General features: G+C 62.9%; 52 protein-coding genes, 1 pseudogene and 1 riboswitch (1 of these 54 running past the window's edge). Of the genes and pseudogenes, 29 read left to right on the top strand and 24 right to left on the bottom strand.

The window, feature by feature from the left end; all coding sequences use genetic code 11:
* From B0G57_RS10885 to B0G57_RS10865, 5 genes are all read right to left on the bottom strand, one after another.
* Positions 1–303: the 5' portion of a DnaJ family domain-containing protein gene (locus B0G57_RS10885; protein ID WP_018443525.1), read on the bottom strand. The gene continues 132 nt to the left of window position 1, outside the view; the window shows 303 of its 435 coding nt (coding positions 1–303); its start codon is at positions 301–303; its stop codon lies off the left edge, out of view.
* A gap of 67 nt (positions 304–370) precedes the next feature.
* The gene (locus B0G57_RS10880) at positions 371–631 is read right to left on the bottom strand and encodes a hypothetical protein (protein ID WP_018443526.1); all 261 of its coding nucleotides are present in this window, start codon (positions 629–631) and stop codon (positions 371–373) included.
* Between the two features lie 121 nt (positions 632–752).
* Positions 753–2,300 carry a methyl-accepting chemotaxis protein gene (locus B0G57_RS10875; RefSeq protein WP_018443527.1) on the bottom strand — a complete coding sequence of 516 codons (1,548 nt, stop codon included), beginning with the start codon at positions 2,298–2,300 and terminating at the stop codon, positions 753–755.
* A gap of 174 nt (positions 2,301–2,474) precedes the next feature.
* Complete coding sequence (locus B0G57_RS10870) at positions 2,475–3,074, bottom strand: copper-binding protein (protein ID WP_223258710.1); 600 nt, start codon at positions 3,072–3,074, stop codon at positions 2,475–2,477.
* A gap of 170 nt (positions 3,075–3,244) precedes the next feature.
* Complete coding sequence (locus B0G57_RS10865; RefSeq protein ID WP_018443529.1) at positions 3,245–3,817, bottom strand: hypothetical protein; 573 nt, start codon at positions 3,815–3,817, stop codon at positions 3,245–3,247.
* A 249-nt stretch (positions 3,818–4,066) separates the two neighbouring features.
* Between B0G57_RS10865 and B0G57_RS10860 the strand changes: the two genes are divergently transcribed.
* Entirely contained in the window at positions 4,067–4,369 is a 303-nt protein-coding gene (locus B0G57_RS10860; RefSeq protein WP_018443530.1) for a hypothetical protein, read from the top strand.
* A 142-nt stretch (positions 4,370–4,511) separates the two neighbouring features.
* Here B0G57_RS10860 and B0G57_RS10855 read toward each other — a convergent pair whose 3' ends face one another.
* Positions 4,512–4,649, bottom strand: a complete 138-nt coding sequence (locus B0G57_RS10855) for an entericidin A/B family lipoprotein (protein WP_018443531.1) — start codon at positions 4,647–4,649, stop codon at positions 4,512–4,514.
* Positions 4,650–4,878: 229 nt separating this feature from the next.
* A riboswitch (FMN riboswitch) is annotated at positions 4,879–5,048 on the top strand.
* A gap of 75 nt (positions 5,049–5,123) precedes the next feature.
* Between B0G57_RS10855 and B0G57_RS10850 the strand changes: the two genes are divergently transcribed.
* Both B0G57_RS10850 and B0G57_RS10845 read left to right on the top strand, forming a co-directional pair.
* Entirely contained in the window at positions 5,124–5,624 is a 501-nt protein-coding gene (locus B0G57_RS10850; protein WP_018443532.1) for a 6,7-dimethyl-8-ribityllumazine synthase, read from the top strand.
* 180 nt (positions 5,625–5,804) lie between these two features.
* Entirely contained in the window at positions 5,805–8,717 is a 2,913-nt protein-coding gene (locus B0G57_RS10845; protein WP_018443533.1) for a bifunctional YncE family protein/alkaline phosphatase family protein, read from the top strand.
* 127 nt (positions 8,718–8,844) lie between these two features.
* Here the strand turns inward: B0G57_RS10845 and B0G57_RS10840 are convergent, their stop codons facing one another.
* From B0G57_RS10840 to B0G57_RS10820, 5 genes are all read right to left on the bottom strand, one after another.
* Positions 8,845–11,085, bottom strand: a complete 2,241-nt coding sequence (locus tag B0G57_RS10840; RefSeq protein ID WP_102607188.1) for a TonB-dependent receptor — start codon at positions 11,083–11,085, stop codon at positions 8,845–8,847.
* Positions 11,086–11,321: 236 nt separating this feature from the next.
* Positions 11,322–11,741: a type II toxin-antitoxin system VapC family toxin gene (locus B0G57_RS10835; protein ID WP_018443536.1), complete on the bottom strand. Its 420-nt coding sequence runs from the start codon at positions 11,739–11,741 to the stop codon at positions 11,322–11,324.
* Positions 11,738–11,989 (bottom strand): FitA-like ribbon-helix-helix domain-containing protein, encoded by a 252-nt coding sequence (locus B0G57_RS10830; RefSeq protein WP_026230197.1) that lies wholly within the window; start codon positions 11,987–11,989, stop codon positions 11,738–11,740. The genes B0G57_RS10835 and B0G57_RS10830 overlap by 4 nt, the downstream gene beginning before the upstream one ends.
* A 338-nt stretch (positions 11,990–12,327) precedes the next feature.
* The gene (locus B0G57_RS10825) at positions 12,328–13,626 is read right to left on the bottom strand and encodes an L-fuconate dehydratase (protein WP_026230198.1); all 1,299 of its coding nucleotides are present in this window, start codon (positions 13,624–13,626) and stop codon (positions 12,328–12,330) included.
* A 128-nt stretch (positions 13,627–13,754) separates the two neighbouring features.
* Positions 13,755–15,317 (bottom strand): methyl-accepting chemotaxis protein, encoded by a 1,563-nt coding sequence (locus tag B0G57_RS10820; protein WP_018443539.1) that lies wholly within the window; start codon positions 15,315–15,317, stop codon positions 13,755–13,757.
* Positions 15,318–15,748: 431 nt separating this feature from the next.
* On the opposite strand from B0G57_RS10820, the gene B0G57_RS10815 reads away from it, so the two are divergent.
* The 7 genes from B0G57_RS10815 to B0G57_RS10785 all read left to right on the top strand — a co-directional run bounded on the left by B0G57_RS10815 (position 15,749) and on the right by B0G57_RS10785 (position 22,672).
* A complete protein-coding gene (locus tag B0G57_RS10815; RefSeq protein WP_018443540.1) occupies positions 15,749–17,674 on the top strand; it encodes a potassium transporter Kup in 1,926 nt (641 codons plus the stop codon).
* A gap of 208 nt (positions 17,675–17,882) precedes the next feature.
* The gene (locus B0G57_RS10810; protein ID WP_018443541.1) at positions 17,883–18,617 is read left to right on the top strand and encodes a succinate dehydrogenase/fumarate reductase iron-sulfur subunit; all 735 of its coding nucleotides are present in this window, start codon (positions 17,883–17,885) and stop codon (positions 18,615–18,617) included.
* Positions 18,614–18,955 (top strand): succinate dehydrogenase, encoded by a 342-nt coding sequence (locus tag B0G57_RS10805; RefSeq protein WP_026230199.1) that lies wholly within the window; start codon positions 18,614–18,616, stop codon positions 18,953–18,955. The genes B0G57_RS10810 and B0G57_RS10805 overlap by 4 nt, the downstream gene beginning before the upstream one ends.
* On the top strand, positions 18,952–19,359 hold the full coding sequence (gene sdhC / locus B0G57_RS10800; protein ID WP_018443543.1) for a succinate dehydrogenase, cytochrome b556 subunit: 408 nt from the start codon (positions 18,952–18,954) through the stop codon (positions 19,357–19,359). Before B0G57_RS10805 ends, sdhC begins: the two co-directional genes overlap by 4 nt.
* Before the next feature lie 33 nt (positions 19,360–19,392).
* A complete protein-coding gene (locus B0G57_RS10795; RefSeq protein ID WP_026230201.1) occupies positions 19,393–20,262 on the top strand; it encodes a fumarate hydratase in 870 nt (289 codons plus the stop codon).
* A gap of 36 nt (positions 20,263–20,298) precedes the next feature.
* On the top strand, positions 20,299–20,910 hold the full coding sequence (locus tag B0G57_RS10790) for a FumA C-terminus/TtdB family hydratase beta subunit (RefSeq protein ID WP_018443545.1): 612 nt from the start codon (positions 20,299–20,301) through the stop codon (positions 20,908–20,910).
* Between the two features lie 7 nt (positions 20,911–20,917).
* Positions 20,918–22,672 carry an L-aspartate oxidase gene (locus B0G57_RS10785; RefSeq protein WP_018443546.1) on the top strand — a complete coding sequence of 585 codons (1,755 nt, stop codon included), beginning with the start codon at positions 20,918–20,920 and terminating at the stop codon, positions 22,670–22,672.
* Here the strand turns inward: B0G57_RS10785 and B0G57_RS10780 are convergent.
* The 6 genes from B0G57_RS10780 to B0G57_RS10755 all read right to left on the bottom strand — a co-directional run bounded on the left by B0G57_RS10780 (position 22,609) and on the right by B0G57_RS10755 (position 28,284).
* Entirely contained in the window at positions 22,609–23,520 is a 912-nt protein-coding gene (locus B0G57_RS10780) for a LysR substrate-binding domain-containing protein (protein ID WP_018443547.1), read from the bottom strand. The genes B0G57_RS10785 and B0G57_RS10780 overlap by 64 nt on opposite strands.
* A 9-nt stretch (positions 23,521–23,529) precedes the next feature.
* Entirely contained in the window at positions 23,530–24,279 is a 750-nt protein-coding gene (locus tag B0G57_RS10775; protein ID WP_223258709.1) for a sulfite exporter TauE/SafE family protein, read from the bottom strand.
* A 28-nt stretch (positions 24,280–24,307) separates the two neighbouring features.
* Complete coding sequence (locus tag B0G57_RS10770) at positions 24,308–25,219, bottom strand: ABC transporter permease (protein ID WP_018443549.1); 912 nt, start codon at positions 25,217–25,219, stop codon at positions 24,308–24,310.
* The gene (locus B0G57_RS10765; protein ID WP_018443550.1) at positions 25,212–26,027 is read right to left on the bottom strand and encodes an ABC transporter ATP-binding protein; all 816 of its coding nucleotides are present in this window, start codon (positions 26,025–26,027) and stop codon (positions 25,212–25,214) included. The genes B0G57_RS10770 and B0G57_RS10765 overlap by 8 nt, the downstream gene beginning before the upstream one ends.
* 2 nt (positions 26,028–26,029) lie before the next feature.
* Positions 26,030–27,049, bottom strand: coding sequence for an ABC transporter substrate-binding protein (locus tag B0G57_RS10760; protein ID WP_018443551.1), 1,020 nt, complete (start codon positions 27,047–27,049; stop codon positions 26,030–26,032).
* 476 nt (positions 27,050–27,525) lie between these two features.
* Positions 27,526–28,284, bottom strand: coding sequence for a GntR family transcriptional regulator (locus B0G57_RS10755; RefSeq protein WP_018443552.1), 759 nt, complete (start codon positions 28,282–28,284; stop codon positions 27,526–27,528).
* Positions 28,285–28,538: 254 nt separating this feature from the next.
* On the opposite strand from B0G57_RS10755, the gene B0G57_RS10750 reads away from it, so the two are divergent.
* From B0G57_RS10750 to B0G57_RS10730, 5 genes are all read left to right on the top strand, one after another.
* Positions 28,539–28,808 (top strand): UxaA family hydrolase, encoded by a 270-nt coding sequence (locus tag B0G57_RS10750; protein WP_020566528.1) that lies wholly within the window; start codon positions 28,539–28,541, stop codon positions 28,806–28,808.
* A gap of 75 nt (positions 28,809–28,883) precedes the next feature.
* Positions 28,884–30,059, top strand: a complete 1,176-nt coding sequence (locus B0G57_RS10745) for a UxaA family hydrolase (RefSeq protein WP_018443554.1) — start codon at positions 28,884–28,886, stop codon at positions 30,057–30,059.
* Positions 30,060–30,309: 250 nt separating this feature from the next.
* On the top strand, positions 30,310–31,647 hold the full coding sequence (gene dctA / locus B0G57_RS10740; RefSeq protein WP_018443555.1) for a C4-dicarboxylate transporter DctA: 1,338 nt from the start codon (positions 30,310–30,312) through the stop codon (positions 31,645–31,647).
* The gene (locus B0G57_RS10735) at positions 31,644–32,591 is read left to right on the top strand and encodes a hydroxyacid dehydrogenase (protein WP_018443556.1); all 948 of its coding nucleotides are present in this window, start codon (positions 31,644–31,646) and stop codon (positions 32,589–32,591) included. Before dctA ends, B0G57_RS10735 begins: the two co-directional genes overlap by 4 nt.
* A 32-nt stretch (positions 32,592–32,623) precedes the next feature.
* Positions 32,624–33,631, top strand: coding sequence for an Ldh family oxidoreductase (locus B0G57_RS10730; protein WP_018443557.1), 1,008 nt, complete (start codon positions 32,624–32,626; stop codon positions 33,629–33,631).
* 27 nt (positions 33,632–33,658) lie between these two features.
* Here B0G57_RS10730 and B0G57_RS10725 read toward each other — a convergent pair whose 3' ends face one another.
* The 4 genes from B0G57_RS10725 to B0G57_RS10710 are packed head-to-tail and all read right to left on the bottom strand — an operon-like array spanning position 33,659 to position 38,213.
* Complete coding sequence (locus B0G57_RS10725) at positions 33,659–34,546, bottom strand: amidohydrolase family protein (protein ID WP_199189633.1); 888 nt, start codon at positions 34,544–34,546, stop codon at positions 33,659–33,661.
* 53 nt (positions 34,547–34,599) lie between these two features.
* A complete protein-coding gene (locus tag B0G57_RS10720; protein WP_018443559.1) occupies positions 34,600–35,616 on the bottom strand; it encodes a substrate-binding domain-containing protein in 1,017 nt (338 codons plus the stop codon).
* 31 nt (positions 35,617–35,647) lie between these two features.
* Positions 35,648–36,646, bottom strand: coding sequence for an ABC transporter permease (locus B0G57_RS10715; RefSeq protein ID WP_020566530.1), 999 nt, complete (start codon positions 36,644–36,646; stop codon positions 35,648–35,650).
* A 46-nt stretch (positions 36,647–36,692) separates the two neighbouring features.
* Entirely contained in the window at positions 36,693–38,213 is a 1,521-nt protein-coding gene (locus B0G57_RS10710) for a sugar ABC transporter ATP-binding protein (protein WP_026230203.1), read from the bottom strand.
* Positions 38,214–38,607: 394 nt separating this feature from the next.
* Between B0G57_RS10710 and B0G57_RS10705 the strand changes: the two genes are divergently transcribed.
* The 5 genes from B0G57_RS10705 to B0G57_RS10685 all read left to right on the top strand — a co-directional run bounded on the left by B0G57_RS10705 (position 38,608) and on the right by B0G57_RS10685 (position 43,776).
* Complete coding sequence (locus B0G57_RS10705) at positions 38,608–39,495, top strand: LysR substrate-binding domain-containing protein (protein WP_026230204.1); 888 nt, start codon at positions 38,608–38,610, stop codon at positions 39,493–39,495.
* Between the two features lie 205 nt (positions 39,496–39,700).
* Positions 39,701–40,450, top strand: a complete 750-nt coding sequence (locus B0G57_RS10700; RefSeq protein WP_018443563.1) for an SDR family NAD(P)-dependent oxidoreductase — start codon at positions 39,701–39,703, stop codon at positions 40,448–40,450.
* A gap of 120 nt (positions 40,451–40,570) precedes the next feature.
* On the top strand, positions 40,571–41,899 hold the full coding sequence (locus B0G57_RS10695) for an MFS transporter (protein ID WP_026230205.1): 1,329 nt from the start codon (positions 40,571–40,573) through the stop codon (positions 41,897–41,899).
* A gap of 36 nt (positions 41,900–41,935) precedes the next feature.
* Positions 41,936–42,781: a transketolase gene (locus B0G57_RS10690; protein WP_018443565.1), complete on the top strand. Its 846-nt coding sequence runs from the start codon at positions 41,936–41,938 to the stop codon at positions 42,779–42,781.
* A complete protein-coding gene (locus B0G57_RS10685) occupies positions 42,778–43,776 on the top strand; it encodes a transketolase family protein (RefSeq protein WP_018443566.1) in 999 nt (332 codons plus the stop codon). The genes B0G57_RS10690 and B0G57_RS10685 overlap by 4 nt, the downstream gene beginning before the upstream one ends.
* 97 nt (positions 43,777–43,873) lie before the next feature.
* Here the strand turns inward: B0G57_RS10685 and B0G57_RS10680 are convergent, their stop codons facing one another.
* Entirely contained in the window at positions 43,874–44,383 is a 510-nt protein-coding gene (locus B0G57_RS10680; RefSeq protein ID WP_018443568.1) for a Rossmann-fold NAD(P)-binding domain-containing protein, read from the bottom strand.
* Between the two features lie 26 nt (positions 44,384–44,409).
* The gene (locus B0G57_RS10675) at positions 44,410–44,658 is read right to left on the bottom strand and encodes a DUF1330 domain-containing protein (protein WP_399278140.1); all 249 of its coding nucleotides are present in this window, start codon (positions 44,656–44,658) and stop codon (positions 44,410–44,412) included.
* 46 nt (positions 44,659–44,704) lie between these two features.
* On the opposite strand from B0G57_RS10675, the pseudogene B0G57_RS32345 reads away from it, so the two are divergent.
* From B0G57_RS32345 to B0G57_RS10660, 3 genes and pseudogenes are all read left to right on the top strand, one after another.
* Positions 44,705–45,411, top strand: a pseudogene (locus B0G57_RS32345) (helix-turn-helix domain-containing protein); the annotation flags it as partial.
* Positions 45,412–45,504: 93 nt separating this feature from the next.
* A complete protein-coding gene (locus B0G57_RS10665) occupies positions 45,505–47,472 on the top strand; it encodes an AI-2E family transporter (protein ID WP_018443571.1) in 1,968 nt (655 codons plus the stop codon).
* Entirely contained in the window at positions 47,469–48,401 is a 933-nt protein-coding gene (locus B0G57_RS10660) for a YihY/virulence factor BrkB family protein (protein WP_018443572.1), read from the top strand. The genes B0G57_RS10665 and B0G57_RS10660 overlap by 4 nt, the downstream gene beginning before the upstream one ends.
* Positions 48,402–48,539: 138 nt before the next feature.
* Here B0G57_RS10660 and B0G57_RS10655 read toward each other — a convergent pair whose 3' ends face one another.
* Positions 48,540–49,460: a LysR family transcriptional regulator gene (locus B0G57_RS10655; RefSeq protein ID WP_018443573.1), complete on the bottom strand. Its 921-nt coding sequence runs from the start codon at positions 49,458–49,460 to the stop codon at positions 48,540–48,542.
* 144 nt (positions 49,461–49,604) lie between these two features.
* On the opposite strand from B0G57_RS10655, the gene B0G57_RS10650 reads away from it, so the two are divergent.
* The 6 genes from B0G57_RS10650 to B0G57_RS10625 are packed head-to-tail and all read left to right on the top strand — an operon-like array spanning position 49,605 to position 57,063.
* Entirely contained in the window at positions 49,605–50,576 is a 972-nt protein-coding gene (locus B0G57_RS10650) for an ABC transporter permease (RefSeq protein WP_018443574.1), read from the top strand.
* Positions 50,573–51,484 carry an ABC transporter permease gene (locus B0G57_RS10645; RefSeq protein ID WP_018443575.1) on the top strand — a complete coding sequence of 304 codons (912 nt, stop codon included), beginning with the start codon at positions 50,573–50,575 and terminating at the stop codon, positions 51,482–51,484. The genes B0G57_RS10650 and B0G57_RS10645 overlap by 4 nt, the downstream gene beginning before the upstream one ends.
* Before the next feature lie 8 nt (positions 51,485–51,492).
* The gene (locus B0G57_RS10640) at positions 51,493–52,470 is read left to right on the top strand and encodes an ABC transporter ATP-binding protein (protein WP_026230207.1); all 978 of its coding nucleotides are present in this window, start codon (positions 51,493–51,495) and stop codon (positions 52,468–52,470) included.
* Positions 52,467–53,510, top strand: a complete 1,044-nt coding sequence (locus tag B0G57_RS10635; RefSeq protein WP_026230208.1) for an ABC transporter ATP-binding protein — start codon at positions 52,467–52,469, stop codon at positions 53,508–53,510. Before B0G57_RS10640 ends, B0G57_RS10635 begins: the two co-directional genes overlap by 4 nt.
* The gene (locus tag B0G57_RS10630; RefSeq protein ID WP_018443578.1) at positions 53,507–55,120 is read left to right on the top strand and encodes an ABC transporter substrate-binding protein; all 1,614 of its coding nucleotides are present in this window, start codon (positions 53,507–53,509) and stop codon (positions 55,118–55,120) included. Before B0G57_RS10635 ends, B0G57_RS10630 begins: the two co-directional genes overlap by 4 nt.
* On the top strand, positions 55,117–57,063 hold the full coding sequence (locus B0G57_RS10625; RefSeq protein WP_018443579.1) for a CocE/NonD family hydrolase: 1,947 nt from the start codon (positions 55,117–55,119) through the stop codon (positions 57,061–57,063). Before B0G57_RS10630 ends, B0G57_RS10625 begins: the two co-directional genes overlap by 4 nt.
* The last annotated feature ends 197 nt before the right edge of the window (positions 57,064–57,260 follow it).

The raw sequence follows: 57,260 nt of genomic DNA, 5'->3' as shown, positions 1-57,260 counted from the left end.
ACCGCGCAGCGACTCGAGCGCCATGTCGAGCGCCAGCATCTTTGCCTGCAAGCGGCAGCGCGCGGCCCGATCGCCCGCGGCCCGCAATTCGTCATGCAAATGCCGCAGCGAGCGCAATTGCTCGACCGCGGGGGGAACGAATCCCGCGTTTTTCAGAATACGGTTCGCGACGCGCACTTCTTCAGGGACGAGCAGATCGTCATCCAGATCCTGTGGCGCGCCGGCGCCGGGCAAATCGTCGAACTCGCCGCGCGCGGCGGCGGCGGCAATGCGTTGTTCGACCAGGGCATCGAGCAATTTCATCCTGAAATCCACTACATGGCGGCGCCGGCATTTTAGCAGGCCCGCCGGTCGCCCCCCGCGGCCGCCGTCATTTTCCGATTCGTACGCGCATCTCGCGGGCTTTTTCGAGCAGCCCTTCGTAGCCGGAACGGCTGTGCTCGGGCAAGTCGGGATCGCCGACGAGCGCGCCGAGTGTCTCGATCAGGCTATAGACGATCGCTTTGGCCGCACCCACGGCGATGCTGCCCGTGGTGAGCGAGGTGTGGACGTGACTGAGCGCGGCGTCGAGATGCTCCAGATTTCTCGACGACTCGTCTTCAGCGGGCTTTTTCGACGGATCGGACGTCATGGCATCGTTCCTCTTCGTTCGGGGCGCGCCTCGTGTGGGAGGCCAGCGCGCGGGTCCGTCCGGTTTTTATATACCCGCGGCGAGCCAGCGTCCACTGGCTCGCCCCCGCGGCCGTCGCCGGCTAGCCGATATGGAAGACGGCGATCGCCGTCTGCAGTTGCCGAGCCTCGTGCTCGAGCGCCTCGACCGCCGCAGCCGCACGCTGAACGAGCGTCGCATTTTGCCGCGTCATGTCGTCCATTTCCGAAACCGACGCGTTCACCGCCTCGATGCCGGTGGTCTGCTCGGCGGCGGCGCTCGCGATCTCCTCGACGATCCGCATCACTTGGGCGATGGCGCCGCGCGCTTCGTCGATGGTCGCGCCGGTTTGCTCGACGAGCCCCGCGCCCTCGCCGACGCGCGACACCGCACGCTGGATCAGGCCGCGGATCTCCTTCGCGGCCGCGGCGCTGCGCTGGGCGAGCGAGCGCACTTCGCCGGCCACGACGGCGAAGCCGCGCCCCTCCTCGCCCGCGCGCGCAGCCTCGACCGCCGCGTTGAGCGCCAGAATGTTGGTCTGGAAGGCAATGCCCTCGATGACCGAGATGATCTCGACCATCTTCTGCGACTCGCTCGAGATGTCGCGCATCGTCGTGACCGCCGCCGCGGCCGCCGCGCCGCCGCGATCGGTAATCGTCACGGCGCGCTTGGCAAGATCGTTCGCCGCGCGCGCGTGGTCGGATGCCTGACGCACTTGTTCCGTGATCTGCGTCATGCTCGCCGCCGTTTGCTGGAGCGAAGTGGCCTGCTCGGTCGTGCGCGCGGAGAGATCGGCATTGCCGCTCGCAATCTCGTCGGAGGTCTGCGCGACATTGTCGGACGCATGCTTGATCCGCGCGATCATCGCGGTCAGCGCTTCGCGCATGTGTCCGATCGCTCGTAGCAGGCTTTGAGCATGCGCATTCCGCGCGTCGATCGCGATCGCGAGATCGCCGCCCGCGATGCCATCGGCGATGCGCGCGGCGACGCGAGGGTCGCCCCCGATCGTCCGGACGATGCTGCGATTGACGGCGGCGACGAGCGCCGCTAGCGCGCATGCGAGCACGATCAGGAGGCCGCACGCCAAATAGAGCGAATGCACGAACGCGTTGTCGATGTCGTCGACGTAGGCACCGGTGGCGATGATCCAATCCCATGGCGCGTAGCGGACGACGTAGCCGAGTTTGGGCACGGCCTCCGTCGTATGCGGGCGCGGAAACACATAGTCGACGAAACCGCCTTCGGGCGACTGCGCCGCGCGGGCGAAGGCAACGTAGTGATGCCTGCCGTCGGCATCGGCCACGCTCGCGAGCTCCTTGCCTTCGCTCGCCGGCTTCATCGGATGCATGATCATGCGTGGCGTCGAATCGATGACGAGAAAGTAGCCGTCCTCGCCATAGCGCACGTCGCGCAGGCGCGCAAGCGCCTCTTTGCGCGCCTGCTCTTCCGAGAGGGCGCCGCTCTTCGCCAGTGCGGCATACTCCTGAACGATCGCCAGACCCACGTGGCCGACGTTGATGAGATCGTTCTTGCGCTCGTCGATGCGCGTGCCCCGCAGCAAAACGGCCGCCCATAAGGAGACGATCAGCAGCGCCATCATGCTGACGATCAATGGCAACCAGAGCTTTTGCTTGAAACTGAGTCTTTGCATTCGGACGCCTCCCAAGTCACCGCGTACGCCGATGGCCACAGCCGTTCGCTTCGCACAGAACCCACTCGTGCGTGTGCTTTAACGGCAATGAGAAGCGCCGCTTGCATAGAGCAAAACCCGATGTGGGGACGGCGAGTCTGGCCTCGCCCTGGCGGTGCTGCGGTGCAGCGGCGGCTACTGCACGGGAATGCCGTCGCGCATGACCTGCAACGCCGTCGCTTCGAGATAGTCCACGCGGATGTTGTCTCCGACTTTCAGTCCCTTGAGGAAACGATCGTCCGTGGCCTGCAGCGTCATGGTGCCCGTCGGGCCGCGCAAGGTCAGTTTGCGATTCGCCCGGTCGACGGCGAGCACGGTGGCGACAGCCTGGACGCGATGCGTGGAGGTCATGGACCCTCCCGGCGCCGGGGTGATCGTCTGGGTATCGAGGCGCTCGCGTATCGAACCGGAGCCGGTCTTTTCCGCGCTTAGCACGAGAGCGCGCTTGTAGGTGATGTCGACGCGATCGCCAATCCTCAGTTTTTTGACGTCGCCGACCGCCCTGTCGACCACTACATCGGTCACCGCGCCGTTATCGTCACGCAGCGTTACCGTGTTCGTTGCGGGGTCGGTCTTGACGACCGCCGCCGTCGTGTGCGTCGCCGTTTGTCCTGAAAAAAGGCCGCTCTCGCCCGTATCAGTGCCTTGGGCTCCGGCAACCCGAGGCGTGAGTGCGGTAGCGGCGGATAGAACGACAAGGCCGAGCACACAGAGGTATCGCGGTTTCAGTGACACTTCGATTCTCCCGTCGTTCGAATGCGCTCCACGACGCGCCGGGCCGGGACCGGCGCTACCAGTCTACTCCTAAGGCAGGCGCCGTCGAAAAGGGCCGCGCTTGCGGGCGCTCGCCAGGCGTACCTCGCGGGAATTGCGGCGCGCCTTGGCCGTGATGCTTCGAGTGATCGCTAGTGGCCGCGTATGACGTCCGAGCGAGAGGTCGTATAGACGTGGCCCGATTGGTCGAAATGCACGTTGAAGAACGCCTCACCCGTCGGCGGGCCCTCCTCCCACCTCCAGCTCCATACCGTCTCCGGCTTGAGCCGATAGACGGCGACATCGCCCGGCTTGCCGAGCAACTGACGTACTTCGTCCTGCGACATGCCGGGGCGAATCCTCGCGAAGTTCGCGGCGGTGAGAACCTGGGTGACGCTTCTGAGCGTACCGTTCGGGTCGATGTCGACCATGTAGGTCGTCACGCCCTGGGGACCGCGCGGATACTCGAAGCGCTTGGAACCATCCGCGAAAGTCCGCTCAGTTTCGGGCTTTCCCATCTGATCACGGATCTGCGCCTCCGTGGTGACACCCGGTTTCAACCCTCTCAGCAAAAGAGCATCGGGCTTGATGGCATTGAGGAAGGCTTTGAGTTTTTCCATGGCGCGCTTGCCCTCTTGATCGTCGCAGCCGGCAAGCGCGAGGGCTGCGACGAGCCAGACGACGGTAAGCGGTCTGAAGACGAAGTTCATCGTGCGTGGCGACATCCCTGTATCGCGTAGCGAATAATTGCGCCAGCATAACGCAAGTGGCTCTGGTATAAACCGTTGCACAGCGCCTGTCGCCGCTTGCACGCTTATAGGGTTCGCGGCAACTCATTGGCTACTGCACGGCGTCGAGACTTGCGCAGCGGAGGAAGGAAGCGTGGGCATCCCCGGTGTAAGAAGTGAATCAGGATCGACCTTGAACTCACTAGCCGCTCATGGGTCGAAAACCAAGTCCCGGAGAAAAATCAAATGAAGACCCTACTCGTCACCGCCGTGTTGGCCGCTACCGCGGTTGCATCCGCACCAGCCTGGTCCTACGTCAACGAGCAATCGGTTCAACAGAATCGGACTGGCACGGACGAATGCGCTGCGAATTCGCGCCATGCGGCCGCGCAAGCGGAGCCGACCTCCAAACCGCCGCGACTCACCGTTGGCACCAGCTATCCCGACACGAAGCTGAATTTGCCGTGGTTCCTCACCGACATCGTCAACGCAGTGAATACGCGACAATCGCCGCGCTGCTTACTGCATACGCTCGGCAGAGGATTCTGATCAACGCGATGCTAGTGGGCGTGCGCGTTACAAGAACATTGGCACTCCGCGGCAAGACATGCCCGCAGCCCGAGCCGCAGCGTGAGACGCGGCGGCTCGACCGTCGAAGGCGGGACTTCCCAAAGCGGCGCCGGAGAGCCGCCTATTCGTGCTTTTGCGCCGAGTTCGTGATGGCGTGGCCGCCCCTGGAAATGTCCTCGCCGGCTCCCGAGACTGTGTGACAGGCCGTTAGCGCGACTGTACCGATGAGCAGAAAGAGCGCGATGAGTCGTCGTGTCATGAGCCTTCTCCCTTGGCTGATGGATTGTTCGACGCGGACGTGCGACGCGATGCGCAACGCGGTTTCCCGTTGGATGGGCCAACCGCTTTCGTGGTCCGTTTGACAAAGAACTGTCCGCAATCACTGTGCCCGCTCGCGGGCTCGCACGAACGCACGGTAGCGACCGCTCAGATCTCACGAGCGAGCGAGGCCGCGCAATCCGTGGTAGCGTACGCACCGTTCGTCAAGAACATGTTCTCGGGGCGGGGTGCAACTCCCCACCGGCGGTAATCGTCCTTTTCGGGACGTAGCCCGCGAGCGCTCGGTCTTGCATGCGATGAAAGCATTGCAGCGACGGAGGTCAGCAGACTCGGTGCGATTCCGGGGCCGACGGTATAGTCCGGATGAAAGAGAACAGGACTTCCTTCAGCCTTCGTGAGCCGTGAAGGCTGCGGGTCGTCCTTCGCCCTGTTCACACAGACAGGCTGAAAATCCATGAATATCGCCACTTTCACCGAATCAAAAGCAATTTCCTCCGCCAATGAAAAGCGCGGGCGCATCGCATTCATCCAGTCATGCTGGCACCGCGATATCGTCGACCAATGCAAGGCATCGTTCCTCGCGTCAATGCCGAACTATGGTTACTCGGCCGAAGACATCGAGCAATACGAAGTCGCAGGGGCTTTCGAAATTCCATTGCATGCAAAGCGCCTCGCATCGAGCGGCCGATACGCGGCGATCGTCGCCGCCGGACTCGTCGTCGATGGCGGCATATACCGGCACGAGTTCGTCGCGCAGGCCGTCATCACCGGCCTGATGCAAGTACAGCTCGAGACCGGCACACCGGTTTTCTCCGCCGTGCTCACGCCCCACCACTTCCATCACGGCGAGGAGCACATCGGCTTCTTCCGCGACCACTTTGTCGTCAAGGGCAAAGAAGTCGCGCACGCGTGCGCCGACACTGTACGCAGGCTCGCGCAGCTCCCCTCGCGGTAACGCTGCAACTTCTGTCGCATACGGCCGCGGACGAGATTCGAATTTGCTCCGCGGCCCGCGCCGCAGGTTTTCGCCGCCGATTGATCGAGCCGAGCGCCGACCGCCCCCCTTCCTCGTCATCGCACTGACACCGTGCGATGACTTAATAATGCGGCCCCCCACCGTAGAGGAAGGAACACGATGAAGAACTACGACTTCAAGCATGTGCTCCGTGTCGGAACGATCATGTCCGCCGTACTCCTCGCATTTCATGCCCAAGCCGACACCGACGCTATCGACGTGGCCCAGTTGCCGAGCGGCCAGTACATCACCCCGACGTTCATGCGCGGCGCCGTCCAGCAATACTTGAACCCGCGCTTGCCCGGCTATCCCAACTTCGTCGCCGGAGAGGCCGTGCGCTCGCAACTGAGCCCGGACGGCAAAACCCTGGCGATCATCACGGCGGGCCAGAACTCGCTATATAAGCCCGACGGCACGGTCGACAAGGCGAACTCGACGCAATACCTCTTTCTCTACGACGTCTCGGGCAACAACAAAAAGCGCCCCGTGCTCACACAGGTCATTCAACAGACGAATGCCTACGTCGGTCTCGTCTTTTCTCCCGACGGGAACACGCTCTATGCGACGGGCGGCAGCGACGACGCCGTCTATGCGTACGTCAGGAACGGCGGCACCTGGACCGCCTCCGGGACCATCGCGCTCGGTCACAACGGCAAGGGCCTGGGTCTCGGCGTACAGCCTAATGCCGGTGGCCTCGGTATTTCGGCCGACGGCAAGACGCTCGTCGTCGCGAACAACTACAACGATTCGATCAGTGTGATCGACACGACGACGCGCACGGTGCGCTACGAGCATGACCTGCGCCCCTTCTTCCCCGGCAACGAGGGCACGCCCGGCGGCGTCGGCGGAACGTTCCCGTTCGCCGTCGTCATCAAGGGCAATAATGTTGCTTACGTGTCGTCGGACCGCGATCGCGAAGTAGTCGCGATCGATATCTCGTCGGCGTCGGACGGCCGTCTCGTCAAGCGTATCAAGCTGGACGGCAATGCCCTCGGTATGACCCTGGACGCATCGCAATCGACGCTTTACGTGGCGCAAGACAACGCCGACCAAGTGGCCGTCATCGACACGAACAGCAACACCGTCCGGGCAAAAATCGATGCACGGGCTCCCGGCGATGTCCTGCCGCACGCCCCGAACACCGGTGCCGCGACATTCGCCGTGACGCTTTCACGCGACGGCCGCACGCTCTACGCCGTCAACGCCGGCACCAATGCGATCGCCGTCATTCCGCTCGTCGGCCCCCGCGCCTATCGGGTCGCCGGGCTGATCCCGACAGCATTCGAGCCGCACGATGTCACCTTCAGCGCGGACGGCAGCTGGATCTACGTCGTCAACGGCAAGAGCGTGACCGGACCGAACCCCGACCATCTGTCGGGCAGCACGGCCAACATGACAAGCATCACCTATCCGGGCGGCAATGCCGCGGCCGCGGCCGCCGCACGGGCTTCGAACGAATACCAGTTCCAGCTCGAGCGTGCCTCCCTCGTCAGCGCCCCGGTACCGCCTGAGAGCGACCTGGCGCAATTGACGCAGCAGGTCGCCAACAACAACTTCTATCGCCCCGAAGCGAACGCGCGCGATCGCGAGGTGATGCACTTCGTACGCGACCATATCAAGCACGTGATTTACATCGTGAAGGAGAATCGCACCTACGACCAGATCCTCGGCGATCTCGGCAATGGTGCCCATGGCGATCCCGCGCTGGCGCAGTTCGGCGCGAGCATCACGCCGAACTTTCACCGCCTCGCGTCCCAGTTCGTCACGATCGACAACTTCATGAATCCGGGCGACGGCAGCATGGACGGCTGGTCGTGGGCGTTGCAGGGCCGCGTGACCAACACCGAGACGCTCTCGCAACAACTGAACTACGCTGCCGTCAACCGCGGGATGTCGTACGAGTCGGAAGGCGCGAATCGCAGCGTGCCCGTCAACTGGGCGACGGTTGCCGAGCGCGATGCGGCGGCGGGACCGGCGGGCACGACGAACTACAGCACCCAGTCGGCGAGCCTGCCCGGCGGCACGGACAACCTGCTGACGGGAACCGGCAATCATGCTTCCTCCGATTCCCCGGTCGGCGAGCAGCAGGGTTATATCTTCGACGCCGTGCTCGCCGCCGGCGGCTCGGTGCGCAACTATGGGTTCCTCGTCAATAACATCGGCAGCGTTGGAACGAAGAGCGCCCCCGTCGTCTCGCCGTACGCGTCGGGTATCGTCCAAGTCGCGCCGCTCGATCCGAAGCTGGCGCCGGTCACCGACGTCTATTTCCGCGGCTTCGATCAAAACTACCCGGACCTCTGGCGCTACCAGGAATGGAAACGCGAGTTCGACCAGTACGTCGCCAACGGAAATCTGCCGAGTCTCTCGCTGGTCCGCCTTAGCCACGATCACATGGGCTCCTTTGGAACGGCGCTCGCAGGCGTGAACACGCCCGAGACGCAGCAAGCGGACGACGATCTGTCGGTCGGGTCGCTCGTGGAGGCCGTAGCCAAGAGTCCCTACGCTGCGAACACCCTGATCATCGTCACCGAAGACGACGTGCAGGACGGCCCCGATCACGTGGACTCGCATCGCGGCCCGGTCTACGTCGTCGGCCCCTATGTGAAGCAGGGCCAGGTCGTCGGCACGCGGTATAGCCAGGTGAACGCCCTGAGGACGATCGAGGACATCCTCGGCACGCAGCACATCAACCTGAACACGGCTTTCCAGCGCCCGATGGCTGACGTATTCGACGTTCACTCGTCCGGTACATGGAACTACACGGCCGTTGCATCGACGGTGCTCAAAACGACGGGGCTGGCGCTGGCTTCGTTGCCGCAAGACGTGAAGTATGCGGCGGGGCCTGACATCGAGCCGAAGCACGACGCCTCATATTGGGCCAAGGCGACGGCGAAGTTCGACTTCTCCGATGCCGACGAGGTCCCGCCGGATCAATTCAACCGGGTGCTCTGGAAAGGAATGATGGGCGAGAAGCCGTACCCGGCGATCCGCGGTGCGCATCAGGTCGTCGCCAGCGTCAAGGACGACGATTGATCGATAGTTGGAGCTGAGGGGCCCCGAGGCAACCCATCGGCAGGCAGCGCTCGCGCCGTCGAGCCTGCCTGCCGCGTCTTCTCAATCGTTCATCGTCACCGTCGAAATGCGCTTTCTCTTGCGCCCGTCAAAAATTGGCGTGCAAAGTGACGAATGCGCTGAGCGGCTCGCCCACATAGGCGCCAGCATTGTTGGCCGCGACGAAGTATCGACGGTTCGTCAGGTTATGGACATTGACGTCCACGCCCCAGCGCCGCATCTGGTATCCGAAAGCCGCATTCGCGATCACATAGGACGGGATCGAGTTGACGTTCGTGATGTCGCTATAGGTCTTGCTGATGTAGTCGATACCCGCTCCGACGTGGAACCCGGGAACGCCGGCAATCGAAAACTCATACGTGGTCCACAGCTTCGCCATGTATGCGGGCACGCCCTGCGGGTGATTACCGACCGAACTCACGCCTTGCGGATTGCTCGTGATGACCGCATGCTGCGCCGTGAAATTTGCAATCACGTGCCATTGCGCCGTGACGCTCGCATCGAGCGAGGCTTCGGCACCCTTCGTCCTCTGGCTGTCGAACACGACGTTTTCGACGTCGCCGGTCGTCAATAGCGCGGCGACGTTGTCGCGCGAGACGTCGAACAGCGCGGTATTGAGCACATACTGGCCGTCGAAGAACGAGAACTTCACGCCGGCCTCGTACTGCAGCGCGGATTCCGGCGCGCCGATGCCGTTCTGCGTGCTCTCCGAATTGAAGTTCGCCAGATAGCTCTGCGATACGCCAAAGTACGGCGACATCCACGGCAGCAGCTTATAAAGCAACCCCACGCTCCAGCTCACCGGCGCATCGTTGCGCGCGTAGGTCGTGCCCGCTACGAGCGCCTGCCCCTGCGAGTCGAACCGGCCGGGTACCGTGATATTCGGCGTGAGGGAGGTTTCCCACCAGTCCTTGCGCACGCCGGCTCGGATCTTCAGCTTGTCCGTCACGTCCATCTGATCCGTCGCGTAAAGGCTATAGAAGTTCGCGAGCAGGCGGTCGTTGTCGCAGGAGTGTCTGGCATCGCATTGGAACGTCAAGCCCGCCAGCGACGTCTCCCGCGGCACCGGAGCAAACACGTCCGCGATGTTCGGCAGGTCCGCCGTCGCGCGAACCGTATCGATGATTTGATGTTGATACTCGAATCCGGTCAGCAACGTATGGCCAACGCTGCCCGTCGCGAATTTCCAGACCGGCTCCAATTGATAGTCGAATGTGTTGTCCGAGTCGATTTGATGCCGCAGTTGCCTTCTCGTTACCTCATCGCCGACCACTTTCGTGCTCGCACTGTCTCCGTTGCTGAAGAAGTCCAGGCTGCGATGCAGATAGGAAAAGCGATTGTTGATCGTCAGAAATTCGTCAACCTTCCACTCGTCCGTCAGTGTCGGGCGAATGTAACTGCCACGAGCCGCGGCAAACGGCGTCGAATACTTGGCATCGATCGGGACCGTCGTGATCGGCGAGCCGTGAAAATAGATGAGGCCGTACGAATCCGGCGTTTCTCGAATGCGTTGCGCTTCGAGTGAAAACTCGACCTTGTGGTTGCCGGCCTTCCACTGAAGCGTTGGCCGGATCTCCTCGTCCCAGCTCGACAGGTCGCGAAATCCGTCGGAACGCGATGCCGTCGCGTCCACGCGATAGCTCAGACCCGCAACCCCCGTCGGCCCCGTTACGTAGGCACTGCTCGAAACCGTGCCGAACGAGCCCGATTGAATGTCGCCACCGAAATGAAAGGTCGACGACGGCGTGTAGTGAACGATATTGATCGTGCCGCCGGGCGGCCCGCTGCCGAAGAGCGCCGATCCGGGGCCCTCCAGAATCTCGATGCGCTTCACTCCGTTCAAAGAATGAGAGACGCCGTTGACCTGGTCTCCGTCCGAGAACCCATCGTTGTAGACCTGCGCCTGCAGTCCTCGGATCATGAAGTGATCGAAAAAGCCCTTGGAGTCCGGACCGCCGACATTCACGCCGCTTGCGTTTTCGACGCCCTGCCGCAGCATCGTCGCGCCCTGCTCGCTCAACAACGCACGAGGAATCACTTGCACGCTCGCAGGCAAGTCCTTGAGCGCCGTACCGGTCTTGCTGACCGCTGATACCTGGTACGGGTTATTGAGTCCGTCTTCCTGCGCGAGTGCGCCGCTCTCGGCCCTCACCTCCACGGGCGGCAGGGTGGCGGCGGCGACCGGGCCGCCGTTCCCGTTGTCCGTGAGCTGCGGCTCCTGCGCCCGTGCGGTATGCGTAAGCGTCAAACCGATGAAGAGCACGGATAAGGCACCGACCGAAGCCGCGTCGATCGTCGGCGCCTGCGTTGAAGGCTTTCGGAAACCCATGCTCTCGCTATCCTCCCGTCCGCGGTGGGTACATTCGCCGTATGCGAGGTCGCAACGGCGTTTGCCAAACTCCGTGTCCGAGCAAGCGATCGCCCCGACTGGCAACCGAGATTATCGATTGCCGATCGTTTCGTTTTTCTTAAAAAGTCGAGCGGGGACGCGCAACATCTTGCGCGTCATGGCGCGCCATCGAATGGGTTCTTCAATCGCCGAAGCATGCGGCGACATGCGTCCGGTCAGCCCGCCCATGGATCGATCACCGGGATGCCGCAATCGACGAAATCCTTCACGTTCCGTGTTGCAAGCGTCGCGCCCCTCGATCGGGCCACCGCGGCAATCATCGCGTCGAACTGGCTGATCGGCCGACCGGCGTTCGTCCGCGACACGGCGATCTCCGCGTAGACGTCAGCCGCGTCGCTATCGAAATTGAGGAGCCTGCCGGCGAAGTCCTCTTCGAAAATGGCCTTGATCGCGGACGATAGCGCCTGCTTACGCGAACCGTCGGGCATACGGCCCACGCCGTACAGAATCTCAGCCCGAGTCACCGTGGTCGTAAAAAGCGCGGCACGCCATTGAGCGGCAAACCATTCCATCACGCGCGAGTTCGGCGTGGACCGCAGCGTTTCGGAAAGAACATTGGTATCCAGTACGATCATGCGCCGAAATCCAGCCGATCCCGGATGGCCTCTCGAGCCGGCAATTCCAGGTCGACACCGCCAAGCGGCGTGATGCGACGGCGGATAGATTCGATCAGATTGTTTTGACTGCCTTCGGCCTCTGTCGATAGTGCGGCACGAAGGATGTCGCGAGCTTCGTCCTCCATTGAATGCCCATGCCGGGCCGCTTGAACACGCAAGCGGCTCTTGAGTTGCTCGTCGATGTTGCGGATCGTCATACTTGCCACCCCAGCCTCCGTTAATCATTGATGGCATTTTAATCAATGATTGCACGGACTGCAACTGGGCATGACACAGCCCCGACCCTTGAAGCGGCCTGTCCGCCAAGCCGCCCTTCTTTCTTGGTTCACGTACCATCGGCCACCGTCGTCCCGAAAATTGCGTTTCATCGTTGACCATCCTGGCTTTGCTTCGTGGAGAGTCGCGGCCGATCGCGGCGTCCAGTCCCGTCCGGCTCAGGATGAGGGGGATTCGATTTTCGCCGTCGAAGACGGCGGCCGATAGCTGGCCGAACGGCCGAAGGGGTGCTCGACGTCGATCGAGGGCGCGGAACCTGCGTGCCGCTTCAAGCTTGCCAGACCGGGCCCTCTGGAAAGCGATAGCGATCGAGCGACGCCGCATGCATTTCGATGCTGTAGCCCGGACGTTGCGGTGGCAAATAACGGCCGTTGCGAATCACGACGGGATCGACGAAATGCTCATGGAGATGGTCCACGTACTCGAGTACGCGGTTTTCCAGAGAGGCCGACACGCAGATATAGTCGAAGAGCGAGATGTGCTGGACGTATTCGCATAAGCCGACGCCGCCCGCATGCGGACAAACGGGCACGCCGTATTTCGCCGCCATCAGCAAGACGACGATCACCTCGTTCAGCCCACCCAGGCGGCAGCTGTCGAGCTGACAGAAGTCGATAGCCTGCGCCTGCAACAACTGCTTGAACATCACACGGTTATGGCAGTGCTCGCCCGTGGCGACACCGATCGGTCGAATCCGCTGCCGGATCGTCGCGTGGCCAAGCACGTCATCGGGACTCGTGGGTTCCTCGATCCACCACGGATCGAATTGAGCGAGGCGCCGCATGTTGGCCACCGCTTCATCCACTTCCCACACCTGGTTCGCATCCATCATCAGCTTGCGGCTTTCACCGATCTCTTCCCGCAGGATGCGGGCTCGCCGTATGTCGTCCTCGAGGTTCGCGCCGACCTTTTGCTTGAAGTGCGTCCAGCCCTGCGCGACTCCTTCGCGTGCGAGACGGCGAATCTTGTCGTCGTCGTAGCCGAGCCAGCCTGCAGAGGTCGTATAGGCCGGATAGCCATGCGCCAGCATTTCCCGTTCGCGCTCGCCTTTCGTCTTGGCATGATGATGCAGCATCGCGATGGCTTCGTCCGGCATGATCGCATCGGTAACATAGCGAAAATCGAGACAGCGCACGAGCTCTTCCGGCGTCATGTCGACGAGCAGCTTCCACACCGGCTTGCCTTCGGCCTTCGCCCACAGGTCCCAGACCGCATTGACGATCGCCGCCGTCGCCAGATGGATCGCCCCCTTGTCGGGGCCGATCCATCGCAACTGACTGTCCGATGTGAACGCCCGCCAGAACGCGCCCATGTTCGCCGCTATTTCCTCGAGCGATCTGCCGACGATGAGCGGGGCGAGGGCCTCGACCGCACGCACGCAGATTTCGTTGCCACGGCCGATCGTGAAGGTGAGACCATGGCCCGCCAGCACCTTCGGCGAATCGGTTTCGAGAATCACATAGGTCGCCGAGTAATCGGGCGCGGCATTCATCGCATCGGAGCCGTCGAGCGAACGCGAAGTGGGAAACCGGATGTCTCGAACGGACAGCTTCGTGATCGTGGTCATCTGCATCCTCCTGGCGGCGGCTATCGACTCCGAGTTTCGCATTGTATTGTCGAAGCTGCCCTGTCCGCCGACGCCGGATCGGTTTCGCGCCGATCCTCGTCGCACCGCGTCGGCACGCATGGGACGCATTATCCTCCATCATTCCGCAAGCTGAATCGAGCGACAGCCTCGCTCAATCGGCAACTCTGCTCTTCGAGCGACATCGCGACGGCCGACGCCTCCTCCACGAGCGCGGCGTTACGCTGCATCGATTCTTCCATTTGCGTCACGGTGATATTGACCTGCTCGATGCCGGTCGACTGCTCGTCCGACGCGAGACTGATCTCGCTCATGATGGCGTCGAGGCGTTCCACGGCCCGAACGAGGTCGGCCATCGTCGCTCCGGCTTCCGTGACGAGCTTGCTGCCCCCCGCGACCTTTTGCGTCGACTCGCCGATGAGCGCTTTGATCTCCCTGGCAGCCGCGCCGGAGCGCTGCGCGAGATTGCGCACTTCGGCCGCCACAACGGCAAAACCGCGCCCTTGTTCGCCGGCGCGCGCGGCTTCCACGGCCGCGTTGAGCGCCAGGATGTTCGTCTGGAACGCGATGCCGTCGATGACGCCGACGATGCCTCCGATTCTCGTCGAGCTTTCGGTGATCTCATCCATGGTCGCGACGACGAGCTGCATCGCCTCGCCCCCGCGCGTTGCGATCTGAGACGCATCCGCCGCATAGGCGCGCGCGCTGCGTGCGTTGTTGGCGTTTTGCTGGACGGTCGCCGTCAACTGCTCGACGCTCGCGGCAGCCTCTTGCACGGATGCCGCCTGCTGCTCCGTACGGCTCGACAGATCGAGATTGCCGCCGGCGATCGCGCGCGCATCGCTCACGATCGTGTCGGTACTCGCGCGTACCTGGCGCACTGTCGTCGTCAGCCCTTCCTGCATTCGTTTCAACGCGCCCAGCAGAAAGCCCATTTCGTTGTCGCGCGCGATGGCAACGGTACCCGTCAAATCCCCAGTGGCGATCCGGTTGAAATGTTCGACGGCCGAGTTGATCGGCTTAACGATCGCTTGCATGAGCGCGCGCTGTGCGATCAAGCCCACGAGCAGCGCGAGCACGCCGGCTGCGCCGAGCGCCCACAGCGCCCGACGAAAGCGCGCATCCGCACGCTCGAAGCGCGCTTTTTGCCGCGCGACCTGAAACGCTTCGAGTTCCTCGATGGCCTCCTGGTACGCGGTGAAGAGCGAGACGGGCGCCTCTCGCTGCGTCGTCAGGAAATCGATCATGTCATCGGCATCCAATTGCGAGAGGGACTTCTGAAACACTTGCTCGATGAGCGCCTGTCGACTCGCCCGCAATTTGTCGAGAAGCGATCGTTCCGCCGCATCGGGAACATGCAGGCGGCGATAGGCATCGAGTTCTTCGTTGCTTTGCGCGAGCAATTGATGCGAACGCGCGATCTGCGGCTTCGCATCCTTTCCATCGCTGATGATCTGCTCGATCTCGCGAAATCCACCCCGCAGCACGAGCATGCGTTCCGAGCTCGTCTTCAGGTGGAGCAGAGCGGCCGTGTCGTCGAGGTACATCGCTTCGAGCGATGCATTGGCCGCATAAATGCACCAGGTCGCGGCCGCGATGACGAGCATGAGCAACAGTGTGTAGCCCGCGATCGTCGCGGCCAGTCCCGAGCGGATCGTGAATAGTCTTCGCATAGCGGTATCGTCCGCCGCGCCGTGGGAGGCGGCGCAGCAACTCTTCTCCCGGGAAAATGGGTCACCTCGAACCGGATCGACGTGTTTCCTCAGGCGATATCGGCAATATGCACAGCCGACCTGTTGCGAGAAACCGACTCGGATTTGCCCGGCGGCGACAGCCCGACAGCGGTTGGCATGAGGCAGTTGTGAATGAGCCGGGTGCAAGGCGGGCACGCTGGAAAGCCGTCAGGCTCCAACGGCCATCGAGGCCGCGGCCCGCGCGGCGTTTTGGGCGCGCACTTCCTATACTTGTTGTGGCTGCGGTGGCTAATGCCGACGTCGACGAATCCCCCGGCGCCCGGACCGCTCCGAAAAAAGAACACGAACGACCCGCGCAGCCAGCGGCGCACGAGCCGTTTGCTGTGGTGCGACACAATCAGGAGGCGCAAATGGGACGTCCCGCACTCGCCGGACCGGAAGCCGAGCGGATCGATGCACGCGGCCCGCACCGGCCGGCCCTGTCGTCGCTTGCACTGGCCGCGCTCGGCGTCGTCTACGGCGACATCGGCACAAGCCCGCTCTACACCCTATCGACCGTCTTCGGTCCGGGTAGCGGGTTGCCGCTGAACGTGTTCAATATCGTCGGCATCGTGTCGCTGATCTTCTGGTCGTTGATGGTCGTCGTCTCCCTCAAGTACGTCGTTCTGATCCTGCGCGCGAACAACCACGGCGAAGGAGGCATCATGGCGCTGCTCGCGCTCGCCGCTTCCTCCGTCGCGACGAAGCCGCGCCTGCGCCATGCGCTGCTCGTCGTCGGCGTGATGGGTGCCGCGCTCTTTTTCGGCGACAGCGTCATCACGCCGGCGATCTCGGTGCTGAGCGCCGTCGAAGGCCTCGAGGTCGCGGCGCCGGTGTTGAAGACATGGGTCATACCGGTGACGCTCGGGGCGCTCATCGCACTCTTTCTCATGCAAAAGCACGGCACGAGCGGCATCGGCGCCGTATTCGGGCCCGTCATGGTGCTCTGGTTCGTCGTGATCGGCATCGCCGGACTCGTCAACATCGCTGCCATGCCGGCGATCCTGCTTGCGGTCGATCCGCTGCAAGGACTCGGCTTTTGCCTGCACCATCGATGGCTCGCGTTCGTCGCGCTCGGCGCCGTCGTGCTGTCGCTCACGGGCGCGGAGGCGCTATACGCGGACATGGGCCATTTCGGCAAACGGCCGATCCGCGTCACCTGGTTCGGCATGGTTTTCCCCGCGCTGGCGCTGAACTACCTCGGTCAGGGCGCGCTGTTGCTCGCCCAACCCGGCGCCTTGCAGAACCCCTTCTATCGGCTCTTTCCGCAATGGGCGATCTTCCCGATGATCGTGCTGGCGACGATCGCGACCGTCATCGCGTCGCAGGCCGTGATCTCCGGCACTTACTCGATGACGAAGCAGGCGATGCAGCTCTGCTTTCTGCCGCGGATCAACATCGTCCATACCTCCGAGCGTGAAATCGGCCAGATCTATGTGCCCGGCATCAATTGGACCTTGCTTGCCGCGGTCGTCGCGGCCGTGCTCGGGTTCGGCTCGTCGACCGCGCTTGGCGCCGCTTACGGCGTCGCCGTCACCGGGACCATGCTGATCACGACGTTCCTGACCTTCTTCGTCGTCCGGTACGCATGGCATTACAACTGGGCGCTCTGTGTGTTCGCGACGGCGTTCTTCTTCGTGATCGACGCGACGTTCTTCTCCGCGAACCTGCTGAAGATTGTCGAAGGCGGCTGGTTCCCGCTCGTGATCGCCGCCGTGATGTTCACGATCATGGCAACCTGGGGCCGTGGGTGGGAAATGATGCTGGCAGAAGCGCGCGTGCGCGCCGGCACGACGCCGCTCCAACTCTACTTGACCTCGCTGCTCGCGCGCGCTCCGGTGCGCGTCGGCGGCACGGCGATTTTCCTGACGCCGAATCCGGACGCCGTGCCGCATGCGCTCGTCAACAACCTGCTCCACAACCGTGTGCTGCATGAGCGCGTGGTTTTCCTGACCGTCGTCACGAAGGAAGTGCCATGGGTGCCCGATAGTGAGCGCGTTGCGATGCAGCCTTTATGTCCGGGCTGTTTTCGGGCCACGGTCACCTACGGGTTCAAGGACGAAGTCGACCTGCCGCAGGCGCTCGGATCGTGCAATATCGCGGGGCTCACGTTCGAGCCCTCGGAGACCTCGTGGTTCCTGAGCCGCGCGGCCGTGGTGCCGAAATCGGGCCGTGGGATGGCGCTCTGGCGCGAGCGCCTTTTTGCGGCGATGCTGCACAACGTCGGCAACATCGCAGCCTTCTTCAAGCTGCCCGCCAACCGTGTGATCGAGGTTGGCGCACAGGTCGAGATTTGAAGCGCCCTGCCTGAGGCCCTATCGGGTTCGCAGGCTGCCCTGGGTTGCAGTGAGCCGCCCTGCTCTTGCGGGCGGTTTTTTTTTATTGCGGCGGCTGGCGAGCTAAATCAACCCTTTATCTCGCCCCAAAAATCTTTGGCTGTTTCGCGCGCGGCCCCCGCCTTAGACTGAGCTCGGCTGATCCGATAACGATCGAGACGACCGAGCAATGTCAACGATAGTCGAACCTGTTTTGCAAGTCGATGTCTGGCGAGGCGACGAACACGGCCGCTTCCAGCGGTTCGAGGTTCCGCGCATGGAAAGCCAGACGGTCCTCGACGTAGTCATCCATATCCAGCGCCACGTCGATCCGACGCTTTCTTATCGGTTCGCCTGCCGCGTCGGCATGTGCGGATCTTGCGCAATGACGGTCAACGGTCGCGCGCGATGGACTTGCCGCACGCACGTCTCAAAGGTCGTTGCCCATGCCGGCGCCGTACTCGAAGTCGCCCCGCTCAATCACCTGCCTGTCATCAAGGACCTCGCGGTCGACATGAGCGATTTTTTCGATAAATGGCGCGACGCGAAAGGTTTCTTTCATGGCGAGCGAACGCGACACGACGCCTTCGCCACCGTGGACCCGGGTTCACCGGAGCGACAGGCGGCCGATGCCGGCATCGAATGCATCGGCTGCGGCGTCTGCTACGCGAGCTGCGACGTCGTCGCATGGAATCCCTCATACCTCGGGCCCGCGGCGTTGAACCGCGCGTGGACGCTCGCCAACGATGTGCGCGACACCACGCAGCAGGAGCGGCTGCACGCCGTCTCGAATGACGCGGGCTGCCATTCCTGCCATACGCTCGGCTCGTGCACAGAGCGTTGTCCTAAAGGACTCGCGCCGACCGCGAGCATCGCGGGGTTGAAACGTCTCGGCGGCCGTGCGCCGAAAGGAGGGCGCAATTGAGAGCCTGGGGTAGCGCGTGGTGGTGGCAGCGCATGTCTGCCATGGCGCTCGCCATTTGCGTCACGGTCCATCTCGTCACCATGATCGTCGTCGTGCACGGCGGCCTCAACGCCGCCGCGATCGTGGCACGGCTGCACGGCAACGTCGCATGGGGCGCGTTCTACTCGTTCTTCGTACTCGCGGCGGCTGTGCACGTGCCGATCGGCCTGCGCCGGGTGGCCGAGGAATGGCTGGGTTGGCGCGGCAACGGGGTGAGCGCGGCGAGCGTGGCCGTCGGCGTTGCACTTGCGCTCGCCGGTTGGCGGGCGGTCTTCGCGCTGGTCGGGAGCGGCGTATGAGCAATGTTGAATGGCTGTCGGGCGGCACGGGCGCTCGCGGCGCCACACCGGGACGTCGCGCCGATATACGCGCCCGCAATCATCCCGCCTGGTGGGCGTTTCTCGTCCATCGGATCTCCGGTGTCGCGCTCGCCCTCTTTCTGCCCGCGCATTTTTGGGCGCTCGGCACGGCTTTGCACGGCGCGCGCGCGCTCGAATCGTTTCTTGCGATCACGCGGCAGCCCGCCTTCGTGTTTGCGGAGTGGGGACTGGTGACGCTGCTCGCCGCGCACTTGATCGGCGGCGTGCGTATTCTGCTGATCGAGTTCGGGCCATGGAGCGGCCTGCGCAAGGACCTGATCGCCTTGACGGCCGGCGGCGCGCTCGTCGTCGGGCTCGCATTCGCGCTCTCGCTCACGCTTTAATGCCGGGGCACGCGATAAAGGAGAGACGAAACGATGGACATGGATCTCATCGAGGAAGTGGCGAAGGAGCTCTATATCCGGGCATTGAAGCGACTGCCGCCCGACGTCAAGGAGGGTATCGCCCGCCTCGAGCAATCGGAAACGAACGCGACGGCGCGACGCGTGCTCGGCGTCATGCGCGAGAACATCAGCGTGGCGGAATCGGCCGATAACCTGCTTTGCCAGGATACGGGGCTGCCGATCTACAACGTCACGATCGGCCGCGGGATATCGCTCGATGGCATTGCGCTGAAAAACGCCATCAGAAACGGTTGCGCGCGCGCCACGCGCGAACACCCGCTGCGCTCGTCCGTCGTTCATCCGCTCACGCGGCGCAACGAGCATACGTCGTGCGGTGTGCTGATACCCGCGATCCATTTCGAATTCGACGAGCGCCCGGACACGATCGAGATAGAAATGATTCCGAAGGGCAGCGGTTCCGAAAACAACTCGTTCCTGCGCATGGCGACGCCCGCGGAAGGCATCGATGCGATCAAGCGCTTCGTGATCGACTGCGTCGTGGAAGCGGGCGGCAAAACGTGCCCGCCGACGATCGTCGGCGTCGGTGTCGGCGGGACTTCCGATGTTTGCGTCTGGCTCGCGAAGCGCGCGGCGACGCGCGCGCTCGGCTCGCACTGCGCCGACAGCGATGGGGCGGCACTCGAGGCCGAGCTCTCGAGCGTCGTCAACGAGCTTGGCGTCGGTCCGCAAGGTCTCGGCGGCGACGCGACATCGTTCGCGGTCCACATCGAACTCGCCGCCACGCACATCACGATGAACCCGGTCGCCGTCAACATGCAGTGTCATTCTGCACGCCGCGCCCGAGCAACGATCTCGGCCGCGGGTGTCGAGTACGGCTACTGATCGGCGAACGCACGCCCTGCGAAAGAAGGACTCACGATGGCGCATTATCGGCTCACCACTCCCATTACCGAAAGCGAGGCGCGCGCGCTTCGCGTCGGAGACACGGTAACGCTCACCGGCACGCTGTTCGGCATTCGCGATGCGACGCAGATTCATATGTTCGACCGCGGCCGTAAGACGCGATTCGACCTTCGCGGGCACGCGGTGATCCACACGGCACCCAACGTGCGTAAGGTGCCCTCTTCCGATGCCCATCCTGCCGGCTACGAGCCCGTATGCATCGGCACGACGACCTCGATGCGAATGGAGCGCTTCACCGAGCCGCTGATGGCGCAGTATGGCGTGCGCATCGTGATCGGCAAAGGCGGACTTGCCGACGCGTCGAGCTGTGCCTTCGCCACGCATGGCGGCGTGTATCTCGCGATCGTCGGCGGCACCGCCGCCCTCGAGACCACCTGGATCGAGAAAATCGAGGACGTCGACTTGGACGACCTTAACCCCGAATCGCTCTGGCGTTTCCGGATCAAGGAGTTCGGCCCTTTGCTCGTGGCGATGGACAGCCACGGAGCGAGCCTCTACTCGACCGTCCAGCGAGACAGTCAGGAAAAGCGCAAAGCCGTGCTGCAGTCGCTCGGCATCAAGGCTTGATTGCATCATGAAGCAATACGACACCGACATACTGATCCTCGGCAGCGGCGGCGCCGGGCTCTTCGCGGCGCTGCACGCACATGCCGCGGCGCCCTACCTTCGCATCACCGTTGCCGTCAAGGGGCTGCTTGGCAAATGCGGCTGCACGCGCATGGTCCAGGGGGGCTACAACGTCGCCCTCGCGCCCGGCGATTCCGTGGAGCGCCACTTCATGGACACGATCGAAGGCGGCAAGTGGCTATCGAATCAGGAGCTGGCCTGGATCCTCGTGAACGGCGCGATCGAGCGCATTCACGAGCTCGAAAACGAGCTCGGATGCTTCTTCGATCGAAACCCGGACGGCACGGTCCGGCAAAAAGCGTTCGCCGGCCAGACGTTCGATCGCACCGTTCATAAGGGTGACCAGACGGGCATCGAAATCATCAACCGGCTCGCCGAGCAGGTATGGGCGCGTGGCATCGGGCGGCTCGAGGAGCACCGTGCCGTCGAGTTCATCGAATCGGATACCGGCGATGCGCTCGCGGGCGTCCTCATGATCGACATGCGATCGGGCGAGTTCGTGCTCGTGCGGGCCAAAGGCGTATTGCTCGCGACGGGCGGCGGGCCGACGATGTACAAGTACCACACGCCGAGCGGAGACAAGAGCTGCGACGGCATGGCGATGGCCTTGCGCGCGGGCCTGACGCTGCGCGACATGGAGATGGTCCAGTTCCACCCGACCGGTCTTCTCGCCGGCACGCATACGCGCATGACGGGCACGGTCCTCGAAGAGGGCCTCCGCGGCGCGGGCGGCTACCTGCTCGACGGCAATGGCGAGCGCTTCATGCACCGCTACGATCCGCGCGGCGAGCGCGCCACGCGCGATATCGTCTCGCGCAGCATCTACCGCGAGCTGCGAGCCGGAAAAGCCTCGCCGAACGGCGGCGTCTACCTGCGCATGTCGCATCTCGGCCCCGACACGGTGCGGCAGCGATTCAAAGGCATGGTCGAGCGTTGCGCGGATTGCGGCTTCGACCTCGCGGGCGACCAGGTTGAAGTCGTGCCGACGGCGCACTACATGATGGGCGGGGTCGTCTTCGAGCGCGACTGCTCGACGACACTGCCGGGCCTCTTCGTTGCTGGCGAAGACGCGGGTGGCGTGCACGGCGCGAACCGGCTGGGCGGCAACGGCGTGGCCAATTCCACGGTATTCGGCGGCATCGCGGGCGATACGCTCGCGCGGTGGGCCACTCAACTGTGCGGCTTCGAAGCGCCGAGCCGCGAAGCCATCTCGCGCGCAATGGACCGCTGCCGGCGCCCGCTCGGGCTGCGACCGGGCAATCTCGAAGCGATCCGGGAGGCGCTCTACGAGCTCATGTGGCGCGATGTCGGCATTCTGCGCGACGCCTCGGGCCTCGCCCGCGCGCGCGCCGCGCTGATGGACATCGAAGCCGAGCTCGATCGCACGGGCGTGGACGGCAGCGACTTGCGCTTCAACCTGTCGTGGCACGACTGGATGAACCTGCACAACCTCACTCTCGTGAGCCGCGCGATTACGGAAGCCGCGATCTTGCGCGAGAACTCGCGCGGCGCGCACTACAGGGAAGACTTTCCCGAACCAGGCGATCTCGACTCTTCCGACTATGTCTGTCTTCGCCATGTCGACGGCGCGTTCGAGGCAACGCGCCGCCGGGTGGCGTTCACGCGAGTGAGACCAGGTCAGTCGCTCATCGATGCGGCGCCCGCCTCCCCCGTCGTGTCCGCCGGCATGTCGATGAAATGACGCTTGACGGCCTGCGTAAACGCCTCGCGCGAATGCTCGCGCCGCTCGAGCAAGCCCACGCGTCGCGGCTCGATCCGATCCGGCAACGCCGTCACCCGCAACCCCGAGGCCGGATCCCAGTTTGCGTTGGCAAGGCGCGGCACGATGGCGACGCCGAAGCCGCGCCGCACCATTTCACAAATCGCCTCGATCGAATTGAGTTCCATGATCTCGTTCGCGCCGACACCCAGGGCTTGCAGCGCGTTTTCGATCAGGATGCCGGTCCAGGTCTGGCGATCGAACCGAATGAACGGCTCTTCGAGCAGTCCGCCAATGCCGCTATTCGGCGCATCGGCGCAACTGATCAACACCAACGGCTCGCTGTAGAGCGCCGTCCATTTGAGCGCGGCGGGAAAGCCGGCCGGCGCTTGCGTCACGATCGCGGCATCGAGATCCCCGCCTTCCACGCGCTCGGCGAAATCGCTCGAAAGACCCGTGAAAAGTTTCAGTTCGAGCCGCGGATAGCGACGCTTCAGATCGAGCATCGCATCGGCGAATGCGCCCATTAGCGAAGAAACGAGCGCCCCCACCCGCACGACACCGGCCAGCTCGGCTCGCTCGCCTGTCGCGAGAATCCTTCGATAGTCGGCGACGAGCGCCTCGGCAAGCGGCACAATCATGCGCCCTTGCTCACTCAACGAGATGGAGCGCGGCGTGCGCTCGAAGAGGACCATGTCGAGATCGCGCTCGAGTGAGCGCATCTGCAGGCCGACGGCCGCCTGCGTGAGGCAGACTTCTTCCGCGGCGGCTGCGAACGAGCCGTGTCGTGCCACGGCGAGAAACGTCACGAAATAGCGAATCGCGCTCATACGCGGGGCTCATTTCGAAAGATGGGCGAGCGATGTGCCGAAGAGCGCGGCGCCCGATGCGAACAGCAGCACGAGCAGCACTCGCCGGAATACGCGCTCGGAGATGCGCAGGTAAAGGCGCGAACCGAGCCAGGCGAAAACGAGGGCTGGGGGCACCATGCACAGGATCAGGTAAAACGTCTGCCGACCGATGATGCCCGTGGCCAGATACGTGACCAGCGTCAACGATTGCATCGCGATGAAGAAGGTCTGACAGATCGCGCGCTGAGTATGCTTGTCGTGGCCGCGCAGCATGCACCATACGGTGGGAGCCGGGCCGACGAGCCCGGCGATGCCGCCCAGGATCCCGCCCACCATGCCAACCCCGCCGTCCGCGAACGAGCCGCCGACCTTCAGGACAGGCAGATTCGTCGCCGCCAGCATGACGCTGCAATAGGCGATGAGCAAGAGGCCCACGCCGATCCGGAATGCGACCGGATCGATGATCGGCAACAGCGCGGCCCCGATTGGCACGCCGACGAAGCCGCCGATCACGAACGGCGCAACGAGCTTCGCGCGAATCTGCGCGCGCACCGTGTGGATCGTCAGCAATTGACCGACGAGCGACCCGACGACGAGCATCGGACCGATCACTTGGGGCGGCATCGTCCATGCCCAGAACACCATCGCGACGAGGCCGAAGGCAAAGCCGGCAAGCCCCGACACGAAGCCGGCGACCGCGCTGCCGCCCGCGACGAGCAGCGCCAGCTCGGGGCTCAACAAGGGCGCCCCGCCCGAGCCGCCATCATCACGATTGCATCCCCCACCGTTGTACGGTATGGCGCTCGACGACGCGGAAGATCAGGTTCTCGACGGCGAGCCCAATCAGGATCACAGTAAAGAGCCCGGCGAACACGTTCGCGATGTCGAGCAGATTTTTGTTTTCGTAGATGAACCAGCCGAGGCCGCCTGAACCCGAGCTCACGCCGAAAACGAGCTCGGCGGCGATCAACGTGCGCCATGCGAAGGCCCAGCCGATCTTGAGCCCGGTGAGGATGCTCGGAAACGCGGCCGGCACGAGAATCTTCATGACGTAGCGCATGCCGCCGAGCCCGTAGTTGCGCCCCACCATTCTCAGCGTATTGCTGACGGACTTGAAACCGGAATGCGTATTCAATGCGACTGACCACGTCACCGAGTGGACGAGTACGAATACGAGACTGCCATTTCCGAGCCCGAACCAGATCAGCGACAGTGGCAACAGTGCGATGGCCGGCAACGGGTTCAGCATCGACGTCATCGTCTCGAGGAAATCGGTGCCGATGCGCGACGTGATCGCGGTGGCCGTCAGAATCGCGGCCAGCACGACGCCGCACGCGTATCCGATCAGGAGAACATGGATCGATGCCCATGCTTTGCCTGGCAACTCGCCGCTTGCAATGCTGCTCACGAACGCCTGCACCGTGGCGCTGAACGTCGGAAAAAGCAGCGCGTTGTTGAGGGTGCGTCCGTACCATTCCCAAATCAACGCGAGCACGACGAGGATGAAGACCTTGCGCACCCATCCCTGGTTGTAGAGACGCTCGAGCGGCGACAGCGGCTTTTCGACGACGCTGAACTGCTGAGCGCTGCTGGGCTCCCGCACGATCTCGCCGCGAGGAGGGGGCGATATATTGGCCATGGCAGGCGTGCCGTTGCGCGCGGTGGTGGCATCAGACATGTTCGGCCTCCTTGATTTCGTCGTCGAACAGCATTTGCTGGATGCGCGTCTCAAGCGCCGCGGCCGATTCCGCCGTATCGGCCGTGTTGAGCTCGGCCTTGACCTGGCCCGGGTGCGGCGACAGCAGCAGAATCCGGCTGCCGATTTTGATGGCCTCCGGTATCGAATGAGTGACGAACAGCACCGTGAATCGGGTGTCTTGCCACAGCGCCATCAGTTCATCCTGCATCTTGCGGCGAGTCAGAGCATCGAGCGCCGCAAATGGTTCATCCATGAGCAGAATGTCGGGTTCCATGGCCATGCCGCGGGCGATCGCCACGCGCTGCTTCATTCCGCCCGATAGCGTATGCGGGTAGCTGTTCGCGAACTTCGTCAGGTTCACCTTGTCGATGTAATGCAACGCGCGCTCCTGGGCTTCGCGCGGACTCAAGCGCAGCGCGGCCTCCAACGGAAACATGACGTTCTGCCTGACGGTTTTCCAGGGCAGCAGCTGATCGAATTCCTGGAAGACCATCATCCGGTCCGGCCCCGGCTTCGTGACCGCTTTGCCCTTCAGAACGATCGAGCCTTCCGTCGGCGTCAGGTAGCCGCCCACGCTCTTCAGCAACGTGGACTTGCCGCAACCGGACGGGCCGAGCAGAACGAAACGGTCGCCTTCGAAGACCTGAAAATCGACGCGATACGTCGCCATGACGAGGTGTTTTGGCGTCTTGTACTGTAGCGTGACCCCGCGCACGTCGAGCAGCGGCGACGACCCGCCATCGGCAGTCGATGACGCGTGGCCCGCCTGTTGACCTTGAGAACGCATAATCAGCTCCCCTGCAACGATTGAGCGGTCGGGAAGAACAGGTCCTTCCATGTTGCCGGAGTGGTCCGGATAAGCCCCGTGCGCGACATGAACGTCGCATACTTCATCGTATTGCTCGGCGTCGTCGTGAACTCGACATTCGGATCCGCGATCATCTTCTCGATCTCGCCGACGTTGGTCTTCTCACCGCTCACGCGCAAGTACAACAGCGCGGCCGCGTGCTTGTCGTCGCGGATCATCGTCTCGGCCTCATCGAGTGCGGCCATGAACGCCTTCACGATCTTCGGGTTCTGGTCGTAGAACTTCGATGTGCACCAGACGAGGTTGAAGGTCGAACGGCCGCCGAGCACGTCGTAAGAATTGAGCACCGTATGGATGTTCGGGTGCGTGAGCTCTTGTTCCTGGAACGGCGGCGAACCGAAATGCGCGGTCACTTCGCTGTTTCCCGACAAAAGCGCCTGCTGGGCGTCCGGATGCGCGAGCGTCACCGTGTATTTGTCGAGCACGCCTGCGTTGCCTTCGCCGAACGCCTTTTGCGCGGCCATCTGCAGCGTGATCGCCTGAATCGAGACTTTCGCGGCCGGCAAAGCGATTTTGTCCCGATCGCTGAAGTCCTTGATCGTCTTCACCTTCGCATCGTTCGTATTGAGCAAGAGCGGCATCGAATTGATCGCGGCCAATGCACGCACGGCCAGCGGCGTGTTGTGCGTGCGCGCCCATAGCAATACGAGCGGCGCGACGCCACCTGACGCGATCTGCAAGGAGTCCGAAAGAAGCGAATCGTTCATCACGTTGCCTCCCGCGAACTGGACCCAGGAGACCTTGAGGTTGGGCAATCCGAGTTGCGCCGCGTGCTTCTCGATCAGCTTCTGGTCCTGCATGATCATCAGCGGCAAATAGCTGATGCCGTATTGGCGCGCAACCTTGATTTCCGTCACGTCGGCCCGGGCCGGCGCACTGAGCGTGACCGCGCATACGGCAAGCGAGACGGTGAATAGTGAAACGACCTTGCGAAAGCTCATTGCTCGGCACTCCTCGCAAAAAAGGAACGTATGGCAAAGGGGTGAGACGCAAGAGGGAGGGCAAGGCGGGCCGAACGTGCGAGAGGGAGGGCCCGCCTTGCCCGTGCGCTCATCCGGCCCGCAGCAAGTGCGGGATCGGGATGCGGCAACGGGAGGGGGAAGTGCGCATCGTGCTGTCTCCTTCGCGCCGGGCGCCTGACGATCGGACGAACGTCGGGCCGGCTGTTCGTTCACCGATGAGCGGTTGGAGCATGGGCCGCGCGACGGGATGCGTTGACCTATGCGTGATTTAACTCATCTGTATGAGTTCGCAGTGTAGGTGATCGCTTAACCGATTGCAAATTGGGGAAAACCGGGTCTCGCAGCGAGAGGGAACCGGCGGGGTCAGCGTGGAATCGCCGCCGCAATCGCCGCCGGAATGGCCGCCGTTTCCGCCGCCGCTCGCTCGCGTGACGACTGGGCGAGTCCCGGCGGCCTTAACTCGTTTCCTCGCGCGTTGTCGATGCGCCCATGTATTCGTATCGCTCGGTGTTGACGTGCGAGATGCGCACTTCGACGGGCGTATGGTGGTACGAATAGGCAATACGGCGGACTTCGAGGAGCGGCGTACCGGCCGATACGCCCAACAACTCCGCCTCCATCTCGTCGGCCTTCGCCACGCGCAGGCGCTCATCGGTGCCGACTACATTGATGCCGAAAGCATCCTGATAGAAGTTGTAAAGCGTGCTCGGCCGCTCGCGCAGCGCCTTCTCCGTCAATCCGGAGAAGCGCGATTCGGCCACGGCGATGTGATCGACGATGACGCTTTCGCCATGCAGCGACAGCCGATTGACGAACGAGAATACGCGCTCGCCCGGCTCGATCCCGAGCGCCGAAGCGATTTCCCGGGACGCCTTCGTCCTTTTGAAACTGGCGAGACTGACCGTCGGATAGGTCTTGTCGCCGTCCTGGCGGACGATGCGGAAAAAGCGGAAGAAATGCCGGTCGCGCTGGTGCTGCGCCACGAACGTGCCGAGTCCCTGGTGGCGCACGAGAATGTTGTCCGCCACCAGCTCGTCGATCGCCTTGCGCAATGTGCCGATGGACACGCCGAAGCGCTCGGCGAGACGCTTTTCGGACGGTATCGCTTCCCCGCCCTTCCATTCGCTCGCGGCAAGCGCAGCCAGCATCGCGTTCTTCACTTCCTTGTACCGCGTTCCGCCGATCGCGGACGTGGCGAGCATGATCGTATTCATGGCGACCTCTGATGCACTCGGTGTATTCGAAACATTCCTGTCGTTGCTGGCACTGGATTCTACTACCGCTCATATGGCTCATCAAAGACATATAGATGATATGGTTGACACCGATGAACCTGCCGCCTAAGATGGTTTGCACGGAAAACGAACCGTGTCTTCAGGAGATCGAGGAGAACACCATGAACCAAACCGCAGCAGCCGCATCGGCCACACGGGCGTCAACGTCGCCTGAGAAAAGAACGATCCATATCATGCTGCACGAAGCGAAGGACACCGTCGGCGTCGCCGTCGTCGAGGGCATTCAGGCGGGGGATCGACTCAACGCCTGGATCATGGATGACGACGAGATCGTCGCCGTGACGGCAAAGCAGGACATTCCGATCGGGCACAAGATCGCGCTAAAGGACATGGCGGTCGGAGACACCGTCTACAAGTACGGCGTCGATATCGGGCGCGTGGTCGCCCCGATCGCCGCGGGCGAGCACGCCCATGTTCACAACATCAAGACGAAGCGCTGGTAATACGCGCATGCAGCGCCGTCCTAGGGCGCGCGGCGACCGTCAATGTCCCAATCAAAGCGAGCATAGAGAACCGTCATGAGCGTGATCGACAGCAACACCACTTTCCGCGGCTATCGCCGCAGCAACGGCCGCGTCGGCGTGCGCAACCACGTCATCATCCTGCCTGTCGACGACCTGTCGAACGCGGCCGCCCTGGCAGTCGAAAACAACATCAAGGGCACGATGGCGCTGCCCCACCCCTACGGACGGCTGCAGTTCGGCGCGGACCTCGATCTTCACTTCCGTACACTGATCGGCACCGGCTGCAATCCGAACGTCGCCGCCGTCATCGTCATCGGCATCGAGGAAGGCTGGACAAAGCGCGTCGTCGACGGCATCGCGAAATCGGGCAAGCCCGTCATGGGCTTCGGCATCGAGCTGCATGGGGACCACGACACGATCATGCGCGCCTCGAAGGCCGCCAAGGAAATGGTTCAGTACGCGACTTCCCTCGAGCGCGAAATATGTCCGATTGCCGATCTCTGGGTATCGACGAAGTGCGGCGAATCCGACACGACCTCGGGCTGCGGCTCGAACCCGACGGTCGGCAACGCGTTCGACAAGCTCTACGGGCTCGGCACGACGCTCGTGTTCGGCGAAACGTCGGAACTCACGGGCGGCGAGCAGCTCGTTGCCGAGCGCTGCGCGAACGACGCGGTGCGCGAGCGCTTTCAGTTCATGTTCGACCGCTATCAGGACATGATCAATCGCTGGAAAACGGACGACCTGTCCGAGTCGCAACCGACGAAGGGCAATATCGCCGGCGGGCTGACGACCATCGAAGAAAAGGCGCTTGGCAACATTCAGAAAATCGGCAAGCGCTGCAAGGTCGATGGCGTACTCGACAAAGCGGAAACGCCGACGGGATCCGGTCTTTGGTTCATGGATTCGTCGTCGGCAGCGGCCGAGATGGTGACCCTGTGCGCGGCATCGGGCTTTGCCGTCCATTTCTTCCCGACGGGCCAGGGCAACGTAATCGGCAATCCCATTCTTCCCGTCATCAAGATCTGCGCGAATCCGCGTACCGTGCGCACGATGTCCGAGCACATCGACGTCGATGTCTCGGGCCTGTTGCAGCGCGAGCAGAACCTCGACGAGGCCGGAGACAAATTGCTCGAAGCGATGCTGGCCACGGTCAATGGCCGATGGACCGCCGCCGAGACGCTCGGGCATCGAGAGTTCGTGCTCACGCGTCTCTTCGAAAGCGCCTGAGCCTTCGACGCGGCGCCGCCGCCGTGCGGATCATAAGGAGTGCGAAGGAAACGCCGCCACCGCACGGCAAGCCTCCATTTTCCCGATGGGGTCATTCGGGCTTGAGGGCCGCGCCGCATGAGACAGTGACGCCGTATCGAACCGGCGCCCGGCGGCGTGCGCTGCTCGGACCGGCTTTCGCCGGCCCGAGCGTGAACCCGCCGCCCCCTATCATCCAGCAGCAGCGAGTGGAGGAGACACCATCTTGCGCATGCTCAAAAGCCTTTACGTTCAGGTTCTCATCGGCCTTGCGGCCGGCATCGTCGTCGGGTACCTCCTGCCTTCCACGGGCGTGACGATGAAACCGCTCGGCGACGTCTTCATCCGGCTCATCAAGATGCTCGTCACGTTGGTGATCTTCTGCACCGTCGCGCTCGGCATCGCACGGATGGAAAATCTGAAGCACGTCGGCCGCGTCGGACTCAAGACGATTCTCTACTTCGAAGCCATCACGACGCTCGCGCTCTTGATCGGACTCGTCGTTGCCAACGTGATGCATCCCGGTGCCGGTCTCGATATCGACCCTCGCACACTCGACGCGCACGCGATCAGCCACTATGAATCGGTGGCACAAACACAGGCATCGGGCGGTCTGCTCGAGGAGATCGTGCCGAGCTCGGTCGTCGGCGCGTTTGCACGAGGCAATCTGCTTCAAGTACTGCTCTTTTCGGTGTTGTTCGGCATCGCGCTCTCGATCATGGGCGAGAAGAGCCGTTTCCTCTCGAACGTCATCGAGCAATGCGGCGACGCGCTCATGCGCATCGTCGAGATGATCATGCGGCTCGCCCCGCTCGGCGCGTTCGGCGCGATGGCGTTCACGGTGGGAAAGTACGGCATCGGCACGCTGCAGCAACTGGGCCTGCTCATCGTCTGCTTCTACCTGACGAGCGTCCTTTTCGTCGCGCTCGTGCTCGGCACGATCTGCCGATGGGCCGGCATAGGGCTGTGGCCGCTCATTCGGTACCTGCGCGAGGAGATGCTGATCGTGCTCGGCACTTCGACGACGGAGTCAGTGTTGCCGCGACTCATGGACAAGCTCGAAAAGCTCGGCTGCCCCAAGTCCGTTGTTGGACTCGTGCTGCCCACGGGTTACTCGTTCAACCTCGACGGCGCCGCCATCTATCTGACGATGACGTCGCTCTTCATCGCGCAGGCGACCGGCACGCATTTGACGCTCCCGCAGCAGATCGGTCTGCTCGCCATACTCATGGTGACGTCCAAGGGCGGCGCGGGCGTAGCCGGTGCCGCGCTCGTCGCACTGACGGCGACGCTGTCGACGCACAACATCATTCCCGTGGCCGGGATCACGCTGATACTCGGCGTCGATCGGATACTCAACGAGGTTCGCGCCCTCGTCAACCTCATCGGCAATGCCGTCGCGACGATCGTGGTGGCCCGCTGGGAGGGCGTTTTCGACGTGCACACGGCACGCGACGTGTTGTCAGCGCCGCGCGTTGGCGTCTATGAGGAGGAGACGGCCCGCGACGCGCGGATGGACGCGACTCGCGAGCTGAAGATCCCATCTGTCGCCCGGAGGAACACGAATTGAAGAAAATCGTCATCACCGAGTTCATGGACGGTGCGGCGATCGAGTCGCTGTCGCGTCAGTTCGACGTGCATGCGGATCCCGCGCTCGTCGATGATCCTGCGCGCCTGCTGGCGTGCCTGAAGGACGCCGACGCCCTGATCGTGCGCAATCGCACGCAAGTCACGCGGGCGTTGCTCGACGCCGCGCCGCGACTCGTCGCCATCGGAAGGCTCGGCGTCGGCCTCGACAATATCGATGTCGACGCCTGCGCGGCGCGCGGCGTGGCGGTCTTGCCGGCGACGGGCGCCAACGCCCGCGCGGTGGCCGAGTATGTGATCGCGACCGCCATGCTGCTTTTACGCGGCGCCTACACGTCGAGCGATGCCGTTGCCGCGGGCGCATGGCCGCGTGCGGCGCTGTCCAATGGACGGGAGGCCGCCGGCAGCACGCTGGCGATCATCGGATTCGGCGGTATCGGCCAACTCGTCGCCAGCCTCGCCAACGCAATCGGCATGACCGCCATCGGTTACGATCCGGCTCAGCCGCCAGACGCGCCGTGCTGGGGCTCGACGGGCGCTCGCCCGGTGCCGCTCGACGAGGCGCTGCGCAGCGCCGATGTCGTCACGCTCCACATGCCGCTCACGAACGCCACGCGCAATCTGCTGGACGCTACACGACTTGCACTGCTGCCGTCGCACGCGATTCTCATCAATACGTCGCGCGGAGGCATCGTCGATGAAGCGGCGCTCGCGTCCGCGCTGCGCGAAGGCCGACTCGGCGGCGCGGCACTCGACGTGTTCGCTCGAGAGCCGCTCCAAAGCGGCTCGGTCCTTGCTGACGTGCCGAACCTCATCCTGACGCCGCATATCGCCGGTCTCACCGCGCAGTCCAACATGCGTGTGAGCACGCTCGTCGCTTCGCGGGTCGCGCAAGCGCTCAGCGACGATGCGCATACGCCGCGCTGATGTCATAACCCTTGCTGCAAAGGAGCCTCCGAATGACACGCATTTCGCCTGCCGAGCTGACCGAGCTCGCCACGCGCGCGCTCGCGGCCGCGGGCGCACGCAGCGATACAGCGATCGCGACCGCCAACGCCCTCGTCTATGCCGATTTGCATGGGCTCTCCTCGCATGGCGTCTCGCGATTGCCGATGTACGTCGCGCAGTTGCGCAACGGACGCGTCGATCCCAAAGCCGTGGCGGCCATCGTTTCATCGCGCGGCGCCGCCGTGCTCGTCGATGCCGCGGATGGGATGGCCTACCCCGCTTGCGCGCTCGCCGTGTCCACCGTAATCGAACGTGCACGCGAGTACGGCAGCGCGGTCGCCAGCGTGACGCGCAGCCATCACTTCGGCGCGGGCGCATGGCACCTCGAAGCGATTGGCGCGGCCGGCATGGTCGGCCTCGCATTCAGCAACTCGCCCGCTGCGATGCCGGCCGAGGGTGGCCGGCATGCGATCTTCGGCACGAATCCGATCGCCGCGGTCTTTCCGCGCCGGCGCGCGGATCCGTTAATCATCGATTTGTCGCTGTCGCAAGTGGCGCGCGGCAAGATCATGGTCGCGGCTCAGGAAGGCAAGCCCATCCCGCAGGGATGGGCGACGACGCGCGACGGACTGCCGACCACCGACGCCAAAGCCGCGCTCGACGGCATGATGTTGCCCTTCGGCGGCGCGAAAGGCGCGATGCTCGCGCTCATCGTCGAACTGCTGGCCGCCGCGTTGGCCGGAGCGAATTTCGGCTACGAAGCCGGTTCCTTCCTGACCGCGGACGGCGCCCGCTCGAGCATCGGCCATCTTTTCTGGGCGATCGATCCCGCCGCGCTCGCCGGCAATGAAGCTTATCTTTCCCGCGTCGAGGCCTTGGTCGAGCAAATGCTCGTCGACTCCGATGTCCGTCTGCCGGGGGAGCGCCGCCGCGACGTGGCTCGATCGGCGCGGCGTGACGGCATCGACATTCCCGCTGCGTTGCTCGAGCGGCTGCGCGGTATCGCGCGCGGCGAGTGAGCAAGCAGATCAGCCAAACCCCGCCGGTCAGAGACGGTAAACACGCTCGGCATTGTCGTGAAACAGCGCGCTCCGTTCCTTCGGCGAGAAGCCCTTCGTAATGGACTTGAACGCGTTGAATATGTCGTCATAGCTGCTGAAAAGCTTGTCGACGGGGAAGTTGCTCGCGAACATGCAGCGCTGCACGCCGAACGCCTCGATCGCGTGCAGCACGAATGGGCGAATACTGTCGACGGTCCATTTCCAGTCGCCCATCCCCAGCCCCGAGATCTTGCATGAGACGTTGGGCGCTGATGCGAGCAGCTTCATGCTCCGCTTCCACGCTTCGATTTCCTCGGGTGCGCGATCGACCGGCATGCCCGTGTGGTTGAGCACGATCGTCGTGTTCGGAAAAGCGCGCGCGAGCGCGACCGCCTCTTCCATTTGTGTGTAATAGAGCTGCAAATCGAACGACAGGTCATAGCGCTCGAGCAATGCGTACCCGCGCCGCCAGCGGCTGTCGCTCATCAGATGCGGGTTGTCGATGAAGGTTTTGACCGGATCCCGATGAAAATTCAGGCATTGGCGAATGCCTCGCACGTTCGGAAACTCGCAGTGCGCCTCGATCACCGCTTGCACATTCTCCGAAGCGAGGTCCGCGAAGGCTACGATGCCGTGCGGGTAGCCATGCTTGTCCGCCACACTCTGCAGCCATCGCGTCTCCGCGACAGGATCGTTATGGTCGTACTCCACCTGCAGGTGAACGGTCTTCACCACGTTCTGATTCTTGATGTCGGCCAGGAAGTCTTCGATCAAATAGTCTTTGCGTATCGCCGAATAATCGCCGAACACGCGCTCGAGCATCGGCCCCTGCAACCACGGGTAGTTTCCGGTCTCGAGATCATAAAGATGGTGATGCGGGTCGATGATGGGCAGGTTGTCCACGGGTGTCTCCAATCTCGTCAATTCATATTCATCCGGCGAAAGCATCAATAGCTGCCGGCCGCGGGCGGGTAGACTCGCTTGAGCTTAGCCTGCGCATCCGGTTGATCAATCGTCTCCTGCGTGACGAGCGGCTCCTTCAAAGCAAGTTCTTGCGTGGTCGCCTTGTGGTTCAGCGCATTGAAGACCTGCGTCGTCGCATCGATACCCTGTCCGACCGCTTCTTGAAGGAAGATGCCCTGAATCGAACCATCGCGCAGCAGGTGGATCGTCGTCGGGCTGCCATCGGCGGTCACGACGGCCACCTTTCCTGTGAGACCTCTCGTTTGCAGTGCCTTGGCCGCACCGATTGCGGCTTCATCGTACATACCGTAAATCGCTTTCACATCCGGGTGCGCCGTGAGAACGTCGTTAGCTTGCGAGATCGCCTCGTTGACGGTCAGCCCGTGCGTCTGCAGTACTTGAACGAGATCGCAACCATCGGCCTTGAACGCCTCCTGCGCCCCCTTCATGTACTTCTGCGCGTTCTCGCGATCCAACGGCAGCGACAGCATGGCGATCTTGTTGCCGCCGCGCGCCTTCGCCAATTTGCAAGCGTAAGCGCCTTCCGCCTTGCCCGTTTCATAGTTGTTCGCCGTAACGGCCGACGTGAAGTCCGTTTGTCCGGCCTGCGGCCCAATTCCCGCGAACGCGATCGGCACGGATTTCTCCTTCAGCAGGCGCAGCACGGGCGGCGTGCTGGTGGAACTGACGGGCCCCATGACGATCGCGCTCACCCCGCGCGTCAAAGCGGTATGGACGTTGTCCATCTGCTTCGCGGGCGAGTTCTCCGATGTGAATTCGACATAATTCATACCGAGTTCCTGAGCGCGCTGCTTCACGCCGTATGCCACCCACTGCCAGTACGAGATATCCAATGACGGCGCGATATAGGCCACTGTCTGCTTCGCCTGCGCGAAACACGTTTGCGATAACGCGGCGGAAGCAATCAGTAGCGTTGCCGCGATCATCCTTCCCCACGGCTTTCCCAATTGGCCGGCTTGGTTCGTAGTCGTGATGCTCATGCTTGTCTCCTTGTACCTCGTTGATGCGGCTTTAGCGCCGTGCCTTGGTGATGCGGTCGACCAGCACCGCGATGAGAATGACGATCCCTGTGACGGTGCCTTGCCAGAAGCTGTTCACACCGATCAGGTTTGCGCCGTTCTGAATGATCGTGATCATCAGCGAGCCAAGCAGCGCGCCTATTGCGGAGCCCGTGCCGCCGAAGAGGCTTGCGCCGCCGATCACGACAGCGGCAATGGCCTGCAACATCAGGCTCGACCCTGCCGTCGCTTCCGCATTGCTGACGTACGAGACGCTGACGATGCCCGCGAAAGACGCCAGCAGCCCTGACAGCAGATAGGCCGTCAGCCGAACGCGATTGACGGGAATGCCTATAACGCGCGCAGAGGAACTGCTGCTGCCGACGGCATAGAGCCAACGGCCAGCCACGACCTTGCGCAAGCAAAGCTCGATCGCGACGAGCAGAAGCCCGCACCAGAGCAGATAGTTCGGCAGCCCGGGAACGAGCGCGCCCGAGTTCAGCAACCAGTAGTTCGGATCGGAGATCGGCAGCGAATTGCCATTCGTGACGATGAACGACAGACTCCCAGCAATCGCGTAAGTGCTCAACGTCACGACGAACGGCGCGAGTCCGACGAAGGTGACGAGCGCACCGTTGACCAAGCCGATGACGACGCCGACGGAAAGCCCCGCCGCGCTGCTTGCGATCGCGCCGTATCCGTGCGCCATTGCGAGCCCTGTCACCATGCCCGTCAACGAAAACACGGAGCCGACGGAAAGGTCGATACCGCCCGTAATGATGACGAGCAGCACGCCGAAGGACATGATGACGAGCGGCGCCGCCGCCTGCGTGACGTTCGCGATATTGCCGCCCGACAACGCTGCCGGGACCACCATACCGACGGCCAGCTCGACGATGACGATGGCGATCGCGATCGCGATTTCCGTACGGTATGTCGACAGTGAGCGGCGGAGCCAGCCGCCGGCTTTAACGGGTTCGGTCGTGATCGGTTGGGTAACTGACTTCATCATTGTCTCCATAGGGAAATGCATGCTCGCGGCGCATCGCGCGCTTTATTCAGGCGGCCATGCCCGTGGCGTTCGCGAGCGCGGCTTCATTCACTTGCGCATCGCGCAGCACGCATGTCGGCTTTCCATCGAGATCGAATGCGAGCACCGTCTCGCAGAGTTCGGCCAATTCGATGTATTCCGTCGACCACCAGATCACGGCGGTCCCTTGCTCCGCCATCTTTCGAATCAACGCGTAGATTTCGCGTTTGGTGCGGATGTCCACGCCACGCGTCGGCTCCTCGAGCACGAGCAGCTTGGGCTTGAGCGCGAGCCAGCGGGCAATGAGCAGCTTTTGCTGCGTGCCGCCGCTCAATGTAGAAGGCAAGTCCCAGAGCGAGCGCGCCCGTATGTTCAAGGCTTCGATCAGCCGCGTGCCCTCGGCCAGTTCGTCGTTGCGCGCGACACCTCGCCCTTCGACGATGCGCCGCGCCGCCATGAGGTTGTCGATAATCGGCAACGTTGCGAGGATGCCCTTGTTCGAGCGATCGCCCGATACGAAGCCGATTCCGGCGCGCGCTGCCGCCGCGGGGCTCCTGTATTTCACCGGAGCGTCATTGCGCTTGACGTCCCAAGTCTGCTGAGCAGAAAGCCCGGTCAATGCATCGATCAGCGCGGCAGGGCCTGTCGGCGCCCCTGCGAGTCCCACGATCGTTCCCGGCCGGATCGTCAGGCCGATACCCGCGTGATGGATGGCGATGACTTCGCCTTGCGCCGCACTCGTTTCCTTTGGCATCGCCCGGGGGACGCCGCCGTCGCTCGCCGCCCCCACATGGTCTTCCGCCGCTGTGCTCTGTCCCATGCATTCGACGATCTCGCGATCCGTGATCGCGTTGAGCGCAACGCGGTCGATCGCAGTCTTGCCGTCGCGGATGATCGTGCAGACGTCGGCGATCTGACGGATTTCGCGCATTCTGTGTGAGACGAACAGGACGGCCAGCCCCGTGCCGACTACAAGCCGGCGGATGACGGCAAAGAGTCGGCCTGTCTCCGCGGCGGTCAGGTTCGCAGTCGGCTCGTCGAGCAGCAGCAGCTTGGCGCCCGAGCCGAGCGCCCGCGCGATCTCGACGAGTTGCCGCTCATGCAACGTCAGGTCGCCGACGAGACGCCCGACCGATTCGCGTGCGAAATGCGGGTCGATCAGCGACAGTGCTTCGATTGCGATCGCCTCCGAAGCACGCTCGCTATAGCTGCGCGTCGCACGCCGCAAGCGTGGAATCGCGATGTTTTCCGCGACCGACAGATGCGGCAGCAGCGCCAATTCCTGGTTCACGACCGCGATGGCCCCCGCATCGACATATGCGGCTACGGAAGCACCGACCGTTTCCCCATCGAACTCGATCGTGCCCGCATCGCGCTCATGCTGGCCCGAGACGATCTTGATGAAAGTCGATTTGCCAGCGCCGTTTCCGCCGAGAAAAGCGTGCACCTCGCCTTGGGCGATGGAGAGGTCGAAGCCCTTCAATACAGTCGTCGGGCCAAAGCTCTTCACGATCGAGCGCGCGGATAACAGGTAAGGCTGTGGAGCCATCTCGACTCTCCCGACGGGATGATTGGCGAGCCTCATGCATCGAGGTGCGAGGTCGCGCGATATGTGTGAGCGGGGACAGGAACGGCACAGCGGCGAGCCAAGCTCCGTCTTCCGTCGCGGAAGGCGACGCGCACCGCGTGGGCCGGCCCGTCTAGATTTTTTTGTGCGGCACCGTTCGCGCCGCGGAAGGGAAAAACGGATAATGCATCGATGTCTCCTGCGCAGTTGTGCGCTGCGTCATTCGGTATAGGGCGGATGCCGAAGAAGCTTCCCGCCCGCACGATCGCTTCAGTGGCTTGTTGCTCGAAGCTCGTGCGCTTGTCGACAGAATGGCAGCCACGACCGCGCGGAAGCAATGCGGTTTTCTTCAACTGCGACTGAAAAAAATTTCACGATGCGTATCCCACCGCTCAAGGCCATCATCGCGTTCGAAAGCGTCGCCAGAACGAAAAGCGTCAATCGCGCGGCCGAGGAGCTCGGCTTGACTGCGTCGGCGGTGAGCCACCAATTGAGCAATCTCGAATCGATCATCGGTCAGCCGTTGTTCCAGCGCTCGGGGCGCGGACTCGTGCTGACGCCGACCGGCGAACGCTATCTCTCGGATGTGACGGGCTCGCTGGCCGACCTCAGTCGAGCCACGGAGCGAGCCTCGAGCCGCAAGGAAGTCGACATCTTGCGCGTGCACTCGAGCCCGAGCTTCGGTCTGATGTGGCTGCTGCCCCGCCTTTCGTCGTTCCAGGAGGCCAACGGCGACATTCAGCTCAATCTCGCCTGCTCGTACGAGGACATTTCGTTTTCGAGCGGCTATTACGACGTCGACATCCGTCACGGATACGGCAACTGGAGCAATCTGGAAGTCAGGACGATCCGCGGCGAGTACATCGCGCCGCTTGCTTCCCCAGCCTATCTCGAGCAGCATCCGGTCCGAACGCCGGCTGATCTGCTCGCCCATCGCCTGATCTACTCAGAGACGCCGCTCGTGCAATGGAAGCAGTGGTTCGGCAGGACCGGGGTTGCCGCGGTGCAGAAAACGTTCGACTTTTCGTTCGATCGCTCGTACATGTCGATCGAGACAGCAGCGCTCGGCCTGGGCATCGCGCTGGAGAGCCTCATGCTCGCGTCCGTGAAGATCAAGGAAGGTTTACTGGTTCCCGTGTTCGATGAGACGTACGCGGTCGAGGTGGGCGCGCACCATCTCGTTTACCCGAATCAAAATGCCGACCTGCCACGCGTCGAACGCTTTCTCGCCTGGATGGAGCGCGAGGCATCCGCAAAGCCTTAGCGCCCCTTCCCCTTCACATCGATGAATCCGCAGCCCTGGCCGTTAGGGCTTTTCTCGTCGGGGAAAGCTCGGATTTCATCGGTCTCGCGCGGCGCAGCCGCGCTTCACTTGAATTTTTCTCAGCCATTGTTGAGCGTTTCCGCGTTGTTTCGGTTGCCCCTTCGGCCAACACTACGGGCATCAATCAACACTCAGGAGACAACCGATGTTGCTCGAGAAGAAGGTCATCATGGTCACCGGCGCCGCCTCGCCCCGCGGCATCGGCAAGGCAACGGCAAAAGCGTTGGCCGCCCAAGGCGCGCAGGTGGTAGTGATCGACTTGCGGAAGGAAGATGCGGAAGCGGCGGCCGCGGATCTCGGCAACGGGCATCTCGGACTCGCCTGCAATGTGACCGATAAGACGGCTTGCTCATCCGCCGTCCGTGCGACGCTCGAACGGTACGGCCGAATCGATGGACTCATCAACAACGCCGGCATCACGCAGCCCGTGCGCACGCTCGAGATCGGCGGCGAGGATTTCGATGCCATCGTCGACGTCAATCTGCGCGGCACGCTCTACATGTCGCAAGCCGTCATCCCGATCATGAAAGAGCAGAACGGCGGCAGCATCGTTTGCATGTCGTCGGTGTCCGCGCAACGTGGTGGTGGGATCTTCGGCGGGCCTCACTACAGTGCCGCCAAAGCGGGCGTGCTCGGACTCGCGAAAGCGATGGCCCGCGAGTTCGGCCCGAATCGCATTCGCGTCAACTCGATCACGCCAGGCCTGATCCAGACGGACATCACCGGCGATAAGCTCACGCCGGACATGCGCGCCGAGATTATCAAGGGCATCCCGCTCGGCCGGCTCGGCGACGCAGCCGACGTGGCCAACGCGTGCCTCTTCCTTGTCAGCGACCTCTCGACCTACCTGACCGGCATCACGCTCGACGTCAATGGCGGCATGCTGATTCACTGAAGACGCGGCCGCGCTCGCGCGGCATTCATGACCGAAACCCGGATCAACACGGGCATAGGGCTCGCGGTCACCGCGCGGGAGCACCCGCGGCGGACAGCCCGCAGCCAACAGGAGACAACAATGAAATCCACCTACCCAGTGTCCCCCACCGCGGACGATGCGATCGCTCGCGGCGACTCGCCGAGCTTCGAGGCACGAACCTACGCGAAGGTCAGCCGCAGGATCATTCCATTCCTGATGCTCTGCTACCTCGGCGCCTATCTTGATCGCGTGAACGTGGGCTTCGCGAAATTGCAGATGCTGAACGACTTGCGGTTCAGCGAAACCATCTACGGAATGGGCGCGGGAATATTTTTTCTCGGCTACTTCCTGTTCGAGGTGCCGAGCAACGTCATTCTTCACAAGGTCGGCGCGCGCAAGTGGCTCGCGCGGATCATGCTGACATGGGCGGTCATCTCCGCGAGCTTCATATTCGTCAAATCGCCAACGGCCTTCTATGCCCTTCGCTTCCTGCTTGGTGTCGCGGAGGCGGGCTTTGCGCCTGGCGTGATTCTTTATTTGACGTACTGGTATCCGAGCGCGCGCCGCGCCAAGGCATTGTCGATCTTCTTCATGGCGATTCCGCTCGCGGGGATACTCGGCGGGCCACTCTCCGGATGGATCTTGCATTCGCTGCAGGGCGCCATGTCCATGGCCGGATGGAAGTGGCTTTTCCTTCTCGAAGCTTTGCCGTCGCTCGTGCTCGGTATCGCGATTCTGCTCTATCTCGACGACGGTATCGCCAGCGCGAAATGGCTCGACGACGCGGAAAAAAGATTGCTCGCACGCAACGTCGAGGGCGACAACGCGCACAAGACCGCGCATGCTTCGATCAAGGCATTCATCGGCGATCGCCGCTTGTGGCTGCTGGCCGCCATTTATTTCTGCGTGGTGCTGGGTCAGTACGGCTTGACGTTCTGGCTGCCGACCATCATCCGCAAGGCTGGCGTATCCGATGCGCTGTGGGTCGGCATCTTTACGGCGATCCCCTATCTCTGCGCGATCGTCGCTTTGCCGCTGATCGGCATGAGCGCCGATCGTCTGCGCGAACGGCGCTTTCACCTCGCGATTCCGATGCTCGTCTCGGTGGCCGGCTTCGCGACGTTACCGCTGCTTGGCAGCGTCGGCGCATCGATCGTGTGCCTCAGCATCGCCTCGGCCGGCATCCTCGCCTCGTCGTCGCAGTTCTGGTCGCTCCCGACGGCCATGCTCGGCGGCGTATCGGCTGCCGCCGGCATCGCGGCCGTCAATTGCTTTGCCAATCTCGCCGGCTTCTTCTCGCCGGCCATCGTCGGCTGGCTCAACGACCTGACGGGCAAATCGACCGCCGGCCTCATCTTCATTTCGCTGGCCGTGGCGCTGGGCGCGCTGCTCGTGTTCCTGGTCCCTGCAAAAACGGTCAACCGCTGAAAGGCCGAAAGTCTTTCGATATCAAAGGAGTCTTAGATGGACAACGTAGCGATTTCCGAGGACGTCTCGCTCGCCGAGCGCGCGTATCGGATCCGAAGGAATGCATTGCTGATGGGCGAAGTCCAGGGCCAGGGCTATATCGGCCAGGCGCTCGACATCGCCGATGTCCTGGCCGTCGCCTATTTCGGCGCAATGCGTTATCGGCCGCAGGATCCCGAATGGGAAGGCCGTGACCGCTTCCTGCTGTCGAATGGTCACTATGCGATCGCGCTTTACGCGGCACTCTTCGAAGCAGGCATTCTGCCTGCCGATGAACTCGAAACTTATGGGAGCGACGACAGCCGCCTTCCGATGTCCGGCATGGCGAGCTATACGCCCGGGATGGAGATGTCCGGCGGGTCGCTGGGCCAGGGTCTCACGATAGCGGTCGGACGTTGTCTGGGATTGAAGCGCAAGGGTTCCGACGCATTCGTCTATACCCTCTTCTCCGATGGCGAGCTCGACGAAGGCGCGGTCTGGGAAGGCATCATGTCCGCCGCGCACTGGAAGCTCGACAACCTTATCGCCATCGTCGACGTCAACAATCAGCAGGCCGATGGCCCTTCCACGCAAATCATGGCGTTCGAGCCGCTCGTCGAAAAAATGGAAGCGTTCGGCTGGTACACGCAGCGCGTGGACGGCAACGACATCGAATCGGTCAAGCGCGCGTTCGACAATGCGCGCGGTCACGCCAAGCCGCAACCGCGCATCATCGTCTGCGATACGAAAATGGGTCGCGGCGTACCGTTCCTCGAACAACGCGAGAAGAACCATTTCATCCGCGTCGATGCGCACGAGTGGCAGCTCGCGCTCGAAGCACTCGAAGCTGGGAGGCAAGCATGAGCACCATCGAGAAAAAGCCGCGCCTGAAAACGTCCGCGATGATCGCGTCGATCGCGGCGGAAGGACAGGCCACGCGTTCGGCGCCGTTCGGACACGCGCTAGTGGAATTGGCGCGCACGAAGGCGAACGTGATCGGCATGACGGCCGACCTCGGCAAATACACGGACCTGCATATTTTCGCGAAGGCGTTCCCCGAGCGCTATTACCAGATGGGGATGGCCGAGCAGCTATTGATGGGCGCCGCGGCAGGCTTCGCGCACGAAGGTGCCCAACCTTTCGTGACGACTTACGCGGTGTTCGCGACGCGGCGCGCGTACGACTTTATCCATCAAACCATCGCCGAGGATAACCTCGACGTGAAGATCGTCTGCGCGCTGCCCGGCCTGACGACCGGTTACGGTCCCAGCCATCAGGCAGCCGAGGATCTCGCACTGATGCGCGCGATGCCGAACATGACGGTGATCGATCCGTGCGATGCGCTCGATATCGAGCAAATGGTGCCCGCGATCGCTGCGCACGAGGGGCCGGTCTACGCGCGTCTTCTACGCGGCAACGTTCCCGCGGTGCTGGACGAGTACGACTACCGCTTCGAGCTCGGTAAAGCCAAGCTCCTGCGCGGCGGCAACGATGTCCTTCTGATCTCTTCCGGCATGTTGACGATGCGCTCGCTCGAAGTCGCCAAGGCACTCGAGGCCGATCATGTGGACGTCGCCGTGCTGCATGTGCCGACAATCAAGCCGCTCGATACGGACACCATTCTGCGCGAGGCAAAGCGAAGCGGCCGCATGGTCGTGGTTGCCGAAAATCATACGGTGATCGGCGGACTCGGCGAAGCCGTCGCGCGCGAACTGCTGAGCGCGGGCGTCACGCCGACGTTCCGTCAGATCGCCCTACCCGACGAGTTTCTCGATGCGGGCGCGTTACCCACGCTGCATGAGCGTTATGGCATCTCGACGGAAGCCATGTGTCAAACCATCAAGGGATGGCTCGCCTAAGCGGCTCAGTGATGGGCAACGAAAGGACGCCGCCGACCGCACTGCGGCCGGCGGCGTCATGCTCGATGCTCGAGCGAGACGGGCACGACGTGCCCAACTAGGCCGGAAAAGGCACTCCGGAGATGTCCGCGCAGATATCGATGAGACGATCCTGCAGCGCGGGATCATGCGCCTCTGGATTCGGCCGCATCCTTTTCAGATGGTAGAAATAGGCCCCAGTGACATCGGCCTCTGGATCGCTGCCCTCGGCAAGCCAAGCCTGGGTCAGATGAGCTTGATTCATATCATCCGGTGCGCCCGGGCCACCCATCTTCGTCGGCACCCATCCGGGCTCGAGCGAATTCGAATGGACATCGGCCCAGTGTCGCGCTACGGCAAAAGCAAGCATTGCGTCATGAAGCTTGCTTTCGGCATAGGCTTGAGACCCGCTCCAGCGGCGCTTGCGCCAGAGTATGTCGTCGAGGTTCGCGTCGGCATGGTGATGCATGCCGGAGCTTAGATAGATGAGCCGCTTCGGCCGATCGATGAGCGCCGTCAGAATATAGGCCGACAACGTATTGATGGCGAACACATGCGGCAAGCCATATCGAGGCAAACTGCCGTCCATAGCGCTTCGATATCGAGCGATAGTTACTAACCCCGTCTCCGCGCGCCGCCGGTCAGAACGTCCGTTGCCTGGTGGTCGGGGGGGACCCCCTCGATCAGAATGACATCGCCGGACGAATTTCCTGTGCGAAATGCGACGATGCGCTGATAAGCGGGCGATTCATACCAACCGCGAGCATGGGCGAGGTCAGGAAAGGCAATCACGATCAAGTCTTCGGTCCACTCTCCTTCGAGCACTGTGCGAACCCCTCCGTGGATGATGAACTGCCCTTCGATAGGAGCGAGGGTATCGTCGATGTTGGCGAGGTAGGCTTTTATTTCTTCTCAACGACACCTCAGCTTCCTTGAAAGTGGGCGTGCAACGCCGAGCCGGGAGATGCTGCTGCATCTGGCCGAGCGCTTGGACGTCCCGCTTCGCGAGCGCAACGCCATGTTGCTTGCAGCGGGTTTTGCGCCCGTCCATGAAGAGCGGTCTCTCGAGGATCCGGCCATGGCAGCCGTGAGCGAGGCGATTGCGATGGTATTGAAAGGACATGAGCCGTTTCCGGCGCTGGCCGTCGACCGGCACTGGCATCTCGTCGCGGCCAATGCGGCACTCAGCTTGATGACAGCCGGAGTCGAGGACAGCGCGCTGCTCGATCCCCCGTCAACGTGCTTCGACTCTGCCTCCACCCGAGGGGGCTCGCGCCGCGGATCGCCAACCTTGCCGAGTGGCGAGCTCATCTTTTGGACCGGCTCCGGCGCCAGATCGCCGTCACCGGTGACGGCGTGCTGTCCGAGCTCCTGCATGAACTTTCGGCGTTTCCGATCGCCGGCAATGCTCACGCGACACAAGCGACGATGCCTGTGGACAATGACGGCGTCTTCGTGCCGCTGACGTTCATCACCGGAGAGGGCTTGTTGTCGTTCATCTCGACGACGACAGTATTTGGCACACCGCGTGACATCACGCTCTCCGAGCTTGCGCTGGAGGCGTTTTTCCCCGCCGATGCCGAGACTGGCAGGATTCTCAGGCAGCTCGCAAAATGAGCGTGCGCCGCGACATGGTCTGGCAACGGCTGCCCGGCCATCGAATGCGGCTCGGAATTCGCTCAGGTATGGAGCTTGCTTTACCCATTCATCATGAGTGGTCCTTTGCCGCCGCGGCGCAGCAGCGACCGCGGCCCGCCGCCCGAGGTGCCGGGTCTCAGAGCACTCACTTCGCTGGTCGCCGGCGTCGTGGTGATCGTCGCGCTCTATTTCGGGCGCGCGGTGCTGATGCCGATCACGCTGGCCGTGTTGCTGAGCTTCGTACTGGCGCCGTTTGCAACATCGTTGCGGCGCGCGGGCTTGGGCCATGTTCCATCCGTCATTGCCGCCGTACTTGTCGCTTTGTGTGTGTTAGCGGCGACGAGCGTCCTCATCGGCGCGCAGGTCGCCCAATTGGCCGGGGATCTGCCGCGGTACGAGGCAGCGGTGGAACGCAAGGCGAAAACGCTGCATGAAGAGACGATCGGCCGCGCGGATGCTCTGCTGAGGCGGGCGACCGCCGCGCTCAGGCACATTGCGCGGACCCCGGAACCGCCGAGCACCGACGATCGGTCGGCGAACTCGTCGGACCGCCCGCCGATGCCCGTCGAGGTACTGGAGCCCAGGCCTTCGTCATTCCAGCTCGTGCAGCGCTTCGTGGCACCGGTGGTGAGCCCGCTCGCGACGGCGGGCATCGTGGCTGTGGTCGCGATATTCATTCTGCTGCAGCGCGAAGATCTGCGCGATAGACTCATTCGCCTTTTCGGCGTGCGCGACCTGCATCGCACGACGACCGCGATGGACGAGGCCGCGCGGCGCCTGAGCCGCTATTTCCTCGTTCAAGTGGCGGTCAACGCGAGCGTCGGCACGCTGATCAGCATTGGTCTCGCGCTCATCGGCGTGCCGGGGGCATTGCTGTTCGGCGTCATCACCGCCTTGCTGCGCTTCGTGCCTTACGTGGGCGCGTGGATCGCGGCGCTCCTCGCCGTCATCCTCGCCGCGGCCATCGGTCCCAGCTGGTGGATGATGATTTGGACCGCCATCGTGTTCGTGGCGGTCGAGCTTGCCGCGGGCCAATTCGTCGAGCCGCTGCTATACGGCCACAGCACCGGCTTGTCGCCGTTCGCTGTGATCATCGCCGCTATTTTCTGGGGTTGGATATGGGGACCCGTGGGGCTCCTGCTGTCCACGCCTCTTACGCTGTGTCTGGTGACGCTCGGGCGCCACGTCGAACGCGTCGCCTTCCTCGATGTGCTGTTCGGTAACCATCCAGTCCTGACACCGGGCGAAAATCTTTACCAGCGTTTGTTGGCCAACGATGCCCCGGATGCGCTCGCTCAGGCAGCGACGATGCTCGAAAAAACGTCTCTGGAGGCTTGGTACGACACAGTCATGCTCGAATGCCTGAGGCTCGCCTGCGACGACGTCGCGCGCGGCGTGGTCCCGCCCGGACAGCTGACTGCGGTGCGCACCGCGGCACTAGGCGTCATCGGCGAGCTAGCACCGGCGGGTTCCCCCAGCGTGGCCGTCGCGCCGCGCAAGCGCTCGAAGGCCGAGGCGCGCCGTGGGCCCTTGAACGACACCGCCCACGAAGCGCCCGATGAACGCGCCCCCGTGCTCTGCGTGAAGGGGCGCGGCGAGTTCGACGGCCTTGCCGCGACGATCCTCGTGCAATTGCTGCAGCGGCGCGGCATCGAGGTCATTGCCGTGTCGGCCGAACGGTACTTGCGCAGGCGCGGCGAGGAAGCGCGAATCAGCCGCGACAAGGTCGTCTGTCTTGTGACGCTGGAGTGGCGCGAGTCGCCGCCGCATCTGCGCAACCTCGTCAGCAGACTTCAAGCGCTATCGCCAGATCTCGTCATGGGGATTGCGTTTGCCGAGGACCGTAATGCGGCGCGCCACAGCGCACAGACTCAACCGGAGGCGGCCGGCCCCGTGAAGGAGCCGGCGATTGGTTCCTTCGCTGCGCTGGCCGACGCGTGCGCCGAAGTGTTGCGCACCCGCTCGATGCTGAACGAGACCGGCAACGGCAATGGGAATGCGGGAGCCAAAGGAAATCAGCAGATTGCCAAAGCGCTATGATCGCGCCCACGCACTCGCAGCAGATGGAAAAGAAGGCGCGCAAGCGTGCATTGCGCTTCGTCGCCAATCATCCTTTCTGGTTCATCGTCCAAGTGCTCAAAGCATTTCGAAAGAACCAAGGCCTGCTTCTGGCGGGCGCGGTTGCATACTATTCGTTACTTTCGATCGTACCGCTACTGATCCTCGTGGCCATTGCATTGGGTCATATGGTCGGTCAGGAACTGTTGCTCGATACGCTCGAGCGGCTGCTGAAATGGCTGGTTCCCGGGCAGTCGAAAGCGATCGTCGGCGAACTCGCCAATTTCCTCGCGCATCGCGCGGTGGTGGGCTGGTTCCTCGTGATTACGATGATTTTCTTCAGCTCTCTCGCGTTCACCGTACTCGAAAATGCGCTGTCGATCATCTTCGTGCATCGGGTGGTCATACGGCGGCGCCACTTCCTGATATCGGCGATCGTGCCGTATTGTTTCAGCCTTTCGCTTGGCATCGGCGTGCTGCTCATCACCTTCGTCACGAGCAGCTTGCAGGCGGTCGCGTCCGATAGCGTGGTGCTTTTCGGCCACGAAGTATCGCTGACGGGGCCAACGCGGGTCATCCTTTACCTCGGTGGCTTTGCCGGCGAGATATTGGTGCTGACCGCTATCTATATCGTCATTCCGGCCGGACGCACCACGTTTCGTCACGCCGTCATGGGAGCCGTGGCGGCGGCGGTGCTCTGGGAGATCACGCGTCGGGTGCTCGTTTGGTATTTTGCGACTTTGTCGCAGGTGAGCGTCGTCTATGGATCGATGACGACGGCGATCGTCGTGCTGCTCAGTCTCGAGGCGTTGGGCACGCTGCTGCTCTTCGGCGCGCAATTGATCGCCGAATACGAGCGGCTCAGTGCCCGCGGCCGTTTACAAGAGCCCGACGCGTTGGGAACAGGTTAGCCTCGGTTCGGCAAGGGCACCGCGTCATTGGTTTGGGGAAGCTATCGTGCAAATGGAATGAGCTTGCGGGCGCGACGTTTCATCATGTTCTTCAGGCGAGCGGCGAAGCGTTTCTATACGCGTCCATTGCAACTGCTGCTACTCCAATTGACCAGTCGCGCGCCGGGCGTGAAGGTCTTTCAGCGCTTCGGCAAGAAAAGCGGCAAACGCATCGCAGGTTCCGCTGATCGGATAGTTTTCGGGGGACGCTATCCCCGTCTCGAAGCTGATCGTCGGCACGAACGGCCTCATCACGAACTGTTCCGCGTCGCAGCATTGCGCGATCAGCCGGTTGACGATAGCCGCGCCAACCCCGCGTGCCGCCATCGCGCACGCCACACTCACCGAATGCACCTCAGCGACCACATTCGGTGTCACCCTCGCGCTGCGGAACGCCGAGTCCACTTCATGCCGAAGCGCGCTCTGACGCCACAGCATGATGAGCGGCACGCCGTCCAGATCGCTTGGGGAAATGGTCGCGTTCCCGGCGAGTGGGTGCGAGCGCGGCATGACACACACCGATTCGCTCTCGAACCGCCACTTGACTGAAAAGCCGGCGAGGCGCGTCGGCAGTCGTACGAACGCCAGATCGATCTCGCGGCTCAGCAAGGCGCGCTCCGAAGCGTCGTAGGTGCCCGAAAACACTTCCAATACCGCGTCGGGATGCGTTTCGTAGAAACGCTGCGTGACAGCGGGCAGCAGAAACTGGGCAAAGGTATTCGGAACCATGATGCGCACGAGCTTACGCTGGGTACCCGCCAGTCGCAGTTGCTTGGCATGTCGTTCGAGGCAGCGCGCCGCCTCGACGATTGTCTCCACTTCCTGCACGAGCGCATCGCCTTCACGCGTTGGCGTCAGCCGGCCTTGTTCGCGCACGAACAGGCTCAGGCCAAGATCCTCCTCCAACTGGCTCAGAAGACGGCTCACCGCCGGCTGCGAGCAGCCTAAGCGCTGCGCGGCAGCCGTCGTCGTATGCAGCGTCGAAATCGCCAGAAAAGCCTCGAGTTGTTTAAGGTTCATCTCACGTTCGGCATAGGGCTATGCCGGATCAACATAAGGTTGCGGACAGTTTTTTGCCGTCGAATGATCGTGGCGATGCACAGCCCGGTGCCGCTTGGGCCACCGGAACACATCGCATTTTCATCATTTGAGGTTTCACACGCAATGATCGCCTTCATCATCCGGCGGCTAATCCAGAGCGTCGGCGTGCTGCTGCTCACGTCCTTGCTGGTCTTCTGCGGCGTGTTCGCCATCGGGGACCCGATCGCGATTCTCGTTCCGGCCGACGCTACGCCCGCCGAAGTCGCCCAGGCCGTGCAATCGCTCGGGCTTGACCAGCCGCTCTGGCAACAGTATCTGCATTTCATCGGGCGAGCACTGCACGGTGATCTCGGGCGCTCGTTCGTGTTCAACCAGCCGTCGATTCAGCTCATTCTTGAACGTCTGCCTGCAACGCTGGAGCTCGCGCTCGTGGCGCTAGTACTTGCCCTAATAGTCGGTCTGCCGCTCGGCCTGATCGCCGGGCTGAGGGCCGGATCCGTGCTCGACCGCACGGTAATGACGGGCTCGACACTAGGGTTCAGCCTGCCGAACTTCTGGCAAGGCATCATGCTCGTGCTGATCTTTTCGGTCACGCTGGGCTGGCTGCCGTCGGCCGGCCGCGGTCAACCTGGCGTGCTGTTCGGTATCCACACCAGCCTCGCGACGTGGGATGGGCTGCGGCACCTGCTGCTGCCGGCACTCAATCTGTCGCTTTTCAAGATGTCGCTCGTCACGCGCCTCACGCGCGCTGGGGTCCGCGAAACGCTGCCGCTCGACTACGTGAAGTTCGCCCGAGCCAAAGGCCTGCCCGAGCGGCGTGTGATCTTCGTGCATGTCCTCAAGAACATCCTGATTCCAATCGTCACGGTCGTCGGAATGGAATTCGGCTCGTTGATCGCATTCGCCACCGTAACGGAGACGATCTTCGCGTGGCCAGGCGTCGGCAAGCTGATCATCGACAGCATCACGAAGCTCGATCGACCGGTGATCGTTGCCTATCTGCTTATCGTGGTCGCGATGTTCACGCTACTCAACCTTGTCGTCGACGTCATCTATTCGCTACTGGATCCCCGCGTGCGGTTGGAGGCGGCATGAGAGCGAGTACAACAGTTCCTTCGTGGCGCGTAGATCGCAATACGACGTTGGGCATCGTGCTGCGCAGCCTGTTCGGCAAGCCGGCCGTCGCCGCCGCGACCTGCGTATGTCTTGCTCTCGTCGTGATTGCGCTGTTTGCGCCATGGATCGCGCCGCAGAATCCGTATGATCTCGCCGTGCTCAATATCGTCGATGGCCGCCTTCCGCCCGGCGCGCGCGGAGCGAGCGGTCATCTGTATCTGCTTGGCAGCGATGCGCTCGGGCGCGACATGCTCGCCGCAATGATGTACGGGCTGCGTATCAGCCTTGGCGTGGGTCTGCTGAGCGGCGTGTTCGCGATGACCCTGGGCACCACGCTCGGTCTCGTCGCCGCGTACTTCGGCCGCTACGTCGATACCCTAGTGATGCGTGCCGTGGATCTGATGCTCGGATTCCCCACGATCCTCGTCGCGCTGATGATGCTCGCCATTCTCGGCCAGGGTATCGACAAGGTAATCCTCGCATTGGTCGTCGTGCAGTGGGCCTATTTTGCCCGCACCGTGCGAGCGGTCGCCGCCGTCGAACGCCGCAAGGAGTACATGGAGGCCGCGCTGTGCCTTGGCCTGAGCCACCGCCGCGCGTTGTTCAGCCAGCTACTGCCGAACTGCCTTCCGCCCGTCATTGTGATTGCCCTTGTACAGATTGCCGCCGCCATTTCAGCCGAAGCGACCTTGAGCTTTCTCGGCATCGGCCTGCCGGTCACGCAGCCCTCGCTGGGTCTGCTGATCGCGAACGGCTATCAGCAATTGATCGCAGGCTTTTACTGGATCAGTGTTTTCCCTGGCCTATTGCTGCTCATGCTCGTGTTCAGCATGAATATCGTCGGCGACAGTCTGCGCGAAGCATTGAACCCGCGCCTGCAGAAATAGGATTTCGCATGTCCACTCCTACCTTGTCCGTGCGGAATTTGCGCACCTATTTCTTCACCGGTGCGGGCGTTGCGAAGGCCGTCGATGACGCGAGTTTCGACGTCGCGCCAGGCGAGATCGTCGGCCTCGTCGGCGAATCCGGTTCAGGCAAATCGATTACCGGCTTCTCCGTGCTCGGGTTGATCGACGCACCGGGACGGATTGTCGGCGGGCGCGTGCTGTTCAAAGGCGAAGACCTGACGACGCTCACGCCTGAAGCGCTTCGCCGCTTGCGTGGCAACCGCATCGCGATGATCTTTCAGGATCCGATGATGACGCTGAACCCGGTTCTGCGCATTGACACGCAGATGATCGAGGCGGTGCAGGCCCACGCTCGCGTATCGAAGCACGAGGCGCGGCAACGCGCGCACGATGCCCTCGCGTCGGTCGGCATTCCGTCGCCGGGCGAACGCTTGCGCGCATACCCACATCAGTTGTCGGGCGGCATGCGACAACGCGTGGCGATTGCGATCGCGCTGCTGCACGACCCGGAACTGATCATTGCCGACGAACCGACCACTGCGCTCGACGTCACAATCCAGGCGCAGATTCTCGCGGAAATGCAGAAACTATGCGCCCACTCCCACACGGCGATGGTCTGGGTGAGCCACGATCTTGCGGTGGTCGCTGGGCTGGCTGACCGGATATGCGTGATGTACGCCGGCCGGGTTGTCGAGACCGGCAGCGTCGACGATATTCTCGAACGACCGCGCCATCCTTACACGATCGGGCTGATCGCCTCCCTACCCGAAAAGGCGCGGCGGGGCGAACCGCTGAAACAGATCCCGGGTATCGCGCCAAGCGCGCTCCAGCTGCCGGTAGGCTGCGCGTTTGCGCCGCGTTGCGAATACGCCACCGCGCTCTGCCGGAGCGCGGAGCCTCCCATCAGCGGCGATGGCATTCATCAGTACCGTTGTTTCCATCCACGTTCCGGAGCGCCCGCATGAACGCACCCCATGTCATGGTGCCGATGGTCGAAGTCGACCACGTGTCGCGCCGCTTCGTTCGTCGCCTGAACTACGCGGAGCGAATCGCCGGCTGGCTCGGCGCGCGCGCTGAGGAACAGGTCGTCCACGCAGTCGATGATGTCAGCCTGACGATCCATCGCGGCGAAGTGGTCGGTCTCGTCGGCGAGTCCGGCTGTGGCAAATCGACGCTCGGCCGGATGCTCGCCGGGATCGGGACGCCGTCGAGCGGCTCGATACGCACGATCGAGAAGACCGCCGAGCCGTCGGCCTCACGCAGCGAGCATGACGGGACTCGCGCTGGACAGCGCACTGCGCGTCATCGGCTCGCCACCCAAATGATATTCCAGGACCCGCTGTCGTCTCTCAATCCGCGCAAGCGGGTGCGCGACATCATTGGCGAGGCGCCGCTGGTGCACGGATTCGTGGAGCGCAAGCACCTGGATGCCTATGTCGTCGACGTGATGGAGCGCGTTGGCCTGAATCCGGATTTCCGCGAGCGCTTCCCGCATCAGTTTTCCGGCGGCCAACGTCAGCGCATCGGTATCGGTCGCGCCTTGGCGGTCAAGCCAGATTTTCTGATCTGCGACGAATCGATCGCGGCCCTCGATGTGTCGATCCAGGCGCAGATCATCAATTTGTTCGTGCAACTGCGCCGCGATCTCGGTCTTACCTACCTGTTCATCAGCCACGATCTGGGCGTCGTCGAGCACATCAGCGATCGAGTCGCCATCATGTATCTCGGCCGTATCGTCGAAACCGCGCCGACCGTCGAGCTGTTCGCCAATCCGCGGCATCCGTACACGATCGCGCTGCTTGCGCAGATGCCGCGCCTCTCGAACCGCAAACGGCAGTTCGAGCCGATTCAAGGCGAAATTCCATCTCCGCTCGCGCCCCCCGACGGCTGCCATTTTCACCCACGCTGTCCCCATGCAACGCAGCGTTGCCGCACCGAGCGCCCCATGTTGCGCGCGAGCGGCACCGCTCATCAGGTCGCGTGTCATCTGGTGGAGGCGCAATGAACGCGGTGATTTCATTCATGCACGGACGCGGCCTCAAACACTCTGTGGCAATCGCACTCGTGTGGGGGCTGGGTCTTGCCAGTGCGTCCACCGTCGCGCAGGCTCGCTCGCTGACGATGGCGCTCACTTCCGAGCCTTCGTCGCTCGACCCGCTGTTCTCGCGCACGCAGAACAATATGCAGATCGCCGAAAACATGTTCGAGCGGCTGATCGAACAGGACGACAACCTGCAGATCCGGCCGGGACTTGCCGTATCGTGGCGCGCGGTCGATCCGCTTACGTGGGAATTCCAGCTGCGCCCGAACGTGCGCTTCTCGGACGGCTCGCCGATGACCGCTGACGACGTCGCGTATTCGCTGCGCCGCGCGCGATCCGTGCCGAACAGTCCCGCGCCGTTTTCGGGCGCAGTCGCCAATATACAGCGCATGGACGTCGTCGACCCGCTAACGCTACGCATTGTGACAAAGACGCCATCACCAGCGTTCGTGGAGCAGGTTGGGCTCGTGTATATCGTGTCGCAGCACGCGACGGTGGGTCACGCGAGCGACGACTACCGCCTGCCCGCGATCGCGGTCGGCACGGGCCCCTATCGTCTCGTCCGCTGGATTCCGGGCGACCGGCTCGAGCTCGCGCGTAACGACTATTACTGGGGCAAGCAGCCCGTTTTCGACGTGTGCACCATCCGTTTCATGTCGAATGACGCGGCGCGACTGTCGGCCTTGCTCTCCGGCTCAGTCAGCCTGATCGACAACGTGCCCCCCGTCACGATCGATCGCCTGCGCCACGAACGAAACGTGACGCTCTTTTCCGGCCCGTCGGCACGGGTTATCTATCTCGCGCTCGATTCGTCTCGCGATGCTTCTCCATTTGTCACTGCCGCCAACGGCTCGACAATCGCTCGCAATCCGCTGCGCGACGTGCGCGTGCGCAAAGCAATCTCGAAGATGATCGACCGCGACGCGATCACCCAGCATCTGCTCAACGGTGCGGGACTACCGGCCGCGCAGATCGTGCCGCCAGGTATGGGCGGTTATGACCCGCAGCTTCAACCTGAGCAGTACGACCCTGTCGGCGCGCGACGCCTCCTTGCCGCGGCCGGCTATCCCCAAGGTTTCGGGCTAACGATCCATTCGTCGAACGACCGGTTCGCAAGCGACGGCGATCTTGGGCAAGCACTGGGGCAGATGCTCGCGCGCGGCGGTATCGCCGTGAACGACGTCGTCACGCAACCGTACAACGTGTATGCAGGCGCCGCCGCCCGACGCAGCTACAGCGCGTTCGTCTTCAGTTTCGGCAACACGACGAGCGATTCCGCGATCGGGCTGACCAACGTGCTGGAAAGCTATTCGCGCGAGGCGGGCACGGGCGCTTTCAACCGCACTCGCTATTCGAATCCGACGCTCGACCGGTTGTTGCGCGAAGCCGCGGCGACCTTCGATCCAGCGCGGCGCAACCAGCTGCTGCAACAGGCCGCGCGCGCGGGCTTCGGCGACTACGGCATCGTGCCGCTCTATTTTCCCGTGGACTACTGGGCGGCGCGCAACGGCGTAATTTTCCGTCCAAACAAAGCTGAACGCACTTCGCTGCTCTTCATCGAGACTCAACCATGACTGATGCTTCATTCCGTAGCGGAGCGCTTCCCGCCGATTCGACGCTGAACCCGCTTAGCGACGCCATGGTGCCCATGCGCGATGGTGTGCGACTTGCCACCGATGTGTACTTCCCCCCGGGTTACCGGGTGGGCGTTGATGCGCCGTTGCCCACGATTCTCGAACGCACTCCGTATGGCAAATCCGATATCTCGCGCTCGGAAACCCACCACGGCCAGCCGCCCGCGAATCGGGCCGATGTCGCACGCTATTTTGCCGCGCGCGGCTACGCTGTCGTACTGCAGGACTGCCGCGGGCGCTACCACTCCGAGGGCACCTTCACAAAATATGTCGCTGAAGGGCCGGACGGCTTCGATACGATCGAATGGATCACCCAACAGCCCTGGTCGAACGGCAAAGTCGGCACGATGGGTCTGTCGTACGCGGCCCACACTCAGCTTGCAGCGGCCTGCCTGAATCCGCCGGGGCTCGCGTGCATGGTGCTGGACTCAGGCGGCTTCTCGAACGGCTATCGCTGCGGCATTCGCCAGGGCGGCGCCTTTGAACTGAAGCAGGCAACGTGGGCGTTCAACCGTGCAAAGAACAGTAACGCAGCAGCTGAGAATCCGCTTGTTGCAGCGGCATTGAACGCGCGCGATCTGCGTGAATGGTTTGCGCGAATCCCGTGGCAGCCGGGTCACTCGCCGCTGGCGGCGGTGCCGGAATACGAGAACTATCTGTTCGAGCAGTGGACGCGCGACGTATTCGACGACTACTGGAAACAGCCCGGCATCTATGCCGAAGGCTACTACGACACCATGACGCGCGTGCCAACGGTACTGATGTCGAGCTGGTACGACGCGTATGTGCGCAGCACGCTCGATAACTTCGCCGCGCTGTCCGGCACTGCCGGCGCCCCGACCTACCTGATCATGGGCCCGTGGCTGCACGGGGACCGCAACGTTTCATATAGCGGCGACGTTGAATTCGGGCCCGAGGCGGTTATCGAAGGCCAGATTGCGAAAGACTGGCTGGCGTTCCGCGCCGACTGGTTCGATCGCTGGCTGAAACCGCGCGAGGCGTCGCATGAATCCACCGATGCCATCGCACGCATCTTCGTGATGGGCGGCGGCAGTGGGGCGCGCAATCCGCAGGGTCGCATGGAGCACGGCGGACGCTGGGTGAATTCATCGCAATGGCCGCTCCCCGGCACGCGTTTTACGCCGTTTTACCTAACCGCTGGTGGTTCGCTTTCCGCATCGAATGAGGCATTACATGCGCAGCCGGCTGAGACCTCGTACGCGTTCGATCCGTCCAATCCGGTGCCGACGATCGGCGGCGCGTTGACTTCCGGCGCCCCGGTTTTCGAGGGAGGCGCGTTCGATCAGCGTGAAGACCCTCGCTTTTTCGGTACGCGGCACCCGGGCATGCCGCTCTCGGCACGCTCCGACGTTCTCGTGTTTCAGACCGAGCCGCTCGAAGAAGACGTGGCCGTGGTCGGCCCCATCGTCGTCAAGCTATGGATTTCCTCGGATGCGCCTGATACCGACTTCACTGCCAAGCTGATTGATGTTTATCCTCCCAATGCAGATTACCCGCATGGCTACGCGATGAACCTGACCGACGGAATCTTCCGTTGCCGCTTTCATGAGTCATGGACGGAGCCACGTACCCTGGAAAAAGGGCGTGTCTACGCGATCAAAATCGAACCGTTCGCTACGGCGAATCTATTCAAACGCGGACATCGGATTCGACTTGATGTTTCAAGCAGCAATTTCCCGCATTTCGACGTCAACCCGAATAGCGGCGAGCCGCCCGCACTGGCGCGCACCCCACGCGTCGCGGTGAACCGTGTGCATTTCGGCGCAGGCCAAGCGTCGCATGTCGTACTGCCAATCGTCGGCCCGACATCGCTTGAAAGAATGCGGTCGAGCGTAAGCGCTAAATCTGCCACACATCGGTAGATTTCGCGTTACCGGGTAACATGTTTCGAATCGATAGTTACCGGGTAACGAGGGAGATACGAGATGACGCAAACGACGGCACAACGGCAAGCGGCTTATCGGGCAAGGCGCGACACGGCAGGCAAGGATGGCAACGGTGATCGACGTCTGGATATGTGGGTGAGCACGGAGGCGTATCTTGCTCTGACGCGGTTAGC

Origin of the sequence: Trinickia symbiotica (assembly GCF_002934455.1) — a bacterium.
GTDB classification, from domain to species: domain Bacteria; phylum Pseudomonadota; class Gammaproteobacteria; order Burkholderiales; family Burkholderiaceae; genus Trinickia; species Trinickia symbiotica.
The sequence above is the reverse complement of the archived record's forward strand: the minus strand, read 5'-3'. Positions and strand labels throughout refer to the sequence as shown.

Bases quoted from the DNA above. Each gene is read 5' to 3' on its own strand.
- B0G57_RS10880 (WP_018443526.1), bottom strand. From the start codon at position 631: ATGACGTCCGATCCGTCGAAAAAGCCCGCTGAAGACGAGTCGTCGAGA.
- B0G57_RS10875 (WP_018443527.1), bottom strand. From the start codon at position 2,300: ATGCAAAGACTCAGTTTCAAGCAAAAGCTCTGGTTGCCATTGATCGTC.
- B0G57_RS10865 (WP_018443529.1), bottom strand. From the start codon at position 3,817: ATGTCGCCACGCACGATGAACTTCGTCTTCAGACCGCTTACCGTCGTC.
- B0G57_RS10860 (WP_018443530.1), top strand. From the start codon at position 4,067: ATGAAGACCCTACTCGTCACCGCCGTGTTGGCCGCTACCGCGGTTGCA.
- B0G57_RS10855 (WP_018443531.1), bottom strand. From the start codon at position 4,649: ATGACACGACGACTCATCGCGCTCTTTCTGCTCATCGGTACAGTCGCG.
- B0G57_RS10850 (WP_018443532.1), top strand. From the start codon at position 5,124: ATGAATATCGCCACTTTCACCGAATCAAAAGCAATTTCCTCCGCCAAT.
- B0G57_RS10845 (WP_018443533.1), top strand. From the start codon at position 5,805: ATGAAGAACTACGACTTCAAGCATGTGCTCCGTGTCGGAACGATCATG.
- B0G57_RS10840 (WP_102607188.1), bottom strand. From the start codon at position 11,085: ATGGGTTTCCGAAAGCCTTCAACGCAGGCGCCGACGATCGACGCGGCT.
- B0G57_RS10835 (WP_018443536.1), bottom strand. From the start codon at position 11,741: ATGATCGTACTGGATACCAATGTTCTTTCCGAAACGCTGCGGTCCACG.
- B0G57_RS10825 (WP_026230198.1), bottom strand. From the start codon at position 13,626: ATGACCACGATCACGAAGCTGTCCGTTCGAGACATCCGGTTTCCCACT.
- B0G57_RS10820 (WP_018443539.1), bottom strand. From the start codon at position 15,317: ATGCGAAGACTATTCACGATCCGCTCGGGACTGGCCGCGACGATCGCG.
- B0G57_RS10815 (WP_018443540.1), top strand. From the start codon at position 15,749: ATGGGACGTCCCGCACTCGCCGGACCGGAAGCCGAGCGGATCGATGCA.
- B0G57_RS10810 (WP_018443541.1), top strand. From the start codon at position 17,883: ATGTCAACGATAGTCGAACCTGTTTTGCAAGTCGATGTCTGGCGAGGC.
- sdhC (WP_018443543.1), top strand. From the start codon at position 18,952: ATGAGCAATGTTGAATGGCTGTCGGGCGGCACGGGCGCTCGCGGCGCC.
- B0G57_RS10795 (WP_026230201.1), top strand. From the start codon at position 19,393: ATGGACATGGATCTCATCGAGGAAGTGGCGAAGGAGCTCTATATCCGG.
- B0G57_RS10790 (WP_018443545.1), top strand. From the start codon at position 20,299: ATGGCGCATTATCGGCTCACCACTCCCATTACCGAAAGCGAGGCGCGC.
- B0G57_RS10785 (WP_018443546.1), top strand. From the start codon at position 20,918: ATGAAGCAATACGACACCGACATACTGATCCTCGGCAGCGGCGGCGCC.
- B0G57_RS10780 (WP_018443547.1), bottom strand. From the start codon at position 23,520: ATGAGCGCGATTCGCTATTTCGTGACGTTTCTCGCCGTGGCACGACAC.
- B0G57_RS10770 (WP_018443549.1), bottom strand. From the start codon at position 25,219: ATGTCTGATGCCACCACCGCGCGCAACGGCACGCCTGCCATGGCCAAT.
- B0G57_RS10765 (WP_018443550.1), bottom strand. From the start codon at position 26,027: ATGCGTTCTCAAGGTCAACAGGCGGGCCACGCGTCATCGACTGCCGAT.
- B0G57_RS10760 (WP_018443551.1), bottom strand. From the start codon at position 27,049: ATGAGCTTTCGCAAGGTCGTTTCACTATTCACCGTCTCGCTTGCCGTA.
- B0G57_RS10755 (WP_018443552.1), bottom strand. From the start codon at position 28,284: ATGAATACGATCATGCTCGCCACGTCCGCGATCGGCGGAACGCGGTAC.
- B0G57_RS10750 (WP_020566528.1), top strand. From the start codon at position 28,539: ATGCTGCACGAAGCGAAGGACACCGTCGGCGTCGCCGTCGTCGAGGGC.
- B0G57_RS10745 (WP_018443554.1), top strand. From the start codon at position 28,884: ATGAGCGTGATCGACAGCAACACCACTTTCCGCGGCTATCGCCGCAGC.
- dctA (WP_018443555.1), top strand. From the start codon at position 30,310: ATGCTCAAAAGCCTTTACGTTCAGGTTCTCATCGGCCTTGCGGCCGGC.
- B0G57_RS10730 (WP_018443557.1), top strand. From the start codon at position 32,624: ATGACACGCATTTCGCCTGCCGAGCTGACCGAGCTCGCCACGCGCGCG.
- B0G57_RS10720 (WP_018443559.1), bottom strand. From the start codon at position 35,616: ATGAGCATCACGACTACGAACCAAGCCGGCCAATTGGGAAAGCCGTGG.
- B0G57_RS10715 (WP_020566530.1), bottom strand. From the start codon at position 36,646: ATGATGAAGTCAGTTACCCAACCGATCACGACCGAACCCGTTAAAGCC.
- B0G57_RS10710 (WP_026230203.1), bottom strand. From the start codon at position 38,213: ATGGCTCCACAGCCTTACCTGTTATCCGCGCGCTCGATCGTGAAGAGC.
- B0G57_RS10705 (WP_026230204.1), top strand. From the start codon at position 38,608: ATGCGTATCCCACCGCTCAAGGCCATCATCGCGTTCGAAAGCGTCGCC.
- B0G57_RS10700 (WP_018443563.1), top strand. From the start codon at position 39,701: ATGTTGCTCGAGAAGAAGGTCATCATGGTCACCGGCGCCGCCTCGCCC.
- B0G57_RS10695 (WP_026230205.1), top strand. From the start codon at position 40,571: ATGAAATCCACCTACCCAGTGTCCCCCACCGCGGACGATGCGATCGCT.
- B0G57_RS10690 (WP_018443565.1), top strand. From the start codon at position 41,936: ATGGACAACGTAGCGATTTCCGAGGACGTCTCGCTCGCCGAGCGCGCG.
- B0G57_RS10685 (WP_018443566.1), top strand. From the start codon at position 42,778: ATGAGCACCATCGAGAAAAAGCCGCGCCTGAAAACGTCCGCGATGATC.
- B0G57_RS10680 (WP_018443568.1), bottom strand. From the start codon at position 44,383: ATGGACGGCAGTTTGCCTCGATATGGCTTGCCGCATGTGTTCGCCATC.
- B0G57_RS10665 (WP_018443571.1), top strand. From the start codon at position 45,505: ATGAGTGGTCCTTTGCCGCCGCGGCGCAGCAGCGACCGCGGCCCGCCG.
- B0G57_RS10660 (WP_018443572.1), top strand. From the start codon at position 47,469: ATGATCGCGCCCACGCACTCGCAGCAGATGGAAAAGAAGGCGCGCAAG.
- B0G57_RS10655 (WP_018443573.1), bottom strand. From the start codon at position 49,460: ATGAACCTTAAACAACTCGAGGCTTTTCTGGCGATTTCGACGCTGCAT.
- B0G57_RS10650 (WP_018443574.1), top strand. From the start codon at position 49,605: ATGATCGCCTTCATCATCCGGCGGCTAATCCAGAGCGTCGGCGTGCTG.
- B0G57_RS10645 (WP_018443575.1), top strand. From the start codon at position 50,573: ATGAGAGCGAGTACAACAGTTCCTTCGTGGCGCGTAGATCGCAATACG.
- B0G57_RS10640 (WP_026230207.1), top strand. From the start codon at position 51,493: ATGTCCACTCCTACCTTGTCCGTGCGGAATTTGCGCACCTATTTCTTC.
- B0G57_RS10635 (WP_026230208.1), top strand. From the start codon at position 52,467: ATGAACGCACCCCATGTCATGGTGCCGATGGTCGAAGTCGACCACGTG.
- B0G57_RS10630 (WP_018443578.1), top strand. From the start codon at position 53,507: ATGAACGCGGTGATTTCATTCATGCACGGACGCGGCCTCAAACACTCT.
- B0G57_RS10625 (WP_018443579.1), top strand. From the start codon at position 55,117: ATGACTGATGCTTCATTCCGTAGCGGAGCGCTTCCCGCCGATTCGACG.